At 48.9% G+C, this 57,671-nt stretch carries 39 protein-coding genes and 1 other RNA gene (1 of these 40 running past the window's edge); 13 read left to right on the top strand and 27 right to left on the bottom strand.

Features of this window, described 5'->3' with window-relative positions; all coding sequences use genetic code 11:
* Positions 1-499: 499 nt before the first annotated feature.
* The 14 genes from DCW36_RS08105 to DCW36_RS08170 form a co-directional block, all read right to left on the bottom strand.
* Positions 500-1,012: an NADH-quinone oxidoreductase subunit J family protein gene (locus tag DCW36_RS08105; RefSeq protein WP_114781833.1), complete on the bottom strand. Its 513-nt coding sequence runs from the start codon at positions 1,010-1,012 to the stop codon at positions 500-502.
* A gap of 6 nt (positions 1,013-1,018) precedes the next feature.
* Positions 1,019-1,528, bottom strand: coding sequence for a NuoI/complex I 23 kDa subunit family protein (locus tag DCW36_RS08110; RefSeq protein WP_114781834.1), 510 nt, complete (start codon positions 1,526-1,528; stop codon positions 1,019-1,021).
* Positions 1,529-1,623: 95 nt separating this feature from the next.
* Positions 1,624-2,685, bottom strand: coding sequence for an NADH-quinone oxidoreductase subunit NuoH (nuoH, locus tag DCW36_RS08115; RefSeq protein ID WP_114781835.1), 1,062 nt, complete (start codon positions 2,683-2,685; stop codon positions 1,624-1,626).
* Complete coding sequence (locus DCW36_RS08120; protein WP_114781836.1) at positions 2,673-3,671, bottom strand: 2Fe-2S iron-sulfur cluster-binding protein; 999 nt, start codon at positions 3,669-3,671, stop codon at positions 2,673-2,675. Before DCW36_RS08120 ends, nuoH begins: the two co-directional genes overlap by 13 nt.
* 379 nt (positions 3,672-4,050) lie before the next feature.
* The gene (gene nuoF / locus DCW36_RS08125) at positions 4,051-5,397 is read right to left on the bottom strand and encodes an NADH-quinone oxidoreductase subunit NuoF (protein ID WP_114781837.1); all 1,347 of its coding nucleotides are present in this window, start codon (positions 5,395-5,397) and stop codon (positions 4,051-4,053) included.
* A 51-nt stretch (positions 5,398-5,448) separates the two neighbouring features.
* Complete coding sequence (locus tag DCW36_RS08130; RefSeq protein ID WP_114781838.1) at positions 5,449-5,994, bottom strand: NADH-quinone oxidoreductase subunit NuoE family protein; 546 nt, start codon at positions 5,992-5,994, stop codon at positions 5,449-5,451.
* 170 nt (positions 5,995-6,164) lie between these two features.
* Positions 6,165-7,415, bottom strand: coding sequence for an NADH dehydrogenase (quinone) subunit D (gene nuoD, locus DCW36_RS08135; protein WP_114781839.1), 1,251 nt, complete (start codon positions 7,413-7,415; stop codon positions 6,165-6,167).
* 58 nt (positions 7,416-7,473) lie between these two features.
* On the bottom strand, positions 7,474-7,980 hold the full coding sequence (locus DCW36_RS08140; protein WP_114781840.1) for an NADH-quinone oxidoreductase subunit C: 507 nt from the start codon (positions 7,978-7,980) through the stop codon (positions 7,474-7,476).
* Positions 7,981-7,984: 4 nt separating this feature from the next.
* Positions 7,985-8,539: an NADH-quinone oxidoreductase subunit B gene (locus DCW36_RS08145; protein ID WP_114781841.1), complete on the bottom strand. Its 555-nt coding sequence runs from the start codon at positions 8,537-8,539 to the stop codon at positions 7,985-7,987.
* An 83-nt stretch (positions 8,540-8,622) separates the two neighbouring features.
* Positions 8,623-9,003, bottom strand: coding sequence for an NADH-quinone oxidoreductase subunit A (locus DCW36_RS08150; protein ID WP_114781842.1), 381 nt, complete (start codon positions 9,001-9,003; stop codon positions 8,623-8,625).
* 497 nt (positions 9,004-9,500) lie between these two features.
* A complete protein-coding gene (locus tag DCW36_RS08155) occupies positions 9,501-11,012 on the bottom strand; it encodes a T9SS type A sorting domain-containing protein (protein WP_125185361.1) in 1,512 nt (503 codons plus the stop codon).
* A gap of 106 nt (positions 11,013-11,118) precedes the next feature.
* On the bottom strand, positions 11,119-12,753 hold the full coding sequence (pruA, locus tag DCW36_RS08160) for an L-glutamate gamma-semialdehyde dehydrogenase (protein WP_114781844.1): 1,635 nt from the start codon (positions 12,751-12,753) through the stop codon (positions 11,119-11,121).
* A gap of 438 nt (positions 12,754-13,191) precedes the next feature.
* On the bottom strand, positions 13,192-13,887 hold the full coding sequence (locus tag DCW36_RS08165; protein WP_114781918.1) for a YjjG family noncanonical pyrimidine nucleotidase: 696 nt from the start codon (positions 13,885-13,887) through the stop codon (positions 13,192-13,194).
* Positions 13,888-14,055: 168 nt separating this feature from the next.
* Entirely contained in the window at positions 14,056-14,442 is a 387-nt protein-coding gene (locus DCW36_RS08170; protein WP_114781845.1) for an ArsR/SmtB family transcription factor, read from the bottom strand.
* 69 nt (positions 14,443-14,511) lie between these two features.
* Between DCW36_RS08170 and DCW36_RS08175 the strand changes: the two genes are divergently transcribed.
* Positions 14,512-15,207: a carboxypeptidase-like regulatory domain-containing protein gene (locus DCW36_RS08175; RefSeq protein ID WP_240676095.1), complete on the top strand. Its 696-nt coding sequence runs from the start codon at positions 14,512-14,514 to the stop codon at positions 15,205-15,207.
* A gap of 396 nt (positions 15,208-15,603) precedes the next feature.
* Complete coding sequence (locus DCW36_RS08180) at positions 15,604-16,806, top strand: lactonase family protein (protein ID WP_164891069.1); 1,203 nt, start codon at positions 15,604-15,606, stop codon at positions 16,804-16,806.
* 83 nt (positions 16,807-16,889) lie between these two features.
* Here the strand turns inward: DCW36_RS08180 and clpB are convergent, their stop codons facing one another.
* The 7 genes from clpB to DCW36_RS08215 all read right to left on the bottom strand — a co-directional run bounded on the left by clpB (position 16,890) and on the right by DCW36_RS08215 (position 25,212).
* Positions 16,890-19,508, bottom strand: a complete 2,619-nt coding sequence (gene clpB / locus DCW36_RS08185; protein WP_114781847.1) for an ATP-dependent chaperone ClpB — start codon at positions 19,506-19,508, stop codon at positions 16,890-16,892.
* A 196-nt stretch (positions 19,509-19,704) separates the two neighbouring features.
* Positions 19,705-20,259, bottom strand: coding sequence for a hypothetical protein (locus tag DCW36_RS08190; protein WP_114781848.1), 555 nt, complete (start codon positions 20,257-20,259; stop codon positions 19,705-19,707).
* Between the two features lie 411 nt (positions 20,260-20,670).
* Complete coding sequence (locus tag DCW36_RS08195; protein ID WP_114781849.1) at positions 20,671-21,288, bottom strand: hypothetical protein; 618 nt, start codon at positions 21,286-21,288, stop codon at positions 20,671-20,673.
* A 10-nt stretch (positions 21,289-21,298) separates the two neighbouring features.
* Positions 21,299-22,621 (bottom strand): hypothetical protein, encoded by a 1,323-nt coding sequence (locus tag DCW36_RS08200; RefSeq protein ID WP_114781850.1) that lies wholly within the window; start codon positions 22,619-22,621, stop codon positions 21,299-21,301.
* A 50-nt stretch (positions 22,622-22,671) separates the two neighbouring features.
* The gene (locus DCW36_RS08205; RefSeq protein ID WP_114781851.1) at positions 22,672-23,259 is read right to left on the bottom strand and encodes a YceI family protein; all 588 of its coding nucleotides are present in this window, start codon (positions 23,257-23,259) and stop codon (positions 22,672-22,674) included.
* Positions 23,260-23,762: 503 nt separating this feature from the next.
* On the bottom strand, positions 23,763-24,446 hold the full coding sequence (nfi, locus tag DCW36_RS08210) for a deoxyribonuclease V (RefSeq protein ID WP_114781852.1): 684 nt from the start codon (positions 24,444-24,446) through the stop codon (positions 23,763-23,765).
* Between the two features lie 61 nt (positions 24,447-24,507).
* Positions 24,508-25,212 (bottom strand): hypothetical protein, encoded by a 705-nt coding sequence (locus tag DCW36_RS08215; RefSeq protein ID WP_128396960.1) that lies wholly within the window; start codon positions 25,210-25,212, stop codon positions 24,508-24,510.
* A gap of 210 nt (positions 25,213-25,422) precedes the next feature.
* Here DCW36_RS08215 and DCW36_RS08220 point away from each other — a divergent pair, with 210 nt between their 5' ends.
* On the top strand, positions 25,423-26,103 hold the full coding sequence (locus tag DCW36_RS08220) for a dienelactone hydrolase family protein (RefSeq protein ID WP_114781854.1): 681 nt from the start codon (positions 25,423-25,425) through the stop codon (positions 26,101-26,103).
* 166 nt (positions 26,104-26,269) lie between these two features.
* Here the strand turns inward: DCW36_RS08220 and icd are convergent, their stop codons facing one another.
* Positions 26,270-27,529, bottom strand: coding sequence for an NADP-dependent isocitrate dehydrogenase (gene icd, locus DCW36_RS08225; protein WP_114781920.1), 1,260 nt, complete (start codon positions 27,527-27,529; stop codon positions 26,270-26,272).
* 502 nt (positions 27,530-28,031) lie between these two features.
* Between icd and DCW36_RS08230 the strand changes: the two genes are divergently transcribed.
* Entirely contained in the window at positions 28,032-30,260 is a 2,229-nt protein-coding gene (locus DCW36_RS08230) for an NADP-dependent isocitrate dehydrogenase (protein WP_114781855.1), read from the top strand.
* A gap of 509 nt (positions 30,261-30,769) precedes the next feature.
* Here the strand turns inward: DCW36_RS08230 and DCW36_RS08235 are convergent.
* Positions 30,770-31,954 carry a hypothetical protein gene (locus DCW36_RS08235; protein ID WP_125185363.1) on the bottom strand — a complete coding sequence of 395 codons (1,185 nt, stop codon included), beginning with the start codon at positions 31,952-31,954 and terminating at the stop codon, positions 30,770-30,772.
* Positions 31,955-32,618: 664 nt separating this feature from the next.
* Here DCW36_RS08235 and DCW36_RS08245 point away from each other — a divergent pair.
* Positions 32,619-35,531 carry a DEAD/DEAH box helicase gene (locus DCW36_RS08245; protein ID WP_114781857.1) on the top strand — a complete coding sequence of 971 codons (2,913 nt, stop codon included), beginning with the start codon at positions 32,619-32,621 and terminating at the stop codon, positions 35,529-35,531.
* 291 nt (positions 35,532-35,822) lie between these two features.
* On the opposite strand, the gene DCW36_RS08250 is transcribed toward DCW36_RS08245, so the two are convergent.
* The 4 genes from DCW36_RS08250 to cfa form a co-directional block, all read right to left on the bottom strand.
* Positions 35,823-37,601, bottom strand: a complete 1,779-nt coding sequence (locus tag DCW36_RS08250) for an SWIM zinc finger family protein (protein WP_164891070.1) — start codon at positions 37,599-37,601, stop codon at positions 35,823-35,825.
* Between the two features lie 184 nt (positions 37,602-37,785).
* Positions 37,786-40,740, bottom strand: a complete 2,955-nt coding sequence (locus DCW36_RS08255; RefSeq protein ID WP_114781859.1) for a M16 family metallopeptidase — start codon at positions 40,738-40,740, stop codon at positions 37,786-37,788.
* A 715-nt stretch (positions 40,741-41,455) separates the two neighbouring features.
* The gene (locus DCW36_RS08260) at positions 41,456-43,330 is read right to left on the bottom strand and encodes a DNA polymerase III subunit gamma/tau (RefSeq protein WP_114781861.1); all 1,875 of its coding nucleotides are present in this window, start codon (positions 43,328-43,330) and stop codon (positions 41,456-41,458) included.
* Positions 43,331-43,648: 318 nt separating this feature from the next.
* On the bottom strand, positions 43,649-44,770 hold the full coding sequence (cfa, locus tag DCW36_RS08265; protein WP_114781862.1) for a cyclopropane fatty acyl phospholipid synthase: 1,122 nt from the start codon (positions 44,768-44,770) through the stop codon (positions 43,649-43,651).
* Between the two features lie 321 nt (positions 44,771-45,091).
* Between cfa and ssrA the strand changes: the two genes are divergently transcribed.
* The 8 genes from ssrA to DCW36_RS08305 form a co-directional block, all read left to right on the top strand.
* Positions 45,092-45,462, top strand: a transfer-messenger RNA (tmRNA) gene (ssrA, locus tag DCW36_RS08270).
* 282 nt (positions 45,463-45,744) lie between these two features.
* A complete protein-coding gene (locus DCW36_RS08275; protein ID WP_114781863.1) occupies positions 45,745-46,101 on the top strand; it encodes a P-loop NTPase family protein in 357 nt (118 codons plus the stop codon).
* A gap of 1,079 nt (positions 46,102-47,180) precedes the next feature.
* The gene (locus tag DCW36_RS08280; protein ID WP_205702893.1) at positions 47,181-50,459 is read left to right on the top strand and encodes a SusC/RagA family TonB-linked outer membrane protein; all 3,279 of its coding nucleotides are present in this window, start codon (positions 47,181-47,183) and stop codon (positions 50,457-50,459) included.
* 10 nt (positions 50,460-50,469) lie between these two features.
* Positions 50,470-52,410 carry a RagB/SusD family nutrient uptake outer membrane protein gene (locus DCW36_RS08285; RefSeq protein ID WP_114781864.1) on the top strand — a complete coding sequence of 647 codons (1,941 nt, stop codon included), beginning with the start codon at positions 50,470-50,472 and terminating at the stop codon, positions 52,408-52,410.
* A gap of 24 nt (positions 52,411-52,434) precedes the next feature.
* Entirely contained in the window at positions 52,435-53,700 is a 1,266-nt protein-coding gene (locus DCW36_RS08290) for a DUF5000 domain-containing lipoprotein (protein WP_114781922.1), read from the top strand.
* A 23-nt stretch (positions 53,701-53,723) separates the two neighbouring features.
* Positions 53,724-54,926 carry a DUF4998 domain-containing protein gene (locus tag DCW36_RS08295; protein WP_114781865.1) on the top strand — a complete coding sequence of 401 codons (1,203 nt, stop codon included), beginning with the start codon at positions 53,724-53,726 and terminating at the stop codon, positions 54,924-54,926.
* Positions 54,927-55,047: 121 nt separating this feature from the next.
* A complete protein-coding gene (locus DCW36_RS08300) occupies positions 55,048-56,493 on the top strand; it encodes a DUF4998 domain-containing protein (protein ID WP_164891071.1) in 1,446 nt (481 codons plus the stop codon).
* A 738-nt stretch (positions 56,494-57,231) separates the two neighbouring features.
* Positions 57,232-57,671, top strand: the start of a protein-coding gene (locus tag DCW36_RS08305; protein WP_114781867.1) for a SusC/RagA family TonB-linked outer membrane protein. 2,671 nt of this gene lie beyond the right edge of the window; only the first 440 of its 3,111 coding nucleotides appear in the window; the start codon lies at positions 57,232-57,234; its stop codon lies beyond the right edge, outside the window.

Below are 57,671 nucleotides of genomic sequence, written 5' to 3' on the forward strand. Positions count from 1 at the left end.
ATACAGGAAGGAGATTCCTTGTGGTCCATATCACCAAGTGTATGTAGATTCCCTATAGTTACCTTCCTGCATCTGTCTTTTAAAAGTATATAAAACTTGTACTGTATACGCTTGTAGTAAAGGTATGAGATCCCCTACGGGGAGGGCCGTTTCATTCTAGCGGATTCTCCCCTTGAGGGGAGCGGGAGGGGTGTTTACACCTGCGAAAAATCCTGTCAACTTAATTTCAGACTTTTTACCTTCGAAATTAACACCCCTATAATCCCCTCAAGGGGATAGTCTCGGAGAATGAAACGGCCCTACCCCTACGGGGAGGATAAAAGAGAAATAGTTTTGTGGAACTGAGTAAACTCTATCTGGTATATGTTATTCCTGAAAATCCTAAAATTCTGTAAATCCTGATTCAGACAAAATAGACGCTATGAAATCTTTGGAACTGCTGAAAAACAAAAAAGCCGGTCCATTTACGGCACCGGCTTTCCTGAAAATTTATCTTCTTTTAAAAATGGGCTTCCCCAACTTCTTTCTTGCCCAGGAACACGGCTCCCACCATCGCTACCAGGAACAGCACCGAAGCGAGCTCAAACGGGAGCAGGTACTGCGTATAAAGCACCTGGCCCAGGTTCTCCACCATCCCGATTTGTGAATTAAAGTTGCCCGGCGTATGCTCCGTTACATTTGCATCTTTCAGACCGGCTACTAATATCACCAGCAGCATGCCACCGGCAATTGCCCCGGCCAGTTTGCTGAGGGTGGGGGTCGAAACCACCTGCTGGTTCTGGTTCAGGAACATGATCACGAACAGGAACAACACCATGATGGCGCCTGCATATACGATAATGTTAACGGCCGCCAGGAACTGTGCATTCAGCAAAACGTAATGTCCTGAAATGGTAAAGAAGGTAACGATCAGGAACAGCACGCTGTGTATCGGGTTTTTGGAAATAACCACCAGCAGGGCGCACAGCAGCGTAAGGGATGCAAGAAAGTAAAACAGGCTCTCTGTTGTCATGGGAGTTTATTTTGTTTCGGTGGTTTTTAACGGTTCAACCAGTCTGTCTTTTCCGTAGAAGAACTCATCGCGCTCGTAACGGGCCGGCGCAATTTTATCGTCCTGCAGGAAAATAGCTGCTTTCGGGCAGGCTTCCTCGCATAGTCCGCAGAAGATGCAGCGCAGCATGTTTATCTCGTAAGTAACAGCATACTTCTCTTCACGGTACAGGTGCTCCTCGCCTTTCACCCGCTCACCGGCTGTCATGGTGATGGCTTCGGCAGGACAGGCTACAGCACAAAGTCCGCAGGCGGTACAGCGTTCGCGTCCCTGCTCATCGCGCTTGAGCACGTGCAGGCCACGCCACACATCGCTGCGCTGGCGTGTTTGCTCCGGGAACTGGATCGTTGCTTTCTTTTTGAAAAAGTGTTTTAGGGTTACCCCCATTCCTGAAAAAATAGCAGGCAGGTACGCTTTTTCAGCGAACGTCATCTCCTTTTTTTCCAGTTGTTTTCTTCTATTGGTTAGTGGTTCCATCTCTTATCTGTTATAAATGTATCTACACGTTGTTTTACTTTACAACAACACAACGCCCTTCAACATTCAAATACCATTCCTTTAATTAAAATACTTTATCCTCTCAGGTAGTCGAACAGCAGGATGCCGCCGCCTGTCAGCAGGATATTGAAAATAGCCAGTGGGATCAGGATCTGCCAGCCCAGTTTCATCAGTTGGTCGTAGCGGAAGCGTGGCAATGTCCAGCGTACCCACATAAAGAAGAAGATAAAGAAGAATATCTTCGCAAACATGACGATTACGCCCAGCACGGTTATCACGTTGTTTGCGGTAACCGGGTCATCGGAAATCAAGGCGCCCAGTTCGTTCATGAACGGGAAGTTGTAAGCGCCAAAGTACAAGGTAGACATAACAGCCGAAGCCACAAAAATGTTGATGTACTCAGCAAACAGGTACAGGCCCAGTTTCATGGAACTATACTCGGTGTGGTAGCCGCCCACCAGTTCCGCCTCACATTCGGGTAAGTCGAACGGGGTACGGTTGGTTTCGGCGAAGGCACACACCAGAAAGATGATAAAGCCCAATGGCTGATACCAGATGTTCCAGTTAAAGCCTGCCTGCTGTGCTGCAATCTCGCGTAGCGACAGCGTGCCCGACATCATCAGTACGGCAATAATGGATAAGCCCATGGCCAGTTCGTAGCTGATGTTCTGGCTGGCAGCCCGGATCGCGCCCAGCAACGAGAATTTGTTATTGGAAGCCCAGCCACCAATCATAATGCCATACACACCCAGCGACACAACCCCGAATACATACAGTACACCAATATTTACTTCAATTGCCTGCAGGTACAGCTCGCGCCCGTTAATAATCAGCATATCGCCAAAAGGTATTACCGCACTCGACATACAGGCTATCAGCATGGCCACTCCCGGGCCTACAATAAAGAGTGTCTTGTTGGAGCGGGCAGGGATAAATTCTTCTTTAAAGAACATTTTGCCCGCATCGGCCAGCGGCTGCAGCAAACCAAACGGACCGGCACGGTTGGGCCCGATGCGGTCCTGGATAAAGGCGGCTACTTTACGCTCGGCGTAAGTAGAGTAGGTGGCAATCAGCAGCGTAATGCCGAAGATGACCAGGATGTAAATTGCTTTATAAATTAGATCTACGGATTCCATTGTTCAGGTGCGTTTGGTAAATCTTTCTTAGCTGATTTCGGAAGGTTTGGCACGATTGGCACATTGGCTACCGGCAACTCGTAATGGTTGGCAGAGATAACCGAGCTGTGCTCGATTTTACGCGGACCTTCGATGGTCCAGTCGCTCATCTCCTTTTTGTCGAAGCGGCAGGTATTACAGATAAACTCTTCTACTTCGTTGTACTTGTCTTTGCGGGCTGTTACACGCAGTACGGTTTCGCCGCGGTTCCAGAGCGTTACCTTGCCGCTGCAGGTAGGGCAGTCGCGGTGGGCGTCCAGTGGCTTGGTGAACCACACGCGGTTTTTGAAACGCCAGGTTTTATCCGTCAGCGCACCCACCGGGCATACGTCAATCACGTTACCGGAAAAGTCGTTATCGACCATGTTCTCGATGTAGGTGCCGATTTCGGCAGCATCGCCACGACCTAACACGCCATGTACCCGTTTATCGGTTACCTGGTCGGCGGTGTATACGCAGCGGTAGCAAAGGATGCACCGCGTCATGTGCAGCTGGATGTAAGGCCCCAGGTCTACGCGGTTGAAAGTTCTTCTTTCTTCTTCGTAGCGGGTGGCGCTCACGCCATGCTCGTAGGAGAGGTCCTGGAGGCTACACTCACCGGCCTGGTCGCAAACCGGGCAGTCGAGCGGGTGGTTGATGAGCAGCATCTCTACAATGCTTTTGCGGGCATTGAGTACGTCTTCGTTTGTGGTGTTTTCCACCACCATGCCGTCCTGCACCTGCGTAATGCACGAAGCCACCAGTTTTGGCATTGGGCGTGGGTCTTTGGTAGAGCCCTGCGTTACTTTCACAAGGCACACGCGGCACTTGCCACCACTGCCTTTCAGGGGAGTGTAATAACACATAGCAGGCGGCACCACATGGCCGCCAATTTTGCGGGCAGCCTGCAGGATGGTAGTGCCATCTTCTACTTCTACTTCTATTCCGTCGAATGTTATTTTAGCCATTTGAGTTATTGGTTATTAGTTATTCGATATTGGGGATAACTAATAAAATTTAATGGTTTATTCTATCTTATTGCTGATTCAGATTTGTAATCCGAATCTTGGGAGCCTTGGGATTTGTAATCCCAGGCAGTTGCTGTACCTTAATTGAGAACAGTGCTGTTTGATGATAGCGGACTCTCCCCTTGAGGACAACCTAAAGCGAGAGCTTTAGAGCTGCGAGCATGGCTCTTGGAGGGGTGTTTACACCTGCGATCAAATTGCAGAAGCGGTAAATAAAACATATTACCTTCGAAATTTAAACCCCTATAGTCCCCTCAAGGGGATAGTCTCCGCTGTAATGCCTGTTTTTCTTTGCAGCAGCACTCACCATTGCTACTGCTTAAGCACTCACTGTCGCCAACTGCCCCTGGTACACCGCTCCCGGAGCCGTTGCTTCGCGTGGGTACTTGATGTGCCACTCGAACTCGTCGCGGAAGTGACGGATGGCGGCAGCTACAGGCCAGGCAGCGGCATCGCCCAATGGGCAGATGGTGTTGCCTTCGATTTGCTTGGCTACGCTTACGAGCAGGTCGATGTCCTGTTGGTGGCCGTGGCCGTACTCGATGCGGTGGAGTACTTTTTCCATCCAGCCTGTACCTTCGCGGCAGGGGCTGCACTGCCCGCATGACTCGTGATGGTAGAAGCGGGAGTAGTTCCAGGTGTTACGCACGATGCACTGTTGGTCGTCGAATACGATAAAGGCACCGGAGCCCAGCATAGAACCGCTCACAAAACCACCGTCGGATAAAGACTCGTAGCTCATGAGGCGCTGCTCACCGGCAGCTGTCTTCAGGATCAGGTCGGCTGGCAGAATAGGAACGGAGCTACCGCCTGGTACGACTGCTTTTAGTTTCCGGCCTTTCCAGATGCCGCCACAGTATTCGTCGGAGTAGATAAACTCTTCTACCGGCACGCCCAGGTCAATTTCATACACACCCGGGTTGTTGATGTTGCCGCTGGCGGAGATCAGTTTGGTGCCGGTGCTGCGGCCTATGCCTACTTTGGCGTACTCGGCACCTGTGTTGTTCACGATCCAAGGCACACTGGCGATGGTTTCCACGTTGTTTACCACCGTTGGGCAGGCAAACAAACCTTTTACCGCCGGGAACGGGGGCTTGTTGCGCGGGTTGCCACGCTTGCCTTCCAGCGACTCGAGCAAAGCTGTTTCTTCACCGCAAATGTAAGCACCACCACCGGGCGCTACGTGCAGGTCCAGGTCGTAACCGGAACCCAGGATGTTTTTGCCCAGCAAGCCGGCAGCGTAGGCTTCTGCAATCGCTTTCTCGAGGATGCGCAGGATAAACATAAGCTCCCCGCGGATGTAGATATAGGAGGTATTGGCGCCCAGGGCGTAGCTCGAGGTAATCATACCTTCCACCAGCGCATGCGGGTTGCGCTCCATGAACCAGCGGTCCTTGAACGTGCCCGGCTCCGACTCGTCGGCGTTGCAAACGAGGTAGCGCGGCACACCTTCCGGTTTGGCCAGGAAGCTCCATTTCATACCTGTCGGGAAGCCGGCGCCCCCGCGGCCACGCAGCCCCGAGGTTTTTACTTCCACCACCACCTGCTCCGGCGACATCATTTTCAGGGCTTTCTCTACAGATTTGTAGCCGCCATGCTTCCGGTAGACGTCGATGGTTTCGATGCCTGGTACGTTGATATGTTCGGTTAATATTTTAAGTCCCATTGCTGGATATCTCTCTTTTTTGTAGCGGATGATTAAACGTAACGAGGCTGCCTATTTTTTATAAGCAGCCACATGGTACGGCGTTTCAACTTCTGATTTGCGCATCATGTCCAGGAAGGCATCCACGCGCTCCTCGGTATCGAGGTTCTCGTAGAATTTCTCGCGTACCTGCAGCATGGGGCCTGTACCGCACGAAGCCAGGCACTCTACCGGCTTCAGGGTAAACATGCCATCGGCGCTGGTACCGCCTTCTTCCACACCCAGCTTTTCTTTCAGCATGTCAATCAGCTGATCAGCGCCACGAAGGCAGCAAGGGCCGGTACGGCATACTTCCAGTACATGCTTTCCTACCGGCTTCAGGTTGAACATGGTGTAGAAGGTGGCTACTTCGTATACCTCGATCGGTTGGATGTTGAGAATCTCCGCCACCTTGTCCATTACCTCGGGACTTACCCAGCCGCCAAATTCGGCCTGCGCAATGTGCAGGATGGGTAAGATAGCCGATTTCTGGCGTCCTTCCGGGTAGTGGCTGATGTAGCGCTGTATGTCGGCCATGGCCGCGTCAGAAAACTTTACTTCGTTTTTTATATCTGCCATTTTTTTATGGTCACTGGTCCTGTTGGGATTCAGTGGTAATTGATATAGACTTAATCGTGAACAGAGCTATAAAAAGCTACTGTCATTGGTGCCGCAGGGAGAAATTTGAGTTAATCTTTCTTTGTGTCACTACCAGATTTCTCCCTGCGGTCGAAATGACACAAATATTTTTATGAATCGAGCTCGCCGGCAATAACGTTCAGGCTGCTGAGCGTCAGGATTGCGTCTGACAGCTGGCTGCCGATAATCAGTTCCGGGTATGCCTGGTAGTAGATAAAGCACGGACGGCGGAAGTGCAGCCTGTAAGGCGAGCGGCCACCGTCGCTAATGAGGTAGAAGCCTAATTCACCGTTGCCTCCTTCTACCGAATGGTACACTTCACCCACCGGAGCGTCAATCTCGCCCATCACAATTTTAAAGTGGTAGATGAGCGCTTCCATGCTGCGGTATACCTCCTGCTTTGGCGGCAGGTAATAGTGTGGTGCATCGGCATGGTAAGAGCCTTCCGGCAGGTTGTTGATCGCCTGCTCGACTATCTTCAAACTTTCCCATACTTCGGCGTTTCGCACGATGAAGCGGTCGTAGATGTCGCCGCTGTTTCCTACTGGGATCTCGAAATCGAAGTCCTCGTACGAAGAATACGGGTTCATCACACGCACATCGTAATCTACCCCGGCAGCACGCAGGTTCGGGCCGGTGAAGCCGTAGTTAAGCGCACGTTCTGCCGATATCTTGCTGATGCCCTGCGTGCGGTCCATGAAAATACGGTTGCGGGTAAGCAGTCCCTCAAACTCCGACCATACTTTCGGGAACTCCTTCAGGAACTCCTTGATCAGGTGAATGGCCTTAGGGGAAAGGTCGCGCTCCATGCCGCCGATGCGGCCCATGTTGGTGGTGAGGCGGGCGCCGCAAACTTCTTCGTAGATATCGTACACCTTCTCGCGCATCTGCATTACGTACAGGAAGCCCGATAAAGCGCCGGAGTCCACGCCGATAACCGAGTTACAGATGAGGTGGTCGGTGATGCGGGCAAGTTCCATCATGATGACCCGGATGTACTGCGCACGCTTCGGAATGGTAATTCCTAACAGCTTTTCTACCGTCATGTGGTAGCCCATGTTGTTGATGGGCGCCGAGCAGTAGTTCATGCGGTCGGTGAGCGGGGTAATCTGGTAGAAAGCCCTGCGTTCTGCTATTTTCTCGAAGGCACGGTGAATGTAGCCGATCGTCGGTTCTGCCGACATAATCTTCTCACCGTCCATCTGGAGGATGTTCTGGAAGATACCATGCGTGGCCGGGTGCGTAGGCCCCAGGTTCAGCGTGGTATAGTTCGTGTTGTCCTGGTGTCTCAGGGAAAGCTCACGCGTGCCCCGCACCGGGTCGAGGGCAGTTGTGGGTTTATTTTTAATTTCAGTCGCCATAATTGTTTTGTTCTGGTTGTTGCCGGCAACCCGCAGGGGCTACAGGCAAGGCAACAGCTTAACGTCCGAAGTAAGTATCGATTTTGTCCTCCCGCGTTGGGTCTTCCAGCGGATACTGTTTCAGCATCGGGAAGTACTCCATGTCTTCCACATTCAGGATGCGTGTCAGGTTCGGATGGCCCTGGAACACGATGCCGTAGAAGTCGAACGTCTCCCGCTCCATCCAGTTAGCCGTAGCATATAGCTTTGTCAGGGTCGGCATGACCGGGTCCTCTTTTGAAAGATACACCTTGATGCGGAGACGGAAGTTGTGGCGCAGGCTGTGCAGCTGGTACATCACACAAAGCTCCTTGCCTTTCTGCTCCGGGTAGTGGATACCGCACATCGTAGTCAGAAACTGAACCTGCAGTTCCTTGTCCTCATACAGGTATTCTATTAGCGGCAGGATGGTTTCGCGGTCGGTATGGAAGGTCATGATGCCATCGGGGTTGTAGGCATCCCATACATGCTCTTCGCCAAACTGTTCGATTATCTTACCGAGTACGTTTTCGTTCGTAAGCTCCATTTGCTTATTTTATGTTGTAAGAGGCTAACAGGGCCTGGTATTCAGGCGAGTTGCGGCGGCGCAACGATTCGTTTTCTGCCAGATCCTGCACGCGCAGCACACCTTCCAGAATCTGCTCCGGACGAGGCGGGCAACCCGGTACATACACATCTACCGGTACAATACGGTCGATTCCCTGTAACACAGAGTATGTATCGAAAATACCGCCGGTCGTGGCACAGGCGCCTACGGCAATTACCCAGCGTGGCTCCGCCATCTGCTCGTATACCTGCTTTACCACCGGTCCCATTTTTTTAGCGATCGTACCCATCACCATCAGCACGTCGGCCTGGCGCGGCGAAAAGCTCATACGTTCCGAGCCGAAGCGGGAGAGGTCGTAGGTAGAGCCCATGGTAGCCATAAACTCGATGCCACAGCACGAAGTGGCGAAGGGGAGCGGCCAAAGGGAGTTTTTCCGGGCAAGGCCTACAATTTTTTCAAGTGATGTGGCAAAAAAGCCTGCACCCGTATAGCCTTCAGGTGCCTCTGCAAAATTTGTATTATTATTTGTATCGCTCATTTTTCGTATCTCTAAATTATTTCTAAAAAAGGAGTTCGTTTCCTGGTTTAGAAACAATTTTTGGCATGTAAAAGTTTAAATGCTTACTCCCACTTTAAAATGCCTTTTTTCAGGACATAGAAAAAGCCGACGAGCAGCAGGCCCATGAATACGAGCATCTGGATAAAACCTTCCACACCAAAGCTTCTGAAATTAACTGCCCAGGGATAGAGGAATATAATTTCCACATCAAAAAGTACAAACAGGATGGCCGTCATGAAATATTTATAGGAGATAGGCGTACGGGCATCGCCAACAGACTCAATACCACTTTCCCAGGCAGCGTCTTTTACCTTGCTGCTACGCTTGGGGCCGAGCAGGTGGGTGAGGCCAAGTGCGAAAAGCACAAATGCCAGCGCCGCGGCAAACTGAATGATAATGGGAAGATAATCCGACGGTACATACTGGTCTACAGTTGTTTCCATATAATTTTTTGTCCTTTATCGAAATTTAGTAACAAAATTAGAGATAAATACCCACAATCAAAAGACTAAAAATAACAGAAATAGGGTGTTTTTACTTGTTGTAATATAAGTAATATTTGTTGAAAATGCAGATGTTTTGTTGGTAAGGTGTAATTTTTATGGTCTCATGTTTGTGTTTGTCTTATGTTATGGTGTTGTGGGTGTATTTGGTAAGGGGGTGTGGGGTTGAAGCGTGCGGTTTTGTTTTGGAGAGGGTGTTTGGTTTTTGCTATTGTGGCTGTGGGTGGCTATTTCAAAATGAAGGGCCAGGGGCCTTTTCGCCTGCGGCATATGTAAATAACCTTGCTCCCTCCAGGGCGGAAAAAAGGTTATGTTGCGTCCTGTATTTGGGTTTTGAGGAGTAGGAGAGGGTGTGGTGGCAGGAGCAGAAAGGTCCTGAAATGATCGGAGCCATACAGCATTGCATGGCTCCGGATAATAAGGGCTTAATTGAGTTGCTATTGTTTGATTATTTTCCTGGTAGCTACCGCATCACCTGTGTGCAGCTGCAGCAGGTAAAGGCCGGATGGAATATTAGCCAGATCAAGTTCCTGCTGTGTGGTGGTAGGTTTCAGTTGTTTTGTTAAAACGGTTTTGCCGGTCAGGTCAGTAACTGTTAAAGTTGCCTGGGTGGCAGACTGTGCAAAACGAACTGTAATGTTATCGGCAGTCGGATTGGGGTATGCTTCTGTCAGGAGCGCTGCTACTTCTTTTGAGGCTGAAGTGATGGTCTGGAAATTGGAATAGACGATACGTAACATAGGTTCGTACCTGCTGGCCTGGTCATTCCACATCTCCTCAATCATTTCTGTTACCTGGTTGGAGGCGTTAAAAGTGTAGCGAGTCTTTGAGCCGTATTGAATGTCCCAGGCACCATTTTCCCATTCTTCATCCTGGTTTAAAAGTACATTTCCGTGTGCATCTAACGTTTTAGTGTAGCGCCAGTTGTTTACCCACGCGCCATTTTTCCACTCCTGATCGATTCCCACATAGCTGTCATTTTCGCCAAATGTCGCAGTCCATTTACTTTCGTTTACCCAATTGCCATCCACCCATTCCTGCTCAATTGCGCTAGTCCACCAGTCTTCCTCATTGAAATAACTGTTAATATCTCCGGCTGTAAATTCTCGCCAAACAATGTTTGTAATATGCTCGTATGGTTCCATTGTGCCGGCTTCATTTGTCTCCGAATAAATAATTGCGGTAGGAGCCGTGTTGGGAGCTGTATACGTATAGGTAGTGTTTCCATCTGCTTCCCATGCTGTGCCTTCCCTGGAATAATCTGTGACTTCTGTAAGGTCGCCGCTGGAATTATAAGTTAACGTGGTTCTCCAACTTAGCTTCCAAGTGCCTTCTTCCCATTCACTTTCTGTTACTTCTGATAGCCGACCATTAGAATCGTAGGTAATTGTGGTTTGGTAGCCATATTGTATCACCCAGTTTCCACCTTCCCATCGATAATAAACGAAGCCGGTGTTGTGTCCCTCCTGGCTATAGGAGAGCGTGTATTTATAGGTATTTGTTCCCTGACTATTTTGGCCTGCTTCTTCTGTAATGCGACCCATATTGTCGTATGTGTAGGAGAAAGTTGAGGTTTGTCGCCAGCCTGTGCCTTCAGGTTCGTACTCTGTGCTGGTGAGCGGCCTGGAAATGGTAGAAGCTGCCAGTCGATGTGTTGTGAAACGAGCATCAGCAACCTTTAATGTTTTAGCTATCCGTTGGCGTTTTTGCTCAAGTCGTTTAGTGGAATTCAGCCCGAATGGGCGCTGTTGTTCTGCTTGTGCCGCATCTGTTAAAACAAGCTGCAGGAAACACGCCAGCAGTACAGGCAGACAGGTGTTTCGGACGTTAAAACCAGAGTAAATTTTTTGCATAAAGAGAGTTTTTTTGAGTTTAAACATTAAAAATAACTTAATATTTGAATATTTGTCAATACCCACTTCTGGGTATTTTGAAGTCTGTTGTTTCAAGTCCAACTGGGGCTATAACCGGCAGGAAACAGGAGGTAGAACAAAGCAAAAAAGTCCCCCTGAAACTGTTTCAGGCGGGACTTTTAATTGTTGAGCTTCTGTAACACTACTTCCCTTCCCTCAAAAATGGATACCTATAATCCACCGGCGGCACAAACGTCTCCTTGATCGACCGCGCCGAAACCCAGCGCAGCAGGTTGAGCATGGAGCCTGCCTTGTCGTTGGTGCCGGAGGCCCGGGCGCCGCCGAAGGGCTGCTGGCCTACCACGGCACCGGTTGGTTTGTCGTTGATGTAGAAGTTTCCGGCTGCGTTGCTTAGTTTTTTGGTGGCCAGTTCCACGGCATAGCGGTCGCGGGCGAAGATGGCGCCGGTGAGGGCGTAGGGCGACGTGTCGTTTACCAGCTCCAGCGTGTCCTCGAAATTGTGCTCGTTGTACACGTAGATGGTAATAACCGGTCCGAAAATTTCTTCGCACATGGTCACGTACTGCGGGTTGTGCGCGAGCAGCACCGTAGGTTCGATAAAGTAGCCTTTCGATTTGTCGTAATTGCCGCCGGTTATCACTTCCACTTCATTGCTTTTCTTCGCATTCTCAATATACTGTGCAATTTTATCGAACGACTTCTCGTCAATAACGGCGTTGATGAAGTTGGAGAAATCTTCGGGTGGTCCCATTTTAAAGGACTTCAGATCTTCCCGTATGTACTGTTCTACTTCCTCCCACAGGTTATCCGGGATATAGGCGCGGGAGGCGGCGGAGCATTTCTGGCCCTGGTACTCGAAAGCGCCGCGGGTGATGGCCGTAGCCAGCGCTTTGGCATCTGCAGAAGGATGGGCCAAGATAAAGTCTTTGCCACCTGTTTCGCCTACAATGCGCGGGTAGCTTTTGTACCTGTGGATGTTGTTGCCGATGGTTTTCCAGATGTGCTGAAACACGCCGGTGCTGCCTGTAAAGTGGATGCCGGCAAAATCGCGGTGGTTGAAGATCACGTCGCCTGCCGTTGGGCCGTCTACATAAATCAGGTTGATGACGCCGTTTGGCAGCCCCGCCTCTTCCAGCAGTTCCATGATCATGTGGGCCGCATAAATCTGGGTGTGTGCCGGTTTCCAGATCACCACGTTGCCCATCATGGCGACCGAGGTAGGCAGGTTGCCTGCAATAGCCGTGAAGTTGAACGGCGTGAGCGCAAACACAAAGCCTTCGAGCGGGCGGTGCTCCATGCGGTTCCATACTCCCGGCGACGACTCGGGCTGCATCTGGTAAATCTCCGTCATGTAGTGCACGTTAAAGCGCAGGAAGTCGATCAGTTCGCAGGCAGAATCTATTTCGGCCTGAAACGCATTCTTCGACTGCCCCAGCATGGTGGCGGCGTTTAGCTGCGCGCGCCAGGGACCAGCCAGGAGGTCGGCTGCTTTCAGGAAAATACTGGCGCGGTGCTCCCAACTCATTTCAGCCCAGGCTTCGCGGGCGGCCAGGGCCGCGTTTATGGCTTGTTCCACGTGGGTCGCGTCGCCTTCGTGGTAGTAGCCAAGCACGTGCTGGTGGTCGTGGGGCTGCAGGATGGGCTGTTTGTTGCCGGTGCGCACCTCGTCGCCGCCAATGAACATGGGCACGTCTACCTCGTCGGCTTTCAGGGCCTGGTAGGTGCTGAGCAGCTCTTCCCGCTCAGGAGAGCCCGGCGCATATGATTTTACTGGTTCGTTTACAGGAGTGGGTACTTTAAAAAATCCGGTTGCCATACGTGTTTTACCTCGCATTTAAGTGTGACTGAAAATTGCCTGAAGGCAAAAGGTATTTTTAGTACGAATGGAAACGTGAATTAGAAAAAATCTGATGAAAAAAATTAATGGGCTGATGGGGTAATGTGCTAATTGATTAATGTGCTGATGTGCTAATTTTTAAATGGATGAATTGTTAAATTGTTGTAATTCTGAAGACTTTGATTCAGGCAAAAGGAGCAGAGGCTGTGGTGGCAGGAGCAGCGCATTTTTTTAAGCTTCCTGGAGGCTGTTTTTTATGCTGCTCCTGCCACCATTGCCTCTGCTGATGTCTTGAACACGATTATGAGATTAAAGGATAAGCAGGATTCTGTTACGCAATAGCGAAATCTTTATGATCATTTAATCTTTTAATCCTGTTCAAGACAATCCTCATTCAGACAAAAATTCAGCACCTTACTAAAGTATCTGCTTCAGCTCGCTGAGGCAGCGGATTTCGTAGGTAGGTTTGCTGCGGTGCCTCCTGTTTTCGGGGTTAAAGAAAACCTGGTCTATACCGGCGGCTTTGGCGCCTTCTATGTCACATTCCAGGTTGTCGCCCACCATCAGGCACTCGTCCGGCGTTACGTTGATGCGCTGCAGGGCATGTTCAAAAATACGTTTGTCGGGTTTTTTATAGCCACAGCATTCCGAAGTCACAATTTCCTTGAAGTAAGGGTGCAGCTGCGAAGAGTTCATCTTTACATATTGTATTTCCTTAAAGCCATTGGTGATGATGTGCAGGCCGTACCGTGGCTGCAGGTACGCCAATACCTCGTGCGTGTAAGGGAAAACCGCTGTTTTGGTGGGGCAGAGCGTAGTGTAGGCGTCGGGCAGGCCGGCGGGGATCTGGTGCTGCTGCAGGCCCAGCCCGAGGAGTGTTTTCTGAAAACGCTGGTGGCGCAACTCCTCCTGCGTTATTTTTCCCTTGTTGTAAAGGTCCCAGAGGCGGGTGTTTATAAACCTGTATTTCCGGTAAAATGAATTACAATCGAATTTTCCGTGTTCTCCTAAAGCAAACTGGTCGAACAGCGCGTACAGGGTTTCTTCTGCGTTTTTTTCAAAATCCCAGAGCGTGTGGTCCAGATCGAATAGAATGTGTGTGTATTTTTTCATGGAAGCATTGTAATTCATTTTTTAGAACGCAACGGAAATGCCTGTGTTTTGCCGGATTAAAGTTAAATTTGCATGAGGCAGGTGCGGTAGCTAAAACAATAAAAGGTCCGGTGCAATAACAGCCGGGTTCCTGAAGTTAAAGGATAGAATATAGTGTTTTTGCCTGATTTAAGGTGCCATCCAGCGTCTGGCCTGTATTTTGTTGACAGCTAATTCGCGGTTCGAAAACAGGATTCGGTATATTTCCTGGTCTTTGAGCAGCACCGGGTCCCGTTCCAGGTAACTGTATATCTGCGTAAGAACATCGGCGGTTTCTTCTTTGAGGGAATAGAATACCCACTGGTCTATTTTGCGGGGCGTAACCAGGCCGGCGCCTCTTAAATACGAAAGATGCCGCGACGTTTTGGTCTGGGTAAAGTCGAGTACCTGTTCGAGGTCCGATATACACATTTCTTTGTTGTGCAGGATCAGGCTGATGATGCGGATGCGCGATTCATCGGCCAGGGCTTTAAAAACCTGTTCACCAAAGGCAATATTAAAATGTTTAAGTCTCATGCCGTGTATTCCCAAACAAAATTAGGGAAAACCTGCTATAATAAATTATTAAAAAGTAAATTGTACCACATGAACCTATCTTCCTTAACCAGAATTCCTCTTCCTGCATCCTGTAAATGGCTGCTGGTGCCCGTGCTGGCACTGGTACTGGCATTTACGGGAACTACACAGGAGGCTACTGCACAGGTAAAGCGGCAGAGTCCGCAGGGGCAGCAAAGAGGAGTGGTGCAGTTATCGGGTTTTGTAGCCATCGGCGACAGTTTGTATGGTGTGGGCGGCGTAGTGGTGTATGTGCCGGGCACCAGCCGGGGTACCCAGACAAACGAATTCGGCTACTTTTCGCTGCCTGTATTAACAGGCGACAGCGTGGTGTTCAATGCACTGGGGTATAAAAAAGAATACCTGATCATCCCGGAAAATTATAAAAGCCAGGGTTACTCCATTATTATGCAGTTGCAGGAAGATGTGAAGGAACTGCCAATGGTTGAGGTATTTCCGTGGCCAACGGAACGCGATTTCCGGCAGGCTGTGCTCAATGCAAAACTACCCGACGACGGTCGGGCCGTGGCCATGCGCAACCTGGACCCGGAGGTGCTGGAAGATTTGTTTAAACATACGCCCATGGATGGCGCCGCTAACTTCCGGAACTGGAACCAGCAGCACATACAGCGGGTAGAGCAGAAAAACATGATTCCGACCATCAGTCCCTTTGCTGTGCTCAAACTCATCGACATGATCCGGAACGGGGAGTTTAAGAAGAAGTAAGGTTGAATTGCTGATCTTGCAGCCCTAAAATTCTTTCTGCTCCTGCCACCATACCCTCTCCACAAGCTTACCAGCGAAATATTAAGATGCTGTAAACAAGGTTGCTTCTCATTGCCTATATTTAGTACTACACTGTATGTAGTTGCTTCCATAGTAGCCACACCTTTTTGTCATCCTGGAAGGATCTTGTGGGAAAGCTGCAGGAACGCGATCTATTATACCAAATAGTAAAAAGGATTTTCCATTACGATTCTGCTTTTAGCAGATGTTTCTGCAGCTAGCCCAGAAGATCCCTCCGGGGTGACAGGAGGGAGGAATATTTATATGGAAGCGAATAAATACTATTTGGTATTAATGGAAGAGGCTTTTTATATTCGGTACCAGCAACAAGGGTATATGAAAATAAAACAGTTATTCTGCACAAAGGCAGCCGCGTTATTATTACTACTTGCAGCCTGCACACCCGCAGTTCAGAAACAAAGTACAGCTGTCGTAACGCAACCTGAAACGGCAGCTACCGCACTGGTGTACGTCGGCACTTACGCCGGCCCCGACAGCGAAAGCATCTTCCTTTACCGCCTCGATACCGGTTCCGGCGCGTTAACACGTGTGAGTGCCGTGAAAGCAGGCGAAAACCCTTCGTACCTCACGCTCGACCAGCAGCAGCGCTTCCTGTATGCTGTAAACGAAGTGGGTGAATATAAAGGCAGAAAGGGTGGTGCTGTGAGTGCTTTCACCGTTGATCCGCGCACAGGCGAACTGGTCTTCCTGAACCGGCAGGCTTCTTCCGGTGGCTCGCTTTGCCACATTTCCCTGGATAAAACCGGCAAAACCGTACTGGTAGCCAGCTATGGCGACGGAAGCGTAACCGCCTTCCCGGTACTGGCAGATGGGCAGTTAGGAAACTACACCGACACCGAGCAGCATGAAGGAACAGGGCCAAACAAGGCACGGCAGGAGGGGCCGCATGCGCATTACATTCACCCGGACCCGGCAAACCGGTTTGCTTTCGCCGTGGACCTGGGAACGGACAACATCATGGGGTACCGACTCCAGCCGGAGCAGGCCAGGCTAACACCCAACGAACCTCCAGTAGCCTTTGCAGCAAAACCCGGTGCCGGACCGCGCCACATGGTCTTTCACCCGAACGGCCGCTATGCCTACGTGATCAACGAACTAAACTCCACCATGACAACCCTGGCCTACGACAGCTGCAAGGGCACTTTTTCTGAAATACAAACCAGCACGACCATACCGGCAGGTTTCACGGAGAACAACCAATGCGCTGCTGTAAAGGTGTCGGCAGACGGTAAGTTCCTGTATGGCTCCAACCGTGGGCACAACAGCATTGTCGTATTTGCTATTGATGAAAATACCGGCAGGCTAACGCTGGTAGAGCACGAACCGACCAACGGCAACTGGCCACGCGATTTTACGCTGGATTTAACCGGAACGGTACTGCTGGTGGCAAACGAACGCTCCGGCAACATCGTCACCTACCACATCGACAAAGCCACCGGAAAACTGGCTCCAACCGGACACGAAGTAGAAGTAAGCAAACCCTCCTGCCTGCAGGTGGTGCCGGATAAGCAGCCATGATAGAAGTCCTGCTCCCTTTTACTAACAAAAAGCCGCCGCTCCAGACGGAGCGGCGGCTTTGTAACTACACTTTAAAACTAAACTTACTCCCCCGTCGGAATCTCCACGTCCACATTGTTGAAGCGGATCAGGCCATTGTCTAACGTAGCTTCTACCACAGAATCTTTGTTGATCTTGCCGGCCAGGATCTCTTTCGACAGTTCGTTGAGCACCTGGCGCTGGATCACACGTTTCAGCGGACGGGCACCGAACTGCGGATCGAAACCTTGTTCGCCCAGGTAATCGAGCACCTCGTCGGTAGCTACTAATTGTATGCCGCTTTCTTCCAGGCGGTGCTGGATGTGGCCGAACTGGATGGAAACAATTTTGCGGATATTCTCGCGGCTCAATGGTCGGAACATCACCAGTTCATCGATACGGTTGAGGAACTCCGGCCTTACCGACTTTTTCAGCAGCTCGAACACCTCGTCTTTGGTGCGTTCGATCACTTCCTCTTTGTTGTACTCCTCCATGCTCTCGAAATTGCTCTGGATAATGTGCGAGCCAATGTTCGAGGTCATGATGATGATGGTGTTCTTGAAGTTCACCACGCGGCCTTTGCTGTCGGTCAGGCGGCCATCGTCGAGTACCTGCAGCAGGATGTTGAACACGTCGGGGTGCGCTTTCTCGATCTCGTCGAGCAGCACCACGGAGTAGGGCTTACGGCGCACAGCTTCTGTTAACTGCCCGCCTTCGTCGTACCCGATGTAGCCCGGAGGCGCTCCAATCATACGGCTTACGGCGTGGCGCTCCTGGTACTCGCTCATGTCGATGCGCACCATGGCGTTCTCGTCGTTGAACAGGTAATCGGCCAGGGCTTTGGCCAACTCGGTTTTACCCACACCGGTGGTGCCCAGGAAGATGAACGAGCCGATCGGACGTTTCGGGTCCTGCATGCCGGCACGGCTGCGGCGCACGGCATCGGAAATAGCCTCGATGGCTTCTTCCTGACCGGCCACGCGTTTGCCCAGTTCTGCTTCCAGGTGCAGGAGCTTCTCGCGGTCGCTCTGGAGCATTTTGCTGACTGGGATGCCGGTCCATTTGGCTACTACCTCGGCTATGTCTTCGGAATTTACCTCTTCCTTCAGCATCGGGTTTTCGCCCTGCATTTCCTGTACCTGCTGTTGCAGTTGCTTCAGGTGTGCCTCAGCTTCCTGAATTTTACCGTAACGTAACTCCGCTACGCGACCGTAATCGCCGGAACGTTCGGCTTGTTCTGCCTCCAGCTTATACTGCTCAATATTCTCCTTCTCCTTCTGGATGCCCTCAATAATCTGCTTTTCGTTCTGCCATTTGGCCTTCAGATCATCGCGCTTGCCGCTCAGGTCGGCTATTTCTTTAGAAAGCACGGCCTCTTTATCTTTGTCATTTTCACGACGGATGGCTTCCCGCTCAATCTCCAGCTGCATGATGCGGCGCTGCAACTCGTCGAGCTCCACAGGCAGCGAATCGATTTCAATGCGGAGTTTGGCCGCTGCCTCGTCCATCAGGTCGATGGCCTTGTCGGGCAGGAAACGGTCTGTGATGTAGCGGTTCGAAAGTTCTACAGCGGCAATGATAGCATCGTCTTTGATGCGCACCCCGTGGTGCACTTCGTATTTGTCTTTGATACCACGCAGAATCGAAATAGCATCGGCTACGCTTGGCTCTTCCACCATTACCGCCTGGAAACGTCGTTCCAGTGCTTTATCCTTCTCGATGTACTTCTGGTACTCTTTAAGCGTGGTGGCACCAATGGCATGCAACTCGCCTCGGGCCAAGGCCGGCTTCAGCAGGTTGGCTGCGTCCATGGCACTCTCGCCACCGGCACCGGCTCCTATCAGCGTATGGATCTCATCGATAAAGAGTACTATTTCTCCTTCGGCATCCACTACTTCTTTTATCACCGCTTTCAGGCGTTCTTCGAACTCGCCTTTATACTTGGCACCTGCCACGAGCAAGCCCATGTCGAGGCTCATCAACGTTTTGTTTTTCAGGTTCTCGGGCACGTCGCCGGATACGATGCGTTGCGCCAGGCCTTCTACGATGGCTGTTTTACCCACGCCGGGTTCACCCAGCAGCACCGGGTTGTTCTTGGTCCGGCGGCTCAGGATCTGCAGTACCCGCCTGATCTCCTCGTCGCGGCCAATAACCGGATCTATCTTGCCGGAGCGGGCCAGTTCGTTCAGGTTCTTGGCGTAGCGCTTGAGCGAGTTGTATTTAGCCTCGGCGTTCTGGTCGGTTACCTTGGCGCCGCCGCGAAGTTCTTTGATGGCTTTCTTCAGGTCTTTCTCGTTGAAACCGGCGTCTTTTAACAACGAAGCCACACGGTCGCGGCCCGCCAGGATGCCCAGCAGCATGTGCTCGATGGCGACATATTCATCGCCAAATTCTTTTAAATAAGAAGTAGCTTTCTGCAAGGCCGCAGCCGCATCGTTGGCCAAGTATGGACTACCGCCGCTTACTTTCGGGTAAGCCGCTACAATTTCGTCCAGTTTGCTGTGCAGGATATTTCCGTTTACGTTCAGCTTCTGGAGCAGGAAGTTGGTTACGTTCTCGTCTGTCTCGAGAATCGCTTTTAATATGTGCCCGGTGTCGATAGCCTGCTGCTGGTTGCCGCCTGCTATCTCGGTGGCCTTCTGGATGGCCTCCTGGGCTTTGATGGTATAGTTATTAAAGTTCATTTTCTTAATCCTTTAGCTATCGTTTTGATTTCTGTAATCCTATATAACAACATACGAACCAATTGCATTTTGAGTAGTTTTTATGAAATTATGTCAGGCTGAAAAAGCATGTATTTTATGTTTTACGCCATAATGGCAGCTGTTGCTGCTTTGGAGTACGATGGCGGCCGGATGCAGAAAATCATACTAAAGGTGATTACGGATTGTTTGTGTTCACTTTCTCCAGGATACCTTGCAGCAACTGGTACACCTCCCGCAGTTCTGCCGGGTCTACGATCGCATCCTCTTTCGTGAACTCGAGCCAGGAGCCGGTAGCGTCGTCGTTGGCCTGGAGTTTGAGTTTTGCATCGGGGTGCCGGAGTAGCGTGTTCCGGATAGCTTCATCAGCAAAAAGGGCTTTTACAGTTTCCGGCTGATTTGTTTGGACCATAAAAGCGGCATCGAATTCAGGGTAACCCAGTTTGATATCTTCCATGCCAAACAATTTCTCGACTTCGTTCAGAAGGTCCTGCTCGTGTATATTAAACTGTAAGAACACAGGGTGCGTAATTTTTACCCGCAACAGCGTAGTGGAAAAACCACTCTCAAACCCGCCGCCCAAATCAATGTCGATGTGCAGCAGCGTTTCCCGGCCGTTCTGGTTTAGCAGTGCTGTGTAAGTAAGCAGGTCGCCTTCCTGCTGCATGTCTGCCGCTACTTGTTGCCAGATTTCTGCTTCGGTGTTGCCTGTGAATAACTTTGTTTTTTCCATGTATAGTAGGTGAATGAAAATGCTAAACCTCCTGCGTTTCCGGTGCCCGCTCTACAAACTGTACTTTTCATGAACAGCTCAGGTTGCTTAAATTTTGGGTTTTGATTTCCTGTTCACGTTACTGCCATTGCTTCTCATAGCCAACAGCAAGAGGTTTTGTGAGCAGCAGAGGCTGTGGTGGCAGGGGCAGCAGAATAAATTAGCCGGAATGAACAAGTCCCGGAAGCAGGTGAAGGTGAGATAGAAGCAGAGGGTTGGAAAATGAGGAACTGCTGTAAAACAGAAGATCCCGGCAGCGGGGCTGCACGGGACCAGTAAAGGGTGGATACGTGTTGGTTTAGCTAAGTTGTTCCTTTACTTCTGTGTGACTTTAAACTACAAGGTTAGTCACGGGAACAATACACTGGGGTGTTAGTTAATTTTTGAGTAAGTAGCGATGGTATTTGGCAGTAATCCTACCTGTTGCTGGTTGCTTAACCTTAATTCGACACTTACCTTCAGTTCATCATCAACTTTAAAAAGGCCTCCCATTTTCCGGGGAGTTTCAAGGCCTATTTCAGAAAAATTAAGCTGGATGTTGCTTTTCAGCAGGTCGGCGCCCTGGGTCTTTACGGTACTGAAGTGAACGTTTTCAAGTAAGATGGTTTTTCCTGCCAGGTCCAGCTTAAGTTCTCCTTTGTAATCTTTGCCCTGCCTTCTCAGGCTGAGTACCTCGATGTAGGTGTAAGGATACCTTTTTGCGTTTAGTGTGTTGGCGAAGTCCTTGTTGAGGAGGAGGTTGCCACAGCTGAACTTTTCTACAGGTACCGAGAGCTTTAACCTGTCTTTTCCGGGAAGTTGCCTGTTCAGGTAAAGTGTATCTTTCTGGTTGCCGCTTGTGCTGGTGTAGGCGCAGTTAATGCTTCCGAGGGTTGTGTTTGCCTGTACTGTTATTTTGTTTCCTTTAACAATCACAAACTCTTCTTTTGCCGGCAGCAGCGCTGCACTTAGCATGGAGGCAGTAACCAGAAAGATACGGATAAGCAACATTGTTTACATATTAGAAGGAGATTGCGCCCTCCAGCATGATGCCGTTGAACTGGCCGCCATGCAGGTGGTTGTTTTGAGCGTAACCTTTGTACTGTTGTCTTACATACTCGGCTTTCGCCAGGATGTTTTTGGTTACAAACCAGCCACCGCCTACGGCAACTCTATCGATAGAAATTTCGCTGCCGGCCATCTCTGCTGCTTTCGCCAACGGACCTTCCACTTTGTTGTAACGGCCTGCTACGTAGAAGTTTTCGTTTGATCCGATTCTGTACACCAGGTCAGTGCCGATCTGGTTCCATACACGGTCTGTCGTTTCGTTCGGAGCTTTTCCTTTTGCTCTTTCAAAGTTACCGAAGAATTCAAGCCCGTGGAATTTAACGAACGGGTTAACCACCATGGCAGTGATGTTATCAGTCAGGCCTGGGTTAATGCGGCCGGAAGTAAAGTTAGCAGAAGTAGAGGCTGCAACACCAGCTGCGTTAACGGCTTGCTCCATCACCAGGAAGTAACGTGAGCCGGCACGGTCGCCACCATACAGCGTGTTTCTAACAGAGCTTGAGGTGTGGTAAACAGAACCTGTTAAGCGTACACGCAGGGCGTCAGATAACTGGCTGTCGTAACCCAGTTTACCGATGAAAGAGGCTGCCCGGTTGCCAGGACTCTGGATACCACCCTGAATCTCACCGCCTGTTACGGAACCTACAGCCAGGAAGCCTTTGTACTGGTAGATAGCTTCTGCACCGATTTCGGTTGTAAACGCATCCATGATGTAGTTACCTACGAATGGGTTTTGCAGCGTTTGCGCGTTGTCGCTTCTTCTGAAGTGGGCATCGCCATAGTTAATTTCCATGTGACCAACTTTCAGGGTCAGGTTTTCGAAGATTTTATCAACAACCGGGCTGTTGAGGAACTCCGCTTTGTCTACCTGAATGTAACCACCTTTTACCCAGGCTTCAGAGTGGTGTCTGGATGACAGGTAGGTGATCAGGTTCAGGCGGATACCGTCGGCAAGCGCTACGTCCAGGTTCAGGTTGGCAGAAGCCAGGTTAAAGCCATTTTCTATCGGAACCAGGTTGTTCAGGTTTTTCTCGCCCTGCATTACCGCAGTTGCTGTGTTTTTGTGTTCAAGCGCCTGGAACTGCTGTGTAAAGCCACCGCCTAATCTTACTTTAATGCCTTCGTAAGGAATAGTGTCTGCTTTGGAAGTTTCAAACGTGTTCAGGCCTCTTTTGTCGTAGGGTCTCCAATACTGCATATCGGAGAGTGTGATCTGTGCAAAGGAGCTTAAGCTTAAGCCCAGCATCAAACCTAGGGAAAGTGCGATCTTTTTCATGTGTTTAAGAATTTAATGTGTGGTTAAAGTATTTTTTAGATAATGCTATTTTAGATTGCGTTTGGTTGAAAGTTAACTTTGAAAAGCAGCTTCAGGTCGTTACCGGTTTTTACCGTGCCAAACAGGGCAGTTGGAGGCGCGATGTTGAATTCGGTGAACTTGATGCCTGTTTCGCCGGTCAGGTAAACAGCGCCGCCTTTTACAGTTGTTTCCACGATAAAGGTTACCGGTTTGGTAGTGCCGGCTATGGTCAGGTTGCCGGTTGCCTGTGCTTTGTTGCCGCTCAGGTTTTTGAAAGAAGTCAGGGTGAAGGCGATCTCCGGATGCTTCTTGGTTTTAAGCGTTTCGTAAGCGATCTCATCCATCTTGTCTTTGCCGCTCTTCAAGGTTTCGGTTTTCATAACCACTCTGGCTGATTTCACATCTTTCAGCGAAGCGCCTTCTACAATCATTTCGGCTTTGCCCAGCGATTGTACAGAAGCCATTTCCCAGTCGTGCAGGGTAGAAGTTCCGGTTACTTTAAGTTCGGGCTTGCCGGTCAGCTTGTATTGTTCCTGGGCAAGCAGTTGGTTATTAAAACTCAGACCTAAGAATAAGCCTAATGCGAAAATCAGTTTTAATGCTCTTGAAGTGTTCATGACGTTGTGGGTTTTTATTTTAATAAGTATTATTTGCTCTTGTTTTATGTGTCAAAGGTATAGCGCGAACTTTGCTAAGAGAATGACTTTAATCACTGTATAAGCTGATGTTTATTAACTTTAAGTTTCTCACCCAGAGCAGCATTTCTTTGCTTTTTCGCCTGCCGGTAATGGCCTGGTAGCCAGTGCAGATATTGTTAAAATGCTCGTGCTGCTGTGCGTTAAATTTATATTACAAAGATACAGCAGCCCCCCGCCCGGGGGAATGACAATGGTCAACCACCGGGGTGATGGTTGTTAGTAAGCGAGGTGATGTTTGTTAGTTTTAAAGGGAAAAAGTGCAGGCAGCAATGGCGGGGAAAGAAGTTGAAGGGCAGCAACTGGCGCACAGCCGTGGCGCCAGCGTTTTTGTAGCCGGGAATTGTTGTGGAGGGATTTTATACAAGCAGCAGGAGGAGAGGGTATGGTGGCTGCAGCAGAAGACTTTTTGAGGCTGATGCGGGTTACTTTTTCACTTCCTGCTTAAACACGGCGGCGTAGTGGTCGGCCAGGCGCGTTGGCTCGGGAAGCCGGTACTTTACTGCACAAGCCTTGGCCACTGCGGTAGCTGATTCCAGGTCCATCAGGTGGCCCGGCGATACGAAAACCGGCTTTACATTGTCGCGGGTGCGCAGCACGGTGGCGATTTCTTCTCCTTTATAGATAAGTGGCGAAGTGGAGCCTTTGGCAGCGGCGGGTTCCGTGTATTTGCCTACCAGTACTTTCTTCGCCACACCCATGGTAGGCTTGTTCAGGTGGAGGCCCAGGTGCGTGGCAATGCCCAGCCTGCGGGGGTGCGAAATGCCGTGCCCGTCTACCATGATCAGGTCAGGCTTTTGCTGCAGCTTTTCGTAGGTTTTGAGCAGGTTTGGCGCCTCCCGGAATGCCAGGAAACCGGGAATATACGGCAGCTCCACCGGCCCGTGGTGCCACACTTTTTCCAGCACTTCCAGTTCGGGGTAGCGGAGTAGCACAAATACCGAGAGAATGGTGTCTTCTCCTATAAAAGAAGAATCACAGCCTGCGATCAGTTTAAGCTCGAAATCCGGTTTCTGAATGATTACCCGCTGCTGCAGTTCTTCCTGCTGCCGTGTAAGCGCCTGCACAATGGCCGGATCGGGTGTTTCAAATCTTCGGTAGTAAGCCACGGTTTTTGAGTTATGAGTTAAGAGTTTTCAGGTGAACTTGTGCGGAACTGCTTGTGCTGTACTACGCGCTGCAGGGGTAGATCAGTTTGGCAAACAGCAGGCGCCAGTGACCATCCACATACCCGAAGTGGAACTCAAACGAGGTTTTGGTATGCAGCACCGACTTCTGTACGAGCGGCAGCGTGTTTTTTACCTGGCGCATCTGCTCATCCGACAAACTGGCGTAGTCCCAGTAGCCGCTCTGTTTGAACTTATCAGCATTCCAGGCAAAGCAGCCGTCTTTGCTGTAGCCTGTTCTGCCGCCTTCCATGTCGGCGCAGTCAAATTTAGGGAAAGGTTCTTCTGCCAGGTTGCACTGCTGCACTTCATCTTTTACCGTCAGGAAAGAGCGGTCCTGGTATTCGCGTTTGAACTGGCCGATGTGCTGCACGTGTGTCATTTTAGGCACCGCTCCCGGCTGCTCTATTATCCACAGTCCGTGTGCCGGGTGGATAAACTGCTGGAGTGCTGCGGTATCAGCGGCCTGCAAAGCCGCAAAAAACTGTTGAAAAGCCTTTTCAAAATCTACGGTGTCTGTTGCAGCTGTACTCCTTTCCTGTGATTGGTTTCCGGGTGCGGCAGTAACCGGAGGGGTAGGATCAGCAGTTGTAACCTGGTTGCTGCTTTCGTCGCTCGTGTTGCAGCCTGGCATTAACAGGCAGCCGAGGAGCAGGAGCACCAGGTACGGGAGGAGAAGGGGTTTTGCCGGATGTACGAATGATCGCATTATTCTCAATTGGTTTTGGTCTGGCGCCTGCACGATCCTTTTTGTTTTTACTGACGGAAGCGCTGTTGCAGGCTTTTACGTGTATGCTGCTTCTGCGGACGCACTGCTTTTTGCAGGCGCATTCTTTTATTTAGAACTATGGCGCAACGGGCGCGTAAGAGGGTACATAGTTGGTCTTTCTCTGGTAAAGAGATTAAAGGATGATGTACCATGAAGCAGTTTGTTTTTAAGGATTCCGTAAGAATTGATGTAAAAGAAACCTCGCTGGTTGGCGAACTGGCTATTCCTGAAAATGCCAAAGGACTGATCCTGTTTGTGCAGGACGACCCTTCCACGGAAGTCGGTAAGAGCCATGCGGCCATTGCAGAGCGCCTAAACAAAGAAGGATTTGCCACGCTGCTGTTCGATCTGCTCGATCCGGAGGAAGAAAAAGATTACGAAAACCACCTGGACATCCCGCTCATGACCGAGCACATTATCAACACCGTGTATTGGGTGGAACAGGACGATGTAACCAAAGACCTTAACCTCGGGCTGGTAGGTTCGGAACGGGGTGCTGCTGCTGCCCTGAGTGCCGCCGCAGCGCTGGGCGACATCATAAAGGCTGTGGTGGCAGTAGCCGGAAGAGCCGACCTGGCCTCGCCAACCTTGTCCGATCTGCAGGCGCCTGCCTTGCTGCTGGTGCCCGGCAAAGACGAGGCGCTGATCTCGTTTAACCAGGAAGCCCACGACCAGATTGAGGGAATCCGGGATATGCAGCTGGTGCCGGACGCAACGGCTGCTTTCAAAGAGCCCGGTGCCTTAGAGATGGCTGCCAACCTGGTAGACGAATGGTTTAAAAAGTACCTCGAACCCGGCAAACTGCACCCGCTCCACCAGAACCAGCCGTAGGCTCATCAACAAAAAAGCGAAAGCTGCTGAAAGCACTTTTTGCACCTTGAAAATATCTGCTGCAGCTGTCACCACACCCACTGCTCCTGAAAGGTAAGGGTAACAGGGCAACAGTAAGAAGAGCAGCGGCTATCGTCGTTTGTTACCAGACAGCCGCTGCTGCACGTTATCCCATGTTTTTGATGATCTCATCTCCAAATTCTGAACATTTCAGCAGGGTAGCGCCTTCCATGTGCTGCTGAAGGGGGTAGGGTACACGCTTTGCACTGATTGCTTTCTCCAGGCCCGAGCAGATTAAACCGGAGGCTTCCTGCCAGCCCATATAATCCAGCATCATCACACCGGAAAGAATGACAGCGCCCGGGTTTGCTTTGTCCTGTCCGGCAAGTTCAGGCGTGGTACCGTTGGTCGCTTCAAAGATGGCGTGGCCCGTTTCGTAGTTAATACTGGCGCCCGGCGCCATGTCTACACTGCCTGTCAGGGCTGCCAGCGTATCTGCTATGTAGTTGCCGTTCAGGTTCGGGGCTGCAATCACCGAGAAAGCTGTTGGCTGGCGCACTACCTGCTGCAGGAATACATCGGCAAAAATGTCGTTCACGGTAATATCCCTGGTAGCATTGCTGTAGCCTTTGGCTTTAAGAGTTTCGGCGGTTACGAGCAGTCCCGGCCCGTTCGCTGTCTCTGTGCCGCCAAACTCCTCTTTTAGCAGCGCATAGCCCCAGTTTCGGAAGGCGCCTTCGGTATGTTTCATGATATTGCCCTGGTGCACCAGCGTGAGCGAGTCGTGTTTGTAGGTAATGGCATGCTTCATGGCGGCACGAACCAGGCGCTGAGTGCCTTCTTTAGACACAGGTTTGATGCTGAACCCGGACGTGTCGGGGAAGCGGATTCTGCTGAAACGGGGGGAGAACTGCTTTTTTAAATACTCCTTAAACTTCTCGGTATCTTCTGTGCCTTCTTCAAACTCGATGCCGGCATAAATATCCTCGGTGTTTTCCCGGAAAACGACCACTTTGGTTTGCTCCGGGCTTTTAACCGGGCTGGGAGTGCCGGCAAACCAGCGCACCGGGCGCACCGAAGCATACAGGTCCAGGTCCTGGCGCAGCGCCACACTCAGCGAACGGATGTCTACCCCTTCCGGTGTGGCAAGTGGGCCTTTAATGCCCACCAGGTAATCTTTAAACGCAACAAGTGCTTCTTCCGGAAGCCAGCTGCCTTTTTGCTCAAAAGAACTTTTACCGGCTGCCACTTCTTTCCACCTGATTTTTCTGCTGCCATTATAGGCTTTCGCCACTGCCGTATCTATTACCCGCACAGCGGCTCCCCAGATGTCAGGGCCTGTGCCATCGCCCTGGATAAACGGAATCGTCGGTTCATCAGGCACCTGTAGTTTGCCATCCACGATGGTTATTTTATATGTTAACATTTTTCGTAGGTTTTTGGAGAAGCTTTCACCCATTTCAGAAGGTGCGTTCAGGGGAAAGTGTCTCTTTTATACATTGGTTTTCAGTCTTTTGTTTGTGCAAATTCTGCCTGTTTAAAAAAGGAGTATAAATACGGATTAGGGCCTTTCCGGGAAAACTTCCTGCCCGGAACAGGCTGCGCTATATGGCTGCTTTTTTATCGGAACACGGAGGCGCTGCAGGTGCTGTGAGCGGGCAGGTGAGGCATGCAGGGCAGGAAAGCCAGGTTTAGGAATACCCTATATATCAAAAAGACTCTTATATTTGTCATCTAAACAAGCTGTTACATACAAAAGCAAAAAGAAGCCCCCTGAAAAAGGTACAGGCAGGTGCAAAAAGTGTGGCAGAAGCCTTGTTGCCGGTGAACAGGCTTGTAAAAATGAGAGAAGCAACACCATAAATTTTAGATACCAAACTTAATTTTCAGTAGTTAACTTACTGCAACCTTAAACTAAACAGAGTAATATGACAGCAAAAACAGCAAAAATTGTTTATACCATAACGGATGAGGCGCCTGCACTGGCAACGTATTCTTTCCTGCCGATTGTGAAAACCTTTACGCAGGCAGCCGACATTGCTGTTGAAACAAGAGATATCTCGCTGGCGGGCCGTATCCTGGCAGCTTTCCCGGAGAACCTTTCCGACGAGCAGAAGCAGTCCGACGACCTGGCTTACCTAGGCGACCTGGCTAAAACACCCGAAGCCAATATCATTAAATTACCAAACATCAGTGCTTCTATTCCGCAGCTGACGGCCGCTATCAAGGAGCTGCAGGGGCAAGGGTACAACATCCCGGATTACCCGGCCGACCCGCAGAACGACGAGCAGAAAGACATTAAAGCCCGCTACGCCAAAATTCTGGGTAGTGCCGTTAACCCTGTGCTGCGCGAAGGTAACTCCGACCGCCGTGTGGCCGCTGCCGTAAAGGAATACGCTAAAGCACACCCGCACTCCATGGGCAAATGGTCTTCGGATTCTAAAACCCACGTAGCCCACATGACCAGCGGCGACTTCTACGGCAGCGAGCAGTCTGTGGTAGTAGATAAAGCGACCGACGTACGCATCGAGTTGGTTGGCGCCAACGGCGACACCAAAGTCCTGAAAGACAAAGTAGCCCTGAAAGCCGGCGAAGTGATGGATTCTTCGGTGATGAGCAAAAATGCGCTGCGTTCTTTCCTGGAAGAAGAAATCAGAGAAGCCAAAGAACAGGACATCCTGCTGTCGCTGCACCTGAAGGCTACCATGATGAAGGTATCTGACCCTATCATGTTCGGCCATGCCGTTAAAGTGTTCTTCCGCAATACTTTCGATAAGCACGCCGCTACCTTCAAAGAAATTGGTGTGGATGCCAACAACGGTCTGGGCGACGTGTATGCTAAAATCCAGAAGCTGTCGGACGAGAAACGTGCCGAAATCGAAGCCGATCTGAAAGCCGAGATGGAGCAACGCCCGGAACTGGCGATGGTAAACTCCGACAAAGGCATCACGAACCTGCACGTACCAAGCGACGTGATCATTGACGCGTCTATGCCGGCTGCCATCCGTTCGTCCGGCCAGATGTGGGGACCCGACGGTAAACTGCACGATACCAAAGCCATTATCCCGGACCGTTCGTATGCCGGCATTTACCAGGAAGTAATCCAGTTCTGCAAAGAAAACGGCGCTTTCGACCCGACTACTATGGGCACTGTTCCGAACATTGGCCTGATGGCGCAGAAGGCGGAAGAGTATGGCTCACACGATAAAACATTTGAAATAGCCGAAGCAGGTTCCGTACGCATTGTAGATGCCGACGGCAACACGCTGATGGAGCAGAAGGTAGAGCAGGGCGATATCTTCAGAGCCTGCCAGACCAAAGACCTGCCTATCCAGGACTGGGTGAAGCTGGCCGTTACCCGTGCCCGCATCACCGGCTCCCCAGCCATCTTCTGGCTCGACCCACAGCGCGCGCACGATGCCAACCTTATCAAAAAAGTAGAGAAGTATCTGCAGGACCACGACACCAACGGCCTGGAAGTAAAAATCATGTCGCCGGTAGAAGCCATGCGCTACAGCTGCGAGCGTGCCAAAGCCGGTAAAGACACCATTTCGGTAACCGGTAACGTACTCCGCGACTACCTGACGGACCTGTTCCCGATTCTTGAATTAGGTACCAGCGCCAAAATGCTTTCTATCGTTCCGTTGCTGGATGGCGGTGGCCTGTTTGAAACAGGTGCCGGTGGTTCTGCACCAAAGCACGTAGAGCAGTTCCTGGAAGAAAACTACCTGCGTTGGGATTCGCTCGGCGAGTTCCTGGCCCTGGCGGTATCGCTGGAAGACCTGGCCTACAAAACCAAGAATTCTAAAGCAGAAGTACTGGCCGAAGCCCTGAACAAAGCCAACGCCGAGTTCCTGGAGAAAGACAAGTCGCCGGCCCGTAAAGTAGGCGGCATCGACAACCGCGGCAGCCACTTCTACCTCGCCCTCTACTGGGCACAAGCCATGGCCGAGCAGTCGAAAGACCAGGAACTGAAAGACCGCTTCTCGAAACTAGCCAAAGAACTGACCGACAACGAGCAGAAGATTGTAGAAGAGCAAATCGCCGCACAAGGCAAGCCAAACGACATCGGTGGCTACTACCACCCGGATGCCGCAAAAGCTGAAAAAGCCATGCGCCCAAGCGAAACGCTGAATGCGGCTCTGGATAATTTCTAAGAGAAGCTGAATAAGATAGGAAAGGCTGCCTGAGGTGATGCTCGGGCAGCCTTTTTTGTTGATATCTGAATACCGCAAGTTTGAGCGCAGCGGTAACTTGTGGTAAACTATGAGGCCAGTTTTCAACTGGCGGATTAAGGCTGATTGAATGTACGCCTTTACAAACTGGCAGTAGGGAGCGGTAAAACAGCAGGAGCCAGGAGCAGAGGCAATGGAGGGTGGTGCAGAAGAAATTTCTCGCGCTGCTGGCTGACTATTGGAGGTGAATTTAGACTGAAAAAGTGTATTGTACCGCCTACCACAGCCTTAGCGCCTAAAAAGCCTACTGTTGCCGCCTTGCATGGTAAGGCCGTTGCCAGTAAATCACGCTTGCTTTGTCAGAGAAACACCGAAATGGCGGAGAGAGAAATTATGATGGAAGGATGACCTGTTAATGTGTATCTACCTGCCACCATTGTGTTGACTGCTATTCAAAATCAGTATGTAGGTGTAGTTACAAACACACCCAGTTAATATGAAACAGCAGTTTGTTCGGTAGATTCATGGTTCTCTAAATTTAGGTCTTCAATTAGCTCTATTCCTAAATAACTATTTCTATATCGTTTAAAAGCCATTTGATGTGCTTCATCCTTAGTCCATCTTTTTATATGTTTAATCTTGGTTTTTTCTTGATCGGAATCTGTTAGTAAGACTTTATCTATTACTTCATCAATTATTTTACAACATATAAAAGGCTCATTTACAACCTGAGCTTCTGCAAATCGGATTACTATCCAGCCATTTTCATTGAAGAATTTGTCTCTTAAATAATCTTTTGATTCAATATAGTGTATTGGAGTGCCTGTACTGCCCACATAAGGTTCATCAATCTCAATGTCAATACATAACCCGTTCTCTTGATTATAATAGGTGATATCAGGTAAAAAGCTAATAGCAGTAGAATCTTTGTTGAAATTAATAGTATAGTTTGAATGTATTTTATCTTTATAACTCTTAGCCTTATCCGCAAAAATGTTATAGTATTTTAAACGAAGTAAGAATTTTTTTTCCGCAACTCCTTTTCTTATATTTTCACTTGCAGGATGTATCTCAGGCTTTTTTACAGTTTCAAGAAACTCATTAACTTTTTGCCTTCTAAAAGTTTGAATATATTCTTTACTTTTAATATTTTTTGTTTCTAAATTATATAGATTTAAGGCTTCAAGATAAAGAGGTGCTTCTATTTCCTGATAAAATTTAAGATTCTCTTCATATGATTTATTCGATTCCTCTAACCTGCTATAATAATTCTCTAACTCTAATTTAAAGCCTTGTTTGTACAATCGAAGTTTTGAACTGTAGCTTTTTTTCTCAAACTCATACTTTGCTTTTGCTTTAATATTATTGTTAACTCCATAATAAATGCCTAAGACACCTACAAGAAACATAATTGAACCCATCAGTAAGGCTTGTCCTGAAGAGCTATTTGAATTGTTTGAGATGTATAATAAAATAACTCCCATAAAGAGAAATAACCAAGCAAATCCATAGCTGGATTTATTAAAAATAGGTTCAGGTGGAGGATTTTCTCGAGGAGGAGGCAATTCTTTCTGAACAGGCGGTTCAGGTTTTGTAGGCATTTGTAAAAGCGGCGGAAGCATAATATGGATTTCCTTTAGCTTACTAGGAATTTTTATTATCGGATAGGTTTCCAAAGTGTCTATATTTTTATATAGGGTGCAAAATAAATTACACTCCCAACTACTCGTAATTAACGCCTATTGTTGAGAGTGCTTTTCCCGAGCCTCTTCTATATACTTTTTGGATACATTAAGTAAATACTTTCGTGGCTCTGCCATTGGATGGCTTTTGCCAGGCTTGGTTAGTCTTTCATGTTCAATGTATCTTTTATTAATGTTAGTCCAATCTTTAGGATATATTCTTATAAATTCATTAATAAAATCATATCACTAAAACCAACTGGCATACTTAAAGCTAACTTAGGCAGTTTTTCTTCCTTTTTCATTATTATCTGCCCTTTTGATACTCTTTCTCTTCCCATATTTTGAAATAGATTCTTATTTTGATAATTGTCCTAAATGGAGTCATTCAGATTTTCTGTACAATACCTGAAGTTGTTCTTACCCAGTAAGAGGAATAGGTTTGTTCTTTAAGCTATTATACCGTTACTATTTCTTTATTTTTTACCCAATATATACAATTTTTTTTAGGGATTAATTAGATATCAAAGTTTTTCCCTGTGTCAGTGTTATGTCTATCAAACAGTACCTCCCACCAAATCCTCACCTCCTCCCAAATCCCACTCAAAACCCCTAACTTGCCAATCAAACAAAAACCACCTCCGCCCGCACCACCCCCATGGAAGAGCAGCAACCCCCTTTCGAGCCATTTGAAAGAGCAAAGGCAATGGAGACGGCCGGAGCAGATGCGTTTGCGGCTTTCCTGGCTGCCAAGGGGGAACCTGCGCCTGCACCACATGATGCCAACACCATCATCGTTATTGGCAAACACCGCTACTACAACCTGTTCAGTGCTCAACTGGTCTCCTGCGGCCTGAGCAGCAGCGGCGAACCGAAGGCGCCTTTTACTATCCTCAACCCCGTCGACCTGGTGTGGCGCACCGAGAAGCTGGAGGAAGTGAAGTTCTACAACGCCATCACCAAATTCCAGAACTTCTACGAGAAATCGCCTGCCGACCTGGAGGGGTTGCAGGCGCTGGTCCGGAACCCGCTCCGGTACCCCTTCTACCTCCACGACAGCCAGGTATCCGAAAAAATAACATCCCGCGCCATTGCCCCTGTGCCCGTAAGCCAGCCGCAGCTCGATTTTAAGGTGCGGGTGAGTCTGCACGAAGACGTGTTCGGCGTAACAAGCGATTTGTTTATCAATGGCGCCTACACTACCCTCTCCCGCGTCAGCATCCGGTTCGATTACTTCCTGCTCGTGGACGGCAGCTGGTACCTGAGCACGAAGGCAGCGCTGCCGCCCATTATCGCGTATTTTCAGCGGCAGGACAACAACCTGTGGCTGTCGCATGATGCCTTCCTGCAGTTTCAGCAGCAGGTGCTGTCGGAGATGGAAAACCATGTGCCGGTGGCGCATACCTACCAGAAGCCCGTTCGGCGGAAGAACAACGGCTACAACGGTCCGCCCGAAAAACTGCTGTACCTCTTCGACATGGAGAACTACGTGCTGCTGCACCCCTTTATGCGCTATGGCGAGTCGGAGGTGTCGGTGTTTTCGCAGAAGCAGCTGTATGCCCAGGACAAGCGCGGCAAAGTGTTTCCTGTATCGCGCGACGACAGGGCAGAAGAAGCTTTTATCGCGCTGCTCGTGCAGCAGCACTCGACTTTCTGGGAGCAGCTGGAAAACCCGTGGGAGTACTTTTACCTACACAAAACACGTTTCCTTGCGGAGGAGTGGTTCCTGGAAGCCTTCGAGACGCTGCGGGAGCAGGGGGTGCGCATCTACGGGTTTAACGACATCAAAGGCAACAAACTGAACCAGCACAAAGCCCGCATCTCCATTCAGGTAGCCAGCGGCCTGAACTGGTTCAACGCCAACGTGGTGGTGCACTTCGGCCGCAAAAAGGCTCCGCTCAAGCAGCTGCACAAGTCGGTGGCGAACAAAAGCAAATACGTGCTTCTCGACGACGGCACCATGGGCATTATCCCGGAGGAGTGGCTGCAGCGCTTCGAAGGCTATTTCGAGACAGGCGAGGTGACCGACGAAAGCATCCGGATTCCGAAAACGAACTTCGAAGTGCTGGAAGAACTCTACGAAGCGCACATGCTCGACGAGGAGGTACAGCAGGAACTGCACCGCTACCACGCGCAGCTGTCGGCCATTACGGACATTGCGCCCGTACCCGTTCCGGCAGACTTGCAGGCCACACTGCGGCCTTACCAGCTGCAGGGCCTGAGCTGGCTCAACACCCTCGACGACTTCGGCTTCGGCGGCTGTCTCGCCGACGACATGGGGCTGGGCAAAACAGTGCAGCTGATTGCCTTTATGCTCCTGCTGCGCCAGAAGCGCGGCCCGAAAACGCACCTGCTCGTGCTGCCGACTTCGCTCATCCACAATTGGCAGGAGGAGCTGCAACGCTTTGCGCCCTCGCTGCAGGTACACGTGCACCACGGCCCCGACCGGCGCAAATCGGCAGCAGCTTTTGCCGCACACGATGTGGTTATCACGACCTACAACCTCCTGGTGTCGGACATCACCTTCCTGAAGAAGTTCCAGTTCAGCTACGTGTTCCTCGACGAATCGCAGTTCATCAAAAACCCGAATTCACAGCGCTACAAGGCGGCCCGCCTGCTGCAGGCCCGCAACCAAATTGTGCTGTCGGGAACGCCGCTGGAGAACAATACCTTCGATATTTACGCCCAGTTCTCCTTTGCCTGCCCCGGTTTACTCGGCTCGCTGCGGTACTTCCGCCACACCTATGCCGCCTCCATCGACAAGTTTAAAGACCAGCGGAGCGCCCGGGACCTGCAGCGGAAAATCAGCCCCTTCCTCCTGCGCCGCACCAAAGACGAAGTAGCCAAAGAACTGCCCGACAAAGTGGAAACGGTTCTTTACTGCGAGATGGGGGAGGAGCAGCGCAAAATCTACGACGCCTACGAACGCGAATTCCGGGACTACATTTCGGCCAGCGACGAAGAAGAAATCAAGAAGAAACCGATGCACGTGCTGCGCGGCATCACCAAACTGCGCCAGATCTGCAACTCCCCCCTGCTCACCGGCGACGATAAAATTTTCGGAAGCGCTTCTGCCAAAATAGACATGCTCCTGCAGCAAATCAGGAGCGTATCGCGGCACCACAAGGTGCTCGTGTTCTCGCAGTTCGTGTCCATGCTGGAACTGATAAAGCAGGAATTGCAGAAGGAGGAAATTAAATTCGCCTGGCTCACCGGCAGCACCCGCAACCGTGGCGAGGTAGTGCGGCAGTTCCAGGAAGATGTGGAAACGCGCGTATTCCTGGTGAGTTTAAAAGCCGGTGGCACCGGCCTGAACTTAACCGCCGCCGATTACGTGTTCCTCGTAGACCCCTGGTGGAACCCCGCCGTAGAAAACCAGGCCATCGACCGCAGCTACCGCATCGGGCAGGACAAAAAAGTTATCGCCGTACGCCTCATCTGCCCCGACACCGTGGAAGAGAAAATCCAGATCCTGCAGCAAAACAAAGCAACGTTGGCGACCGATTTGGTAAGCACCGAAAACAGTTTTTTCAAGTCAATGACGAAAGAAGATTGGTTGAGATTAACGTAGGGGCAGGCCCATGTGCCTGCCCAATCGTTCCCGAACCATGTCTGCCCAATCGTTCCCGAACCATGTCTGCCCAATCGTTCCCGAACCATGTGCCTGCCCAATCGTTCCCGAATCATGCCTGCCCAATCGTTCCCGAATCAAACACCTGCGACCAAATCCTTCATGTGAATCCGAATCCGCAAATAGGACTTCCTTGCTGAATTTTCCTGAACGTATATTCCTGCACGATTGCCGGTGCATGCTTGTTTACAGATAGGTTCGGGGACGATTGGGCAGGGGTAAACCCTGCCCCTACAATAGTTTGTTCAACTCTTCAATCATGGCGCGGCGGCGGGGGAACTGTTCCTGCAGGTTGCGGGCAACTTGTTTTACCTGTTCCTTGCCCTGCGGAATATCCTGCATCACGCGTTTCATCTGGCCGGCCAGCCTGGCGTAGGCGCTTCTGCCTTCGGCGGCGGCGCCTGAAGCGGCAAAGGCAGGAAGATACATTTCGAGTAGCTCGGCAGGGTAGCGGGAGGCCAGGTACTGGTGGTACCTGAGGGTGGTATCCAGCCTATTCTCTTTTTGCACCAGCACCAGCAGCTTGTCCCAATACCCTTCCTGGATGTAGAGCGGGGCCAGCTCCGGCAGCAGGTTCGGGTGAGGCGATTTAAAGAAGGAATTTTTCTGAGCCTCCCAGGCTGAAGTTATTTTTTTCTTTTTCTCGGATATGAGTTTATCTATTACCGCTTTCCATTCATACGGCGGGAAAGTGGCTTTCCACTGCTTGTAATACTCCTCATGGAAGCCCCGGTCGAAGGCGAACTGGTAGGTGTAGTGGCGTATGGTGGCGGTATCTTGTTCAAGGTAGGCGATGCGCAGCAGCTCCCTTTCCCACTGCGACACCGTGCCCGGGTGGTCTTTGCTTTTCGCAATCGCAATACCTTCGGTTATCAATTTTTTTGCTTCGGCATAATCTTTCGCTTTAATGGCTTTCTCCACTTCCCCCTGCCGCAGTTCTACAATTTCAAGGCTTTGCTGCAGCATTTCTGCCGCCTCGTCTGCTCTTCCGGTATCTGTTAAAAAAGCAATTCTGGCTTTCTGGTAGTACTCTTTCAGGTAACTGTCGTAATAGCCATTCAGTGCTGCAATCCGGGTATCTAAAAAGACCAGGAATTCGCGCTCTTTGTGCAGCTCCTTAGCCAGTTCCTGTAGCATGTCGAACATGTCAGTGCCATAGTCGCCGAAAGCAGCGTATTTTCTGTCAACGACTTCGTTTTTCAAAAACGCGAAAATCTCCTCTTTCAGGTCAGGGGCAGCCAGGTCGGAAGTGGCAACATCGGTTATGAGTTGAATGGCGCTGGAGATGGTACTGCCAATATTACCAGAAGAATCGTCGGTATATTCTGCTACCTGTATCATTTCCTTTAGCACCACAGAGGCTAAAATAAAGGCATCGTGGTAGTTTTGCTTCCGGATAAAGTCGTCGCCGGTAGCCAGTAACTTTTCTACCTCCCGCGACAACGTGTGGGTGGCGCGGTAATCTACATACCCATGGTCGCTGTGTTTTCGGATGATCTTCTGAATCAGGTCAGTATATTTTTCACCTACATCAATGCGGTCGTCTTTATCAGCGAAGTAAAGCTCGAAATCGGTTTTGAAGTCTTTGTTTTTAGAGGCGAAGCGGCGGATGAATTTCTGGTACTCCTGCAGCGTGACCGTTGCGAGCAGGTGGTCGAACACATTACGGGCTGTTTGCTGTTGCTGCCGCCGCTCCTGTACTTTGGCTGGCTTTTTAGTTTCATCGCGCAGGGCATAGAGCACCGCCACCACATGCTTGCAAACTACTCCGTCGTAGGGGCAGTCGCAGGAGTAGTCGGTGATGTCGTTTTTCCCGGAAAGCGTCACTTCTACCTGGTATGTTTCGGTGCCCTCCACATCGGCTAACCACAGCCCCTCTTCCTCCTCCTCCAGCCAGACAACGTTGCCGTGGTTAAAATACTGCTTTCCCCGTTGCAGGATGGTGGTGTCTACCTGCTTTTCGAAATTGTTCAGCGTGAGCATGGTGCTGTGTATAGTATAAAACTTCAACAATGTTTTACTCAGTTGTTCAACCGGAAGTTCAGATGCTGCTGTTATTCTGAAAAAATCTGCTGCACCCGCCACCATTCCCTTACCTGCTCCAGGTTATTCTTTTGTCAACTTTTCCTTGTAAGGCTGTGGTGGCGGGTGCAGAAAGGTTTTTGAGGAACAACCCCGCCAGGTTTAATATTGCCTAATACCCGAAAATCTCCTCCAGCTTCAGCTCCTTTACTTTGCCGTACTTCGCCAGTTCCTTAAAGTTAAGCTTGTCTTTTGAGCCGATAACCAGGATGGCCTGCGGCTGACCTTTTACATACTCTTGCTGAAATACCTGCATCTGGTCGAAGGTCATGCTGTTGGCGCTCTGGTACACATCCTGCCGGATATCGTAATTCAGGCCGAGCTTTTTGGCCCGCTCGTAATCGAACAGCACATTGGCTTTGGTGATGCGCTCTGTGGAGATGCTGTTGCGCAACGAGGCTCTGGCGTTCTCGAAATTGGCATCGGCCAGCGGCATGTCGGTGAGCAGCGTTTGCATACCTGCCATGGCTTCTGATAATTTATCGGCCTGCGCCCCGATGTACGAGAGCAGGTAGTTGGCGCGCTCTTTTTTGGAGGCAGGGCTGTAGTACGAGAAGGTGGAGTAGGCCAAAGCCTTGGATTCGCGCAGCTCCTGGAACACAATGCCACCCATGTACTCGTTGTAGAGCCTCACCACCGGAATGATGTCCTTGTTGTAAGGAACAGACTTGCTCAGGAACAGCATCTCTGCCTGTACCATGTCGTAATTTGTCCAGTAGACGGTATTTCCTTTGATGTCGAGTTCCGGGAAAACCTTTTCGGCAGGCACGGGCTTTAGCTGCGCCGGTACCTGGTGGCCTGCATTCAGGGTGGCTATCAGCTTGTCGGTTTCACGTGGACCGTAATACAGCACGCGGTGTTCATACGTCGGAATGCTTTTGATGATGTTTACCAGTTCCTGCGGCTTCACGGCTTTCAGCTGCTTTTCTGTCAGGATGGTGGTGAATGGGTTTTTGGGACCGTACTTGGCATAGTTTACCATCGCCTGCTGCAGGATCACGCCTTTGTTCTTTTTGGCGTCCTGGCGGGCTTTCAGGATGCCGTCCACCATATCCTTTAGGGCCTGCTGGTCGGGTTTGGGGTTGGCGAGCACGCTTTCGAACAGGGCCAGGCTTTTGTCAAAGTTCTCATCGAGCCCCGTCAGGCTTACGTACACCTGGTCGCCGGACGTAAATACACTGAACGAGGTACCCAGCTTGTAAAACTCTTTCTGCAGTTCTTCGGCTGTGTACTTGTTGTTGCCCAGGTACTTCAGGTAGTTCACGGCCATGCCCAGTTTGGGGTCGTTGTTGCTGCCCATGTCCAGGATGTAATAGAGCTGGAAGAGCGCATTGTCCTTGTTCCTGGTGTACAGCAGCGGGATGTCCTGCTTGAGCTTTGCTTCGGTAATGTCTTTGGTATAATCCAGGAACACCGGCTGTAGCGGCTTTACTTCCCGTGCCATAAATTCCTTGTAGTAATCCGACTGCACGTCGCGGTTTACAGCTACCGGCGTAATCGCTGGCTTCTCCACTTTCTGCGCGTTCGGGTCCTGACCGGTGCGTTTGTAAACGAGCACGTAATTGTTGCTGAAATACTTGTTGGCCACCTCCATTACTTCCTGCTTGGTGATGCCGGCAAATTCGTCGCGGCGGTTCACGAACTTCTGCCAGGGCATTTCATAAATGAAGGCCGTTACAAAAGCATCTGCCCGGTTACTGTTGTTTTCATAAGCTTTCATGGTGTTGATCTTGTCGTTGTTCACGATGGCCTGCAGCAGGTCGTCCTCGAACTGGCCTTTCTTCACCAGCTCCAGTTGCGCCAGCAGCAAGTCCCGCACCTGGTCGAGCGTTTGCCCCTGGCGTGGCATGCCCGTCATCCGGAAGGTGCCGTAGTCTTTCATGGGCGTATCATAAGCATACGACTGCAGCACTTTCTGCTGCTGGTTCAGATTGAGGTCGATGAGGCCTGCCTTTCCGTTATACAGGATGTTGCTGATCATCTCCACCACCAGCGCCTCGCGGGTGTTGATGCCCGGTGTACGGAACGCAATCGAAACGTTTTCAGCATCAGGTCCCAGCACCTCTTTCACAATGGGCTGCTGAATGGGGTGTTCCTGCGCTACCTGAAAATCCGGCACCGACTTGGTCTGCATTTTCCCCCAATGCGCATCTATCAGGCGGATCGTTTCCTCAAAATCGATGTCGCCTGACATGGCAATGGCCATGTTGTTGGGCACATAGTACCTGTCAAAGTAGTTTTTGATTTCGGTGATGGACGGGTTTTTCAGGTGCTCGATGGTGCCGATGGTGGTCTGGGTGCCATACTGGTGGGTAGGGAAGAGCGCTGCATTGATAACCTCGGCCACTTTGCGGGCGTCGCTGTCGAGGGTGCGGTTTTTTTCCTCGTACACCGCCTCCAGTTCCGTGTGAAACAGGCGCGGCACCATCTCCCGGAAGCGGTCGGCTTCCAGCGCCACCCAGCCTTCAAGTTGGTTGCTCGGGATGTCGTTTACGTAAACCGTCTGGTCTACCCAGGTGTAAGCATTGGTTCCTTTGGCGCCTACGGCACTGAGTATTTTATCGTACTCATTGGCTACGGCATTAGTGGCAGCTACTCCAGAAATGCTGTCGATCTGGTGATAGATTTTTTTGCGAAGCGCAGGGTCGGTGGTGTTGCGGTGTTTTTCGTAGAGCGCTTCGATCTTGTCGAGTTCCGCTTTTTCTTTCTGCCAGTCCTGTGTGCCCAGCTCCGTAGTACCTTTAAACACCATGTGCTCCAGGTAGTGTGCAAGCCCGGTGGCCGTGGCCGGGTCGTTTTTGCTGCCTGCCCGCACTGCTATATAGGTCTGGATGCGGGGAGCGTCTTCGTAGTCTGTCAGGTACACCTTCAGCCCGTTATCCAGCGTGTAGATGCGGGCGTTGAGCGGGTCGTTGGGGACGGTTTCGTATGTATACTCTTTCTGACCAGTGGCGGCAGCTGCCGTGGTGTCGGTGGCAGACTGTGCCTGGTAGGTTTCGTTCTTGCACTGTGTCAGCGTGAGGACGCTGGCTAGCAGGAGCAGGGTTGTTTGTTTTTTTAGAAGCATGTTTGTGTAGCGTTAGATGTAGTAGAAGGTAAATAAATGATATATACTGTTACTGGCGCGGGCGTCCTCGCCCGTGTCTACTATTCCGCGGCCTCTGGCCGCCGTAAGTCGCTGGAAGAACAGCTTGTCATCGTTTTTAAAGTTAGCGTCTGGTAAAAAAATTAAAACTATCTTCTGAGATTTCCCTTTGGTACCGCTAAAAGTTTGACAAGACCTACCCATGTGTGCAGCTCCTGCCAGTGTCTGAATGCAGAAGCTGCATGGATAATACGTGTGGTTCACGGCGGCCAGAGGCCGCGGAATAGTAGACACGGGCGAGGACGCCCGCGCCAGTATTTCCACTTTAGCCTGACGGCTATGGTCTTGAAACAAAAAGAACCACAAAAATCAAGTGGCACATCCCGATGCCTATCGGGGAACGTCCAAATCGAGGATCCCTACCCCCAAACTCGCTTGAACGCTCTCTAAATAGGGCCCCTACCCCAAACAAGGTGGGGGTTCAAAAGATGCACCTGGCTCAAGCTGTTGCTCTGTAGCAGTAAACGTAAGATTTGTTTACTAAACAGATGTTGCCTCACCTACATTCGCCGTTGCTGTGTGTTTTCACAGGCAACAGGTGCTGTTGGGTATTTTACTTGGCGCAGATTATCTAATCGTTCTTCCTATTTCAAACCTGCTTTGATTGGTTGTATACAAATATAAACTTTTTCAGGACTTAAAAATCAGTGTCCAGGCCCAGGCGCTGCTTCATATCGACCAAAAGCGGGTATTTCTCAGCCAGGTAGTTGAATTTGTCCTGCGAGGTGTATAGTTTGTTGCCGCTTTCCTGCTGCTCCATTATTTCGGCACGCAACTGGATGCTGCGGTTGTTCAGGCGCTCCTTCAGCTCGGAAAGCAGTTTGGGGCGCAGGCTGGCGAACTGGTCTATCAGCACCGGGTTCTCTACCTGCAGCAGCAGTTCGTTGTTGTCGCTGATGTGGTAGGGGCGGTTCAGGAGGGTGTACTCCATCATGTTCTCCACTTTCTTGCGGCGCAGAATATCGGCCCACACCGTGCGCAGCTTCACCTCATCCACCGGAACCACGGCACCCTGGTACACTTCTTCCTCTTCTTCCACAGCTACTGCCTGCGCGGTGTTGCTGGCTTGCTGTTGCAAATCCTTCAGGCTGGGCAGCTTGCTCAGCTTTTTTGGCGGCGGCATCATAGGAGCTGACCGCTCTTTGTGCTGCACAGGCGCTGCCGTGGCTGTTGGCGGCGACAGGTGTGCATCCGGTGTTACGTGCTGAGGCTTTGGTGGCTGCTGCAGACCTTCGGACGGAACGCTTTTGCCCGGCTGCTGTAACCCTCCCGAAGCTACAGCACCGGTAGAAGGCTGTTGCAAAGCAGCAGAGGGTATGGTGGCACCTGCAGAAGGGGTAGAAGCCGGTGCCGGAGCGCCTACCTTAGCTTTTTTTGGGGCAGCCTCGTTTCCTGCGCCCTCTTGAGCAAAGTTCAGGGCCGCGTTCAGGTGCGCCATCTTCATGAGGCACAGCTCCACGTGCAGGCGCTGGTTTTTGCTGCTCTTGAAATGGGTGTCACAGGTACTCACCAGGTTCAGGCCCGACAGCAGGAACGATACACTGGCCCGGGCTGCCTGATCGGCGTACTTCGCCTTCACGTTATCCGATACCTCCAGCAGCTGCACCGTTGCCTGATCTTTGCACACGAGCAGGCTGCGCAAGTGCTCGCCAATGCCAATGAGGAAGTTATGCGAGTCGAACCCGTTTTTCAGTACCTCGTCGTACAGCAGCAGCGATCCCGACAGGTTCTGCGTGAGCAGGTAATCGGTCAGGCGGATGTAGTAGTCGTAGTCGAGGATGTGCAGGTTATCGACGGTAGCGCGGTAGGTGATGTTGCTACCCGAGAAGGTCACCATTTGGTCGAAAATAGACAACGCATCGCGCAACGCGCCGTCGGCTTTCTGGGCAATCAGGTGCAGCGCGTCCGGCTCGGCCTGTATCGTCTCCTTTTCCGCAATGTTGCCCAAATGGCGCACCATGTCCTCAATCCGGATGCGGTTGAAATCGAATATTTGGCAACGCGACAGGATAGTTGGGATAATCTTGTGGCGCTCCGTAGTCGCCAGGATGAAAATGGCATAGGAAGGCGGCTCCTCCAGCGTCTTCAGGAAAGCATTGAAGGCCTGGTTCGAGAGCATGTGCACCTCGTCTATGATGTAAATCTTGTACTTGCCCGACTGCGGCGCATAGCGCACCTGCTCCACCAGGTTGCGGATGTCTTCCACGGAGTTGTTCGAAGCGGCATCGAGTTCGTGGATGTTAAAGGAACTGTTGGAGTTAAAGCTGCGGCACGATTCACACTCGTTGCAGGCCTCGGCTTCCGGGGTAATGTTCTGGCAGTTGATCGTTTTTGCCAGGATACGGGCACAGGTCGTCTTACCAACCCCACGCGGACCACAGAACAGGAAAGCCTGCGCCAGGTGGTTGCTGCGGATGGCGTTTTTAAGGGTATTCGTTATATGATGCTGCCCCACCACGCTCTCAAACGTAGCAGGACGGTACTTACGCGCTGATACTACAAAATTCTCCATTACTACAAAGATAACGAATCTATAGAAGAGATGGGAGTGCTATTTTTCCGCCGCTTATCCACAGGTTTTAATGTGCTAATGTGGATAATTTGTTAATGTGTTAATGATGGTTAATGTATTGAATTTTAAATATTTGTATGCAGAGGAAGTAGTGGTGGTAATGGTGGCTGGTGGAGTGAAAATTTATGATGTGGAAAACTGTTTATTAGCGCTGTTAATGGTTGTTTGTCCGAATCAGGATTTACAGAATTTCAGGATTTGCAGGATTCAACCATTTAATCATTAACACATGAGCATATTAAACAATTAGCACATTAACTATCGCACCGCCTCATACCCACCCAGCACGCCTCTTTTAGAGAGTACCATTTGCCAGAGCTGATTGTTGCGGGCGCGGAAGGAGCCGGCGCTGGAGAGGAGGTAGTACTTCCACATACGGTAAAAGCGGTCGCCATACGTGTCGCGGAGCTGAGGCCAGTTGCGGTCAAAGTTCTCGAACCAGGCCATAAGGGTGGGGTCGTAGTAAGGGCCGAAATTGTGCAGGTCTTCCAGCACAAAAACATGTTCCATGGCCGAGCCAAGCTGCCTGATGGAGGGCAGCAGGCAGTTTGGAAAAATATACTTATCGGTAAACGGATCCGCAGAGGTCCTGGAGAAGGCATGGCCGATGGTGTGCAGCAAAAACAAGCCATTATCTTCCAGGCAACGGGCAGCTGTTTTGAAGTAAGTGCGGTAATTGCGGTAGCCAACATGTTCAGCCATTCCCACCGATACAATGTGGTCAAACTTTTCGGTCACGTCGCGGTAGTCCTGCAGGCGGAGTTCCACGGGCAGCCCTTTGCATAATTTCCTGCCCAGTTCCACCTGTTCCTGCGAAACGGTTATACCTACAACCGCTGCACCGTACTTTTCGGCGGCGTACTTTGCAAAGCTCCCCCAGCCACAACCTATATCGAGCACCCGTTGCCCTTCCTGCAGGTTCAATTTCCGGCATATCAGGTCCAGCTTGTTTTCCTGGGCCTCGTCGAGGTTAGCGGCATTTTTCCAGTAGCCGCAGCTGTAGGTCATGCGCTTGTCGAGCATGAGCTGGTAGAGCCTGTTGCCAATGTCGTAGTGCCGCCGGGCATTGCGCGTTGCTTTGCCTTTTGCCTGCAAGTTCAGCAGCCTGGCCAGCAGGATATCCAGTAATGTGCGCCAGCCAAAGCGGGCGGCTTTGTAGAGGTCAGCGCGCAGCACCTTGTACACAAACTGATCGAGGTGCCGACTGTCCCACCAGCCGTCCATGTACGACTCGCCCAGCCCCAGCGTTCCCTGCGAGAGCACCCGTTTGTAAAACCTGTCGTCGTGCACCTGCAGGTCCCAGGGTTCCGGACCGTTAATTTTAACATCGGCGGTGGCCAAAATGGCTGCTACTTGCTGGCGTAGATGCTGGTTTTTCATGGTGGCGGTGGTTTTGAAGATGAGACGAATCTTCTGTTTTTGTCTAACTTAAGCTGGTAATAGCGCTAAACGAGCTGCAGCGGGAATGGTTTGAGAATGAGAGTAGTAAGGGGCGAGCCGGACCGGGAGCAATGTTTCTGAAGGAGGCAGTGGTGCTGAAACAGGAAAACGCAGCGTATGGTGGGTGCCGGGTTGCATGAAACTTTTTAACCGGTTAGTTGGTTATTTAGCTGTATGCACGGCATAATGCACGCAAATATTTCGTATGTTCGTGGCATGTTTCTTGAAGTGTATAAAGCAAGAATACGTTCTTTAACTTATGGGGTAGACTGGAATTGACAGCTTGAGCAGATTGCGTGTAAGCATGTCGGGTGATGAACGTACCACCTGTTAAAAATCCGTTCGAACAATAACTGGCGAATATAACTACGCCATGGCTGCCTAATCTAGGTATTAGGTACTAAGCCATAGTCTCGTGCAGGTCTCGTGAAACCGCTTGCACATCAGAGGCTTCGAATCGTTTCACTAGTCTGTGTAAAGGTGCGGTGCACAGGCGAACTTAAGTATCTAAGGAGTGCGCATTAGTTTGGTTTATACTAGCAAGCTCCCGACAATCCGAATAAACCTAAGCATGTAGAAGGCACGACAGTTTCCTTGTCTGGACCAGGGTTCGAATCCCTGCTACTCCACTGGTATCAGTACTAAAAACAACTAAAAGCCTGCAAATTAACTATTTGCAGGCTTTTTTGTTTTAGGGCAACTACCAAAGTATTCAGGTTTTCACGAAGAAAAGGTGAGTAATCTGGTGAGCTTGTTTCAGCTAGAAAATTTACTCACCAGAATGTGCGTAACATGTTGATATACAACGTGTACAGATGCTGTACATCTTGACTACAGGTGACTGCAAAGCTAAATTTGTTTAACTTTTAAGGTTGTCCCGTCCTGAAATAGGTTGACAGCCAACTCAGGAAAAGATGCAAAAAGGTACAGAGAAAAAAAGCAAGCGTACACAGCGGGAAGGGTACGAGGTGATTAAATGCTACAGCCAGGGCATCGCGTGGAGCCCTTCCAGGAAAGCGGGCAGCTATTGTTTTGATGACCTGGGAGCGGAAAGCAGCCTCAGGTACTACGGCAACATGTGCAATGTGATGGGAGAGGTGCTGCTTAGCCGCTACGACCTGTTTGTGTCGCAGGGAGTGAAGACGCATCTGACTACCAACCTGACCAGTTCGGAACTGGAGAAGACCTATGGGAGTCGGGTTAGGTCCCGGATGCGGGAGATGTTTAACCTGGTGTGTTTTGAGAAGGGGGCGAGGGATAAAAGGAGGTAACTTTTTGTCCCCGCCTTATCTCCTAAGGCATGATAAGATCAGTCTTATCGCTCCAGATATCCGATATAGCCTCCAATACAATTGATTATTCTGACCTTATCCTCTTTAAACTTTGCTATACAAAAAAGTTGTGGAACAAGAGAAAACTGTAACATAGTATACAGAAGAAAATAGAACTTATAATACTTTACAAAGTTCAATTTTAGACCTGCTCAAACTGGTCAATTCAGACATTTGCCGAAAGCTATTGCTTATCTGTTGGAGCATAGTGACAGTGTCATCAAACATGAAGATAGCAACTACACTTCCTCCCATACTACTTCTCTTCCACTAAACCGTCTGTGATGAATTGTTCATGAAGCAGAACGTTCTGTTGCATGCCCTCACAATCATTAGTTAGCGTGCTCTCCTGGCGGATATAAAAATGTTGGCAAATTTAAGCAGAAACGCAGTTTTTAAAGGAGTGAACTATTCTTCCCTCTTTCTTGAACGATTCTACGCCCTGCTAAATGTAGAGTAATAACTAATATTGATGAACCCAATGCTAAAAACGGATTACATGTTTTAAGTAAGATTTAATTAGAAGAACTTCATATTAAAAGCTAATAAAAAGTAGTCTGGCCTTAAGCGCTTAAACATAAATCCTTCTTAGTACAAGATTCTGAAAATATCCTGTTAAGAAGAGCTAAGTTCATTCTAAACATTCTCATAGAGCACAATGCTTTTTGACACAAATAATTCAGGAGCTAAAGAAAGCTTCTGAGTTAGCATAGAGATGAAAAATGGCTTGGTAACAGGCGCGCTGACATGCTGAAAGCCTAATATTGTTGATTCTGAAAAAAAAGAAAAATTCGTGGATTAAATATGACTGAGTAATGAATAGTATTAAAAAATAAATTTCTAAAGCATGAAGAAAATTATACCATTTCATTCACAATTTCTTACCCATATTTCCCTTCAGGTGCATGACCCTCCTGACTCTTTATGTAAAACGAACTAACATAAGTTTTTGCTCATAAATCACTTAATGGGCTGTCTAAAAAAGCTTCTAACCTTTTATTCTTAATTTATAATAACTTATGATAACTTCATTACTAAAAAGTAAGTGGGGGGTCCTGTTTTGTGCCAGTATGCTTTATCATGGGAATGCTCTTTCCTATGATAATACGCACAAGATGGATATCTCCTCAAATGCGGCATACCGAAATGGCGGTAATAGCAGGCCGGAAGAAGATATTTTCAAAATTAAACCCGCTCAGAACCAAACCAAAAAGCAGGTAAGAGGAACCATTAGTGATGAAACCGGGCCTATACCTGGTGCAGCAGTATTTCTTAAAAGCAATCCAAGCGTTGGTACTGCCACCGACATGGATGGTAAATTTGTGCTGGAAGTACCCGAAGGGGATGTTGTGTTGGTGGTGAAAAGTGTGGGGTATGAGCAAATGGAAATTCGTACAGGAGGTAAAACTGTATTAGCACCAATAGTCCTTACTACTTCAGCCAAAGTGCTCGACGAAGCGGTAGTAGTGGCGTTTGGTGTTCAGAAGAAAGAATCTGTAGTTAGCTCTATCACAACCATTAGGCCCACAGAACTGAAGGTGCCTTCGAGTAACTTAACGACTGCCCTTGCAGGTCGGTTGGCAGGTGTTATTGCCTACCAGCGTAGTGGTGAGCCAGGTCGCGATAATGCCGAATTCTTCATTCGTGGGGCAACTACTTTCGGTTACAAAATGGATCCGCTGATCCTGATCGATAACATGGAGTATACCACCACCGATCTTGCCCGTTTAACGCCGGATGATATCGAAAGCTTTTCTATTCTGAAAGATGCTTCTGCCAATGCGCTTTATGGTGCACGGGGTGCAAATGGTGTAATTCTGATCACGACCAAACAGGGTAAAGAAGGCAAGCCGAAAATTAACCTGCGCTTCGAGAACTCCTTATCTACTCCTACCCGCCAAGTAGAATTGGCCGATCCTATCACTTATATGGAGCTGCATAACCAAGCTTGGACTACGCGGAATCCTTATGAGGCTCCTCCCTATACGCAAAGCAAAATTGATAATACCAAATCTGGTATTAATCCGGTTGCATTCCCTGCTGTAGACTGGCAAAATGAACTGTTAAGGCAACAGGTAATGAACCAGCGCTTTAACTTTAACATGAGTGGAGGGGGGAAAATTGCAACCTATTATGTAGCCGGTGCGCTGAATAAAGACAATGGTAATCTTAAAGTTGATAACCGTAATAACTTCAACAATAACATCGACCTTAAGAACTACAACCTGCGATCCAATGTGCAGATAAATGTAGCAAAAGGAACTAGGCTAGGCGTACGCTTAAATGGAAACTTTGATGATTATACCGGGCCAATCGATGGCGGTACAGGTATATACAATAAAATAATGCGAACAAGCCCTGTATTGTTTAGACCATATTATGATTATAATGAAGAATCAGGTGGAACCTCCAAGCACATCATGTTTGGTAATTCAAGCGATGGCAAATTCCTGAATCCTTATGCTGATATGGTGAAGGGATACAAAGAAGAATCAAGATCATTGATGGTGGCACAAATTGAGTTAGATCAGGATCTGGCATTTATAACTCCAGGTCTTAAGCTAAACGCGATGACTAACGTGAATCGTAAATCAAATTTTGACTTAGTCCGTTCATTCGTTCCATTCCTCTACAGTGCCGGCAGTTATGATAAAGTGAATAATACTTATCGATTAAGGTTAATTAATGAAGGACCACCGAACCAAGGCGGAGGAACGGATTATCTGGAATATGATGAGGGCAATGGCAGTAAGAATGTTGACGCAGTGTTTCATTTTCAGTCTGCTTTAAATTATAGCCGCACCATCAATGAGAAACACTCGCTTGGCGGTACCACCGTGTTGCTCATGAACTCCAGGCTCACTCCTAATGCAAAAACGCTGCAGGCATCTTTGCCGGCTCGTAACTTTGGTATATCCGGAAGGTTTACATATGGATATGATAACCGTTATTTTGCCGAATTCAACTTCGGGTACAATGGTTCAGAGCGTTTTAATAAAGCAGAGCGCTTTGGCTTCTTTCCTTCTGCAGGGGTAGCATGGCAGATTTCCAATGAGAAGTTCTTTGAGCCACTCCGTTACACAGTTCACAACCTGAAAATAAGAGGTAACTACGGCCTGGTAGGAAACGATGCTATCGGTACTGCAGACGAAAGGTTCTTCTATCTGTCTGAAGTTAACATGGACAACAGCTCGTACGGAGCAACATTCGGTACTTTCGGTGGTTATTCCAGAAATGGTATTTCTGTAAACCGATATGCTAATCCTTTGGTAACATGGGAAACAGCTGCAAACTCTACTATCGGTCTGGAAATAGGTCTGTGGAATAAACTGGACATTATTGCAGAGTACTTTCATGAAGAGCGATCTAATATCCTGATGACCAGATCATCAATCCCGCAGACACTGGGCTTGCAAAGTATCCCTAAAGCCAATGTGGGAAAAGCCAGATCAAGATCTTATGAATTGCAGCTAAACTACAATGAAGCTATCGGTAATGATATTGTCATTTCCATGCGCGGTAACTTTACCTTTGCCCGAAACATATTCAAGCATTACGAAGAACCTGCTTACAATGAACCATGGCTATATAAGGTAGGGCATTCTACATCACAGCAGTGGGGTTATATAGCCGAACGTTTATTTGTGGATGATGAAGAAGTAAGAAGCTCTCCAACACAAGCTTTTGGTAATCAACCTACCTTGGGAGGTGACATCAAATTCAAAGATATTAACGGTGACGGAGTAATAACATCACTGGACCAGGTGCCAATTGGTTTCCCCACCCGGCCTGAGATTGTTTACGGATTCGGTCCTGCTATATCTTACAAAAACTTCGACATTAATTTCTTCATGCAAGGTTCAGCCAGATCATCCTTCTGGATAGATCCTGTAGCCACTGCCCCCTTTGTAGATCCGGTGGGAAATTCAAATGTCAGACTTCAGAATCAACTACTGCAGGCGTATGCAGACAACCATTGGTCTGAGGAGAACAGAGATTTATATGCCCTTTGGCCACGCCTGAGCGCAAACCCGATGGCAGGAACGAACAATGCCCAGCGTAGCACCTGGTTTATGCGCGACGGCTCATTCCTGCGCTTAAAACAAGTAGAGGCTGGTTATACCTTCCCTAAAAGGATTACAGATAAATTCAAAATGACCAACTTAAGAATTTACGGCACTGCCACCAACCTGCTCACCTTTAGCAAATTTAAGTTATGGGATGTAGAGATGGCCGGTAATGGCTTAGGGTATCCTGTACAAAGGGTATTAAACCTCGGTTTGATGGTAGGATTTTAAAAGAAATTTTATGAAAAGAATTACTAAAATTACACTGGTACTTGCGTTTTTAGGTGTAACATCCTCTTGTGATAAATACCTGGATGTTATCCCGGATAACGTACCCACTATCGATAATGCCTTTAATTTAAGGGCTTCTGCTGAAAGGTATTTATTTACCTGTTACTCTTACATGCCCCGTCACGGGCACTTCAATACGAATCCTGCATTTCATGCAGCAGATGAGGTGTGGCATGCTACTCCCCCAATGGATGTGAACACTGATATCTACAGTATCGCACAGGGGCTACAGAACGTGTCGAACCCATTCGGCAACTACTGGAGTGGTGAAAGGCAGGGCAGACCTCTGTTCCAGGGGCTCCGCGACTGCAATATTTTTCTGGAAAACATAGGCAAAGTAGACGAGAAAGAACTGCAACCCTGGGAAAGAGAGAGATGGAAAGCGGAAGTTAAATTCCTGAAAGCCTATTATCATTTCTATTTAATGCGGATGTATGGTCCAATTCCGATAATCAGGGAAAACCTGCCCATTTCGGCAAGCCCGGAAGAGGTAAAAGTCTACCGGGAGCCGGTAGATGAAGTGGTGAAATACATCGTGGAACTACTGGACGAGATATATGCAAGCGAAAGTTTGCCGGAGTCTTTAGCAGGTACAGAAACTTCTGAATACGGAAGAATTACAAGACCTATTGTGTTGGCTCTAAAAGCAAAGGTGTTGGTAACAGCCGCAAGTCCTTTATTTAATGGCAATCCGGAGTATGGCAATTTAAAAGATAACCGGGGAGTGCAGCTTTTTAATCCTGTTTATCAACAGAAAAAATGGGAAGATGCTGCGGCAGCCTGCAAGGAAGCCATCGATTATTGCCATGCACAAGGCTACAGGTTACATACTTTCCCGGGAGCCAATAGCTATGTGCTTAATGACACGATTAAAACACAGCTCGATTTCCGGACAGCGTTAACTACCAGAGAAAATAATCCGGAAGTCATCTGGGCGAATACCATCAGTCGTGCTGATGTGAACATGCAGCGTTGGTCTATGCCTATCATCGGGCCTAATGCAACCAGCGGTTCGGGGCCAAAAGGTATACTGGGGCCAACCCTGAAAATGGCAGAAATGTTCTATACCGACAAAGGTTTGCCAATTACCCACGACAAGACCTGGGAATTTAACGAGCGTTATGCACTTAAAACTTCCGAAGATGAAAATAAATACCATGTGAAGTTAGGCGAAGAGACTGTAAAGCTTCACTTCAACAGGGAGGAACGCTTTTACGCCAGTATTGGGTTTGACAGGGGCATCTGGTATGGCAATTGGCAAAACAATTATGATGTTACAAAACCGCTGCTTTATGTGCAGGGCCGAAAAGGAGAAATCTCTGCAAGGCAGGGTATCAGTAATTTCTCTGCCACCAGTTATTACATTAAAAAGCTGGTAAACATCGAAACCTTTGCTGCTGCTAATGATGGTAACATAACCAGTAACATACAAACTTATCCATGGCCGGAATTTAGGCTGGCAGATTTGTACCTGATGTATTCCGAAGCCTTGAATGAGGTAAATGGCTATAGCACAGAAACAACCGAATGGATAAACCGTGTGCGCGAACGAGCCGGTGTGCCATCAGTTGAGGAGGCCTGGGACCAGTATTCCATACAGCCGGGTTATTACAAATCCAAAGAAAACTTAAGAGAAATAATTCAGCAGGAGCGTGCTATTGAACTTATGTTTGAAGGACACAGAGCCTGGGACCTGAGAAGATGGAAAAAAGCGCATCAGGCCTTAAACCAGCCTGTTAGAGGTTGGGATATTCTTCAGGAGAATGCTACTGCTTTCTACAGGCCTGTGCTGCTTTATAACCAGCGCTTTACCATGAATCAGTATTTGTGGCCGATAAAGCTTGAAGAAATGCAGAAGAATACGAACCTGGTACAAAACCCGGGATGGTAGTTGTAAAAATTTAATTTGACACAGATGAAAAATATAAAGTTTATTTTGTCACTCTTCTTGCTTGCGTCCATAACCTTTTATGGATGTGAGGAGGAATTCATGGAACCTCTTGATAAAGATGGTACTACCACACTTGGCAAAGCCCCTGGCCCAATCTCAGAACCGATTGTGGAAAATACTTCCGGTGGAGCCAAGATCACCTATGCTTTGCCTAATGATCCCAGCCTGCTTTATGTGAAGGCTGTCTATGAGAGGAACGGTAAAACCGTAGAATCAAAGGCTTCTTATTTCAGAAACTTTCTTTATGTGGAAGGATTAGGCGATACCAATCCACGAGAGGTGAAACTGTATGCTGTAAGCCGTGCGGAGAAAGCCTCTTCGCCCATATCTGTTACTGTTACTCCTTTAACTCCACCACATAAAACTGTGTTGTCATCACTAGACATCAGGGAGTCTTTTGGTGGTATGGTCGTAGATTTTCTGAATCCCGCTTCAACAGTTGAAAAGGTTAATGATGTTGTTATCCAGGTACTAAGATGGGATACGGCGCTTAATGAATGGACCGAGGTAGATGCTCATTATACGGGTTTGCCTGATGGCCGTTTTTCTGTACGTGGTCTTGAAGCAGTGGAGACTAAGTTCGGCTTCTTTGTAAGAGATAAATGGGGAAATTATTCAGATACACTTGAACAGGTGATGACCCCGATATACGAGGAAGAAATTGACGGTACAAAATTCTCTTATGAGAGAGGTAAACATCCAGTTCCTCAGGTTTCACCACTTCCTATTGGTGGCACACCGGTAGCGGAGCCTGGTAACCTTGGCTCATGGCCCTTTGACAGAATGTTTGACGGGAATATCGGAAATAATGGCTTCCACTCTAATGAAAGAAATCCGCAGCCAGCCTGGTTTGCATTTGATATGAAGCAGCCTATTCGTTTAAGCCGCTATAAGGTATGGCAGCGTATGCACGACAATAACAGTACTTACTTCTATAATCATGGCAACCCGCATGAATGGGAATTATGGGGCACTAATACACCAGACGACCCTACAAGTTGGGTAAGACTGGACCACCAGATTATGGTGAAGCCTTCAGGTCTGCCTTTAGGACAACTAAGTACTGATGATGTGGAAATAGCACGTTCAGGGCATGAATACGAGTTTCCGCTCGATGTGCCTGCTGTACGGTACATTGCCTGGAAGCATATTGACAGCTGGTCTGCTGTAGGAGGCGCTACTGGTCACCTTCATATTTCAGAATTAAGATTCTGGGGCCAAAAACAATAACGTCAACTAAAAAGGAACTTATTATGAAGATTAGCCAATATTTAAAAAGTAGTTTTATTCTTTTTTTCGCAGGAGGCCTTCTGGCTTCCTGCGAATTAGACCCTGCCCACGAGGAATTCCTCAATAGGGATGAGGTTGTTTATGTAGGGAAGCCTGAAGCATTGACGTCCTATGCCGGTAACCACAGAAATAAGCTCAGCTGGCTTTTGGTATCTGATACAAAAATCAATAAAGCCAAAATTTACTGGAACAATCCGGCTCTGGCAGAAGGTGACACTCCTATTGAAGGTCAGCGTAACCCCGGTAGGGACTCTCTTATAATAGACATTGACAGAACCGCCGGAACTCAGGCAATGGACATTGTAATTGACAGGCTGAGAGAGGGCGTTTATACTTTCGAAGTTTATACTTTCGATAAGGATAAAAATTCTTCTATCAGAACAGAGGCTATAGGAGAAGTTTATGGCAATACCTACCAAAGTTCTATATCGAACAGACCATTAAACAGAGCCGAGTATTTTCCTAAAACAAAGAAAGTAGCCCTTAGCTGGTTTGGTGTATCGCAGCAGGCAGTGATTATGGATGTAGAGTATACGGATATTTCGGGTGCGCAAAAAACGATGCATATCACAAAGGTTCCTGATCCGAAAGACTCCAGAAAACCCCACCTTTTTGTGGAATCAGATACCATTCCCAATTTTAAAGCGGGTACTACGTTCAGGTTCAGAACAGGGTATTTGCCTGCTCCTGCTGCAATTGATACCTTCTATACTGCTTATACTGAGGTAGAAACGGAAGAGCCTTACGAAGAGCCTCCAGTACCTGAAAACCTTGCCTTAGGAAAAAATGTTGAGAAGAGTAGCGATAGCAGCTCAGGCCGTGCATCGAATATAGTGGATGGCGATCGTACTTCCATGTGGCAACCATTAAGCGGAGATCGTTCTGATCTGAATACCTGGGTATCCATAGATCTAGAGACCCCACAGGAGTTTAATGAAATTGTTTTATTTTACTCAAAAGATCCACATAGGGTAACAGCATACGAAATTCTGTATTCGGATGATAACGAGAACTGGCAGGTTGCTTATGCAAAAGCTTCTGCTGCGACAAGTGAAGAGCTAATACAGTTTCCTAAAATAACAGCTCGTTATGTAAAGTTGAGCCAAACATTAGACAGTTCAGGTGCAAACGTAAACCTTGCTGAATTCGAGGTTTGGAATAAGTAATACCTGCAGAATCTTATAAGTAAATTTTTTGCATACTACTTAAAAGGCCATAAAATCCTGAAACAGTAATTTGGGTTTTATGGCCTTTTTATCTCAGAAGAGCTTTGCTACTAATTCAGATATGATACGATATTTCATACTTCTAGCAGCCATCATCATTTTATCGCAAGGTTGCGGCGAAAAAGAACTCGATGCTATCGATGAAAAGGAAACATCTGTTTCGATAGAGAAAGTATCCTCCATCAGTACATTTCCGGGGAAAAACAGGGTGAAAGTGATCTGGAAAGTCGCTGATAATCCTGCCATCAAAAAATGCAGGGTTTACTGGGATGATGACCAGAAATGGATAGAAGTGCCTATAACTCCGGGAAATGTTAATTTAGAAGCAGTCATACCTGACCTGGAGGAAAAGAACCATACCTTTTCTGTTTATGCTTACGACGACAAGGGAAATGCTTCGCCTAAAGTAATTACTAACGGACGCGCATACGGGAACGAGTACCAAAATACACTTACAAACAGGCCCCTGAAAAAAGCGGTATTCAGAGAGCAGACACCTGAGGCCTATATTGAATGGGACAATGCAGCAGCCGGAACCCTGGGCCTGCAAGTGAAATATTTAAGTTCAGAAGCAAATGAACAAAGCTTATATATTCCTTATTCTGCTCTAAATACTTCTTTAGCCAATTTTACACCAGGCGAATCGTTTTCTTACCGTACCTTATATGTACCAACCGTATCTTCTATAGATACCTTTTATACCGCCTACGAAAGCATAAAAGTAGACCCGCTGCCCGTAGATAATTTAAGCAACTACAGCACCTTAGTAACATTAAACGCCAGTGGAGCCGGCAATGTGTACGAGCAGTTTAAGACTGCCTGGGGTAGCAATGCCGAGGAAACGCCCGATTGCAGGCATCCGCAGTTCGGACAGCATATCTCTGAAGAACACAACAGTGAATTAAATAAATACGTGTTTTCATTTTATGCCCATGTTACACCCGACGACGACCGTTGCAGTGCCACCGACAGGCAGCGTACAGAAGTAAAAACCCACAGCCCATCGAGAAGTACCGTTAAAGCTTTTCTGAATGACGAAATGGTGTTCCGGTGGAAGTTCAAGCTTGCAGCAGGTTTTCAGCCCTCTTCCGGCTTCACGCACATTCACCAGATTAAAGCAGGCGATGGTACAAACGATGGCTCTCCACTGATTACCATCACGCCCCGGTATGGAAATCCGAATAAGCTGGAAATTATTCACACCGGCAACACCAGCGGCACGACACAGGGAAAAGTTAGAATTGTTAATCTGGCTCCTTTTGAAGGAGAGTGGATTGAAGCAACCGAGAAAATGAAATTCAGCTCAAACGGAACCTATGAACTGGTTTTGAAAAGGGTAAGCGATGGAGAGGTGCTATTGACCTACAACAGCAGCAATATGGACTTCTGGCGAACAGCAGCAACCTTTATCAGGCCGAAGTGGGGGATCTACAGGAGCCTGAGTAACCAGGAGCGCCTGCGTGACGAGAAGGTGCTGTTTGCTGATTTTGAAATCGGGAAAAAGTAAGGCTGTCACTGTTGTGTCACCCAAAAAATCCTTTTAATAGCTACTGTTTTTAAATCAGGTGCAGTGGCTTTGGTGGCTGGTACAGCAGAAATATTGCTTGGTAACAGGTGCTGTGAAAGAAAACAGGAGTTAATGAGTATCTCTCCTGATAAAAATATTTTCGGGAGGTGCCATTAGAACAAGCACCTCCCGTTCGTTTTTGTTGCCTACAGGTTTTAGCGTAACATAAAGAGCCTTTTCAACACAGAGGAGGCTCAGTTTATGTACATGTCTCCCTTAATGACTCGTCTGATTCGGATCGCTAAACAAGCAAAAGTTATTAATAACCTCACAATTGTTCGTAAGTAAAATAGCATTTTTAAACAATGCATTTTTGTTTTTCTCCTGCCATAGGGTTGTATCCCCTGTTTGAACTATTATTCCCCCTTTCTTGAACGATTTTACGCACTGCTCCGGGGGGGGGAATTTCTAATATTGAAAAACCCGGAACAAAATCAGAAGAATGATACGGGAGAAATAAGATTCCTTAAAGTTTGGTAAATAGCGTTTTGTGTATGTGTAGTGTTTTTTATAAGTAGTGGTATTGTTGTTTGTTGTTTTAAGTGTTTTTGATGAGTTGCTCCCCGATTTCCCCGATTGCCCCCCTGCACAGGATTAAGATATTTCCGGGGAAAAACACGCCGATAGAGTTTGCAATTAATAGTGTTTATTTATTTTAATTACTAAAAATTAAGTTACATGAAAGAAAGAATACAAAATCCACTGGTAAGGGTTTTACGACATTTACTTTGTGGTCTGGTTCTGATGCTCTGTTCTTTTACAATGGTATTAGCACAGGATGTAAGAGGAAAAGTAGTAGATGATAAAGGGGATGGTCTTCCCGGTGTGACCGTGTTAGTAAAAGGAACCGGGAACGGTACCGTTACCGATATAGAGGGAAATTATTCCCTTGCAGCCAGAGAAGATGCTGTACTTGTATTCACTTTTGTTGGGTATAATGCACAGGAAGTACCGGTGGGTAAGCGGGCGTTAATAAATGTAACCCTAACGCCTGACCAGAAGCAGCTCGAAGAGGTGGTGGTTACAGGATATCGTACACAAGCCCGTGGAACTGTAACAGGATCTGTTGCTGCTGTTAATAGTAAGGAGTTTCAGGATGTACCGGTGGATAACCTTTC

Source organism: Botryobacter ruber (assembly GCF_003347595.2).
Lineage (GTDB): Bacteria > Bacteroidota > Bacteroidia > Cytophagales > Hymenobacteraceae > Pontibacter > Pontibacter ruber_A.

Excerpts from the sequence above, each read along its gene's own strand:
- DCW36_RS08105 (WP_114781833.1), bottom strand. The coding sequence starts at position 1,012 with ATGACAACAGAGAGCCTGTTTTACTTTCTTGCATCCCTTACGCTGCTG.
- DCW36_RS08110 (WP_114781834.1), bottom strand. The coding sequence starts at position 1,528 with ATGGAACCACTAACCAATAGAAGAAAACAACTGGAAAAAAAGGAGATG.
- nuoH (WP_114781835.1), bottom strand. The coding sequence starts at position 2,685 with ATGGAATCCGTAGATCTAATTTATAAAGCAATTTACATCCTGGTCATC.
- DCW36_RS08120 (WP_114781836.1), bottom strand. The coding sequence starts at position 3,671 with ATGGCTAAAATAACATTCGACGGAATAGAAGTAGAAGTAGAAGATGGC.
- nuoF (WP_114781837.1), bottom strand. The coding sequence starts at position 5,397 with ATGGGACTTAAAATATTAACCGAACATATCAACGTACCAGGCATCGAA.
- DCW36_RS08130 (WP_114781838.1), bottom strand. The coding sequence starts at position 5,994 with ATGGCAGATATAAAAAACGAAGTAAAGTTTTCTGACGCGGCCATGGCC.
- nuoD (WP_114781839.1), bottom strand. The coding sequence starts at position 7,415 with ATGGCGACTGAAATTAAAAATAAACCCACAACTGCCCTCGACCCGGTG.
- DCW36_RS08140 (WP_114781840.1), bottom strand. The coding sequence starts at position 7,980 with ATGGAGCTTACGAACGAAAACGTACTCGGTAAGATAATCGAACAGTTT.
- DCW36_RS08145 (WP_114781841.1), bottom strand. The coding sequence starts at position 8,539 with ATGAGCGATACAAATAATAATACAAATTTTGCAGAGGCACCTGAAGGC.
- DCW36_RS08150 (WP_114781842.1), bottom strand. The coding sequence starts at position 9,003 with ATGGAAACAACTGTAGACCAGTATGTACCGTCGGATTATCTTCCCATT.
- pruA (WP_114781844.1), bottom strand. The coding sequence starts at position 12,753 with ATGGCAACCGGATTTTTTAAAGTACCCACTCCTGTAAACGAACCAGTA.
- DCW36_RS08165 (WP_114781918.1), bottom strand. The coding sequence starts at position 13,887 with ATGAAAAAATACACACACATTCTATTCGATCTGGACCACACGCTCTGG.
- DCW36_RS08170 (WP_114781845.1), bottom strand. The coding sequence starts at position 14,442 with ATGAGACTTAAACATTTTAATATTGCCTTTGGTGAACAGGTTTTTAAA.
- DCW36_RS08175 (WP_240676095.1), top strand. The coding sequence starts at position 14,512 with ATGAACCTATCTTCCTTAACCAGAATTCCTCTTCCTGCATCCTGTAAA.
- DCW36_RS08180 (WP_164891069.1), top strand. The coding sequence starts at position 15,604 with ATGAAAATAAAACAGTTATTCTGCACAAAGGCAGCCGCGTTATTATTA.
- clpB (WP_114781847.1), bottom strand. The coding sequence starts at position 19,508 with ATGAACTTTAATAACTATACCATCAAAGCCCAGGAGGCCATCCAGAAG.
- DCW36_RS08190 (WP_114781848.1), bottom strand. The coding sequence starts at position 20,259 with ATGGAAAAAACAAAGTTATTCACAGGCAACACCGAAGCAGAAATCTGG.
- DCW36_RS08195 (WP_114781849.1), bottom strand. The coding sequence starts at position 21,288 with ATGTTGCTTATCCGTATCTTTCTGGTTACTGCCTCCATGCTAAGTGCA.
- DCW36_RS08200 (WP_114781850.1), bottom strand. The coding sequence starts at position 22,621 with ATGAAAAAGATCGCACTTTCCCTAGGTTTGATGCTGGGCTTAAGCTTA.
- DCW36_RS08205 (WP_114781851.1), bottom strand. The coding sequence starts at position 23,259 with ATGAACACTTCAAGAGCATTAAAACTGATTTTCGCATTAGGCTTATTC.
- DCW36_RS08215 (WP_128396960.1), bottom strand. The coding sequence starts at position 25,212 with ATGCGATCATTCGTACATCCGGCAAAACCCCTTCTCCTCCCGTACCTG.
- DCW36_RS08220 (WP_114781854.1), top strand. The coding sequence starts at position 25,423 with ATGAAGCAGTTTGTTTTTAAGGATTCCGTAAGAATTGATGTAAAAGAA.
- icd (WP_114781920.1), bottom strand. The coding sequence starts at position 27,529 with ATGTTAACATATAAAATAACCATCGTGGATGGCAAACTACAGGTGCCT.
- DCW36_RS08230 (WP_114781855.1), top strand. The coding sequence starts at position 28,032 with ATGACAGCAAAAACAGCAAAAATTGTTTATACCATAACGGATGAGGCG.
- DCW36_RS08245 (WP_114781857.1), top strand. The coding sequence starts at position 32,619 with ATGGAAGAGCAGCAACCCCCTTTCGAGCCATTTGAAAGAGCAAAGGCA.
- DCW36_RS08255 (WP_114781859.1), bottom strand. The coding sequence starts at position 40,740 with ATGCTTCTAAAAAAACAAACAACCCTGCTCCTGCTAGCCAGCGTCCTC.
- DCW36_RS08260 (WP_114781861.1), bottom strand. The coding sequence starts at position 43,330 with ATGGAGAATTTTGTAGTATCAGCGCGTAAGTACCGTCCTGCTACGTTT.
- cfa (WP_114781862.1), bottom strand. The coding sequence starts at position 44,770 with ATGAAAAACCAGCATCTACGCCAGCAAGTAGCAGCCATTTTGGCCACC.
- DCW36_RS08275 (WP_114781863.1), top strand. The coding sequence starts at position 45,745 with ATGCAAAAAGGTACAGAGAAAAAAAGCAAGCGTACACAGCGGGAAGGG.
- DCW36_RS08280 (WP_205702893.1), top strand. The coding sequence starts at position 47,181 with ATGATAACTTCATTACTAAAAAGTAAGTGGGGGGTCCTGTTTTGTGCC.
- DCW36_RS08285 (WP_114781864.1), top strand. The coding sequence starts at position 50,470 with ATGAAAAGAATTACTAAAATTACACTGGTACTTGCGTTTTTAGGTGTA.
- DCW36_RS08290 (WP_114781922.1), top strand. The coding sequence starts at position 52,435 with ATGAAAAATATAAAGTTTATTTTGTCACTCTTCTTGCTTGCGTCCATA.
- DCW36_RS08295 (WP_114781865.1), top strand. The coding sequence starts at position 53,724 with ATGAAGATTAGCCAATATTTAAAAAGTAGTTTTATTCTTTTTTTCGCA.
- DCW36_RS08300 (WP_164891071.1), top strand. The coding sequence starts at position 55,048 with ATGATACGATATTTCATACTTCTAGCAGCCATCATCATTTTATCGCAA.